Source organism: Actinomadura luteofluorescens (assembly GCF_013409365.1).
GTDB classification, from domain to species: Bacteria; Actinomycetota; Actinomycetes; order Streptosporangiales; family Streptosporangiaceae; genus Spirillospora; species Spirillospora luteofluorescens.
The window spans coordinates 2,441,717-2,497,666 of record NZ_JACCBA010000001.1; the positions used below are offsets into that span (position 1 = coordinate 2,441,717).

The following is a 55,950-nucleotide window of genomic DNA, read 5'->3' on the forward strand; positions in this document are numbered from 1 at the left end:
CCTTCAGCGACCACAGGTCGTGGTGGTTGAGCGCGGCGGCCTTCACCGTGACGGTCGTCCAGCCGTCCGGTACCTCGGGTTCGGGCCGCTCCCCCAGCGTGAGCCCGTTCAGCGGATGGTCTGCGTCGATCTGTGTGGCCGTGACAGCGAACATGAACGCACACTAACCGCCGGCCGGCGAGCGGAACGGCCCGCCCCCGGCGTGTCGGGGACGGGCCGCGCGCCCGGGCGTCACAGCACCTTGGACAGGAAGTCCTGGGTGCGGGGGTGCTTCGGGTTGGCGAGGACCTCCCGGGGGGTGCCCTCCTCGACCACGACGCCGCCGTCCATGAAGACGAGCGAGTCGCCGACCTCGCGGGCGAAGCCCATCTCGTGGGTGACCACGACCATGGTCATGCCGTCGAGGGCGAGCTGCTTCATGACCTCCAGGACCTCGCCGACGAGCTCGGGGTCCAGCGCGGAGGTCGGCTCGTCGAACAGCATCAGCGCGGGCTCCATGGCGAGGGCCCGCGCGATCGCGACCCGCTGCTGCTGCCCGCCGGACAGCTGCGCCGGGTAGCTCTTCACCTTCTCGCCGAGCCCGACCCGGGTGAGCAGCGCCACGGCCCGCTCCCTGGCCTGCGCCTTCGGCAGCCTCTTCACCCGGCAGGGCGCCTCCATGACGTTCTCCAGCGCCGTCATGTGCGGGAAGAGGTTGAACCGCTGGAACACCATGCCGATCTCGCGGCGCTGGGCGGCGACCTCCCGGTCGCGCAGCTCGTAGAGCTTTCCGCCCTTCTCCCGGTAGCCGACGAGGTGGCCGTTCACCCACAGCCGTCCCGCGTTGATCTTCTCCAGGTGGTTGATGCAGCGCAGGAACGTCGACTTGCCCGAGCCGGAGGGGCCGACGACGCACATCACCTCGCCGGACTTGACCTCCAGGTCGATGCCCTTCAGCACCTCGAGGCGCCCGAAGGACTTGTGCACGGCCTCGGCCTTGACCATCAGCCCGCCGCTCGCGGCCGCGGGCTCCGGGATGCCGGGGACGCCGCCCGCGATGTCCTCGCCTGCGCTCACTGGCCGCCTCCTCCGCCGCGGAGGCGGAGCCGCTGCCTGGGCTCCGCCCCCCTGCTGGTGCCTCTGCTGTAGTACCGCTCCAGGTAGTGCTGCCCGATCATCATGAGCGAGGAGAGGAGCAGGTACCACAGGCAGGCCATCACCAGCATCGGGATGATCTTGTAGGTGCTGGCGTAGATGGTCTGCGCGGTGAAGGTCAGCTCCGAGTACGGGACGGCCACGACGAGCGAGGTGTTCTTCAGCATCGAGATCGCCTCGTTGCCCGTCGGCGGGACGATGACGCGCATCGACTGCGGCAGCACGATCCGCCGCATCGTCTGCATCCGGGACATGCCGAGCGCGCTCGCGGCCTCCTGCTGCCCCTCGTCCACCGACAGGATGCCGGCCCGGACGATCTCGGCCATGTAGGCGGCCTCGTTGAGGATCAGCCCGAGCGACGCGGCGAGCGCGGCGTTGACCAGTTCCTGCGTGTGCCACGTCTGGAACTCGGGTCCGAACGGGATGCCGACCCCGACCGTGGGGAACAGCGAGCCGATCGCGCCCCAGATGAGCAGCTGCGTGTAGAGCGGCGTCCCGCGGAAGAACCACAGGTACACCCAGGCCGCGCCGCTCAGCAGGGGGTTGGCCGACAGCCGCATCAGGGCGAGCCCGATGCCGAGCACGACGGCGCCGACCATGGCGGCGAGGGTGAGCCAGATGGTGTTCCGGACGCCCTTGAGCACCGGGTCCGAGAACAGGTACTTCCACTGCTCGGTCCAGTCGAGCGCCTTGCTGGTCAGCAGGAAGTTGATGAACATGGCGACCAGCACGAGGACGACCGCCGCCCCGAGCCAGCGCCCCGGATGCCGGACGGGGACGGCCTTGATCGCCTCAGGCCGCCCCTTGCCGGCGTCGTTGTCGACCGTCATGCGATCAGCTCTGCGCCCCGTTGATCTTCGGTTCGGTGATCGCACCGGTCTCCACGCCGGCGTCGGTGAGGATCTTCTTGTAGGTGCCGTCGGCGATCAGGGCCTTCAGCGCGCCCTGGATGGCCTCCTTGAGCTGGCCGGAGTTCTTGCCGACCGCGTAGCCGTAGGGGGCTGTGTCGTAGGTCTGGCCGATGATCTCCAGCTTGCCGCCGGTCTTCTTCACCGCGTCGCCGACGATGGGCGAGTCGGCGGCCATGCCGTCGACCTTGCCCGCGACGAGGTCGTTGTTGACCTCGGTCTGCTGCTTGCGGACGACGCTCTTGATGGCCGGCTTGCCCGCGTCGGTGCACTTCTTGCTGCGCGCGGTGAGGTCGTCGACCTGGACGGTGCCCTGCTGGACGCCGATGGACTTGCCGCAGGCGTCGTCGGGGTTGACGCCCTTCGGGTTGCCTTTGAGCACGGCCCAGGACGTCCCGGCGGAGTAGTAGGTGATGAAGTCGACGGCCTGCTCCCGCTCCTTGGTGTCGGTGAAGGAGGAGACGCCGGCCTCGTACTTGCCGGACTGGACGCCGGGGATGATCGTGTCGAAGCCGGCGTTGCTGTACTGGGTCTTCAGGCCGAGCTTGGCCGCGACGGCGTTGAACAGGTCGACGTCCCAGCCGACGATCTTCTGCGAGGCCGGGTCGACGGACTCGTTGGGCGGGTACGAGGCGTCCGTGCCGATCGAGATCTTCCCGTCGCTCTTGATCGCGGCCGGGACCATCGCCGCGAGCTTGCTGTCGACGCTCGTGTTCGAGGCCGCGGAGCCCGAGTCGCCAGAGTCGTTGCTGTCGCCGCATGCGGACAGCGCGAGCGCGCCCGTCAGTACGAGCGCGCTCGCCGCGACGGCGCGGCGGCGCAGAGAACCGGTGATCACTGGTCCCCCTCCTGGTGGTTTCGTCGGATCCGCGTAGATCCGATGGTCAGGTGCATAGTTTGGCGTACAACGTCCCTGATCTGGATAAAGGGTGCGAAACAATCACGCAACGAGGCGAACCCGGATCGGCCATCATCCACCGGGTATGCCCTACGCAACGCGACCGACCCGCCACCGTGTGGGCACGGTCACGTGACGGTCACCACCCACCCCGGCCTCCGGGCGGCCCCACCCCCCTGTGGCACAATCAGACAACGGGTGACCCCCGTGCGTCGCGAGATCCACCGGGTGACCGGCCACACCAGACCACCACCGCGGCGGCATCTCAGAAAGCCAACTTTCACAGACAGGGGTCGCTGTGGCTGCTGAGCCCATTCCCACCGAACCACCCTCACTGGACGACGATCCGGCCTTTCCGCTGCACCGCGGCGGCAAGCTGGAGATGCGCTCGACCATCCCCGTCCGCAACAAGGACGATCTCTCACTGGCCTACACGCCGGGCGTCGCGCGGGTGTGCACCGCGATCGCCGACAACCCCGAGCTGGCCTACGAGTACACCTGGACCTCCAAGGTCGTCGCCGTCGTGACCGACGGCACCGCCGTGCTCGGGCTCGGCGACATCGGCCCGGCGGCCTCCATGCCGGTCATGGAGGGCAAGTCGCTGCTGTTCAAGGAGTTCGCGGACGTCGACTCCGTGCCGATCGCGCTGAACTGCACGGGCGTCGACGAGATCGTCGACACCGTGATCCGGATGGCGCCGAGCTTCGGCGGCATCAACCTGGAGGACATCAGCGCCCCCCGCTGCTTCGAGATCGAGGACCGGCTGCGCGCCGCCCTCGACATCCCCGTCTTCCACGACGACCAGCACGGCACCGCGATCGTGGCGCTCGCCGCCCTCAGCAACGCGGCGCGCTTCGTCGGCAAGCCGCTGTCGGAGCTGCGCGCGGTCGTGGCGGGCGCGGGCGCGTCCGGCATCGCGGTCTCGCAGATCCTGATCGAGGCGGGCATCGGCGACATCGCCCTGTCCGACAGCAAGGGGATCATCCACGAGGGGCGCGACGGCCTGAACCCCGTCAAGGAGCGCATCGCCGCGATCACGAACCGCTCGCACCTGAAGGGCTCCACGGAGGAGGCCCTCCGCGGCGCCGACGTGTTCATCGGCCTGTCCGGCAGCACCGTCCACGAGTCGTGCGTCGCCACGATGTCGGACAGCGCGATCGTCTTCGCCCTCTCCAACCCGACCCCCGAGGTCCACCCGGAGGTCGCGCGCCGGCACGCCAAGGTGGTCGCGACCGGGCGCAGCGACTTCCCGAACCAGATCAACAACGTGCTGGCGTTCCCCGGCATCTTCCGCGGCGCGCTGGACGTCCGGGCCCACACGATCACCGAGGGGATGAAGCTGGCGGCGGCGAACGCCCTCGCCGGCATCGTCGGCGACGACCTGACCGCCGACTACGTCATCCCCGGCCCGTTCGACGACCGCGTCGCCCCGGCCGTCACGGCCGCGGTCGCCGCCAAGGCCCGCGAAGAGGGCGTCGCCCGCGTCTGACCCGCCGCCGGCCCGTGTCCCGTTCCCGGAGCACGGGCCGCGCGCCGGGCCGTGCCCTGCGGCGTCAGGCCGTGTCGACGAGGTGGTTCTCCCACGCCCAGGTGACGATCCCGACGCGGTTGCGGACCCCCAGCTTGGTCTGGATGCCCGCCAGGTGGCTCTTGACCGTGCTCAACGAGATGAACAGCTCCGCGGCGATCTCCTGGTTGCTGCGGCCGCGTGCCAGGGCCCGGACGACCTCGACCTCGCGGTCCGACAGGGGCGTGGGCCGCGCGGCGCGCGGCGGCGCCGAGGCGGCCGTCAGGTGCCGCAGGAGCCTGACGGTGACGGACGGCGAGACCAGGGCCTCGCCGTTGTGGGCGGCGCGGACCGCCTCGACGAGCAGGGCGGGCCCGGCGTCCTTGAGGACGAAGCCGACCGCGCCGCCGCGCAGCGCGCCGTAGACGTACTCGTCCAGGTCGAAGGTCGTGACGACGACGACCCGCAGCGGGTCGGGCACCTGCGGGCCGGCCAGCGCGCGGGTGACCGCGATGCCGTCGAGCCGGGGCATCCTGATGTCCACCAGGCACACGTCCGGGCGCAGCCGCCGGGCGAGGGCGACCGCCTCGGCCCCGTCGGGCGCCTCCCCGACGACGCTGATGTCGGGCTGGTCCTCCAGGATCAGCCGCAGCCCGCGGCGGACCATCGCCTGGTCGTCGGCGAGCAGGACCGAGATGGTCATCAGGACTCCCTGGTGGGGACGGGCAGGGTCGCCGACACCGACCAGCCGCCGCCGGGCCGCGGCCCGGCGCTCAGCGAGCCGCCCAGCGATTCGACGCGTTCGCGCATGCCGATCAGTCCGTAGCCGCCGCGATGGGGGTGCCGGGCCGGGGCCGCCGGGGCGTCGTCGGCGACCTCGACGGTGACGCACCCCGCGCCCTGCTCGACGGCGACCGTGACGGACCGGGCCCCGGGCGCGTGCCGCAGCACGTTCGTCAGCGCCTCCCGGGCGACGCGGTACACGGTGGTGGTCACCTCCGGCGGCCACCCGGCGTCCGCGCCCCCGTCCGGCGGGCTCAGCCGCACCTCCGGGCCCTGCCGGCGGAAGCGCTCCACCAGCGCGCCGAGGCCCTCCGGCCCGGGGGACGCCGGCGCCGCGTCGTCGGCGTCGCGCAGCAGCCCGACGACGCGGCGCATCGCGGCCAGGGCCTCGGTGCCCGCGGCCTCCATCTCGCCCAGGTACTCGCCCACCTGCTCCGGGTTCCGCCGCGCGACCACCTGGGCGCCCTGCGCCTGGACCACCATGCCGGTGATGTGGTGGGCGACGACGTCGTGCAGCTCCCGGGCCAGCTCCAGCCGCTCGTCCCGGCGGACCTGCTCGGCGACCCCGCGCGCCCGCGCGTCCAGGAGCCGCAGCGACAGCCCGGCGCCGACCGCGGCCGTCCAGACCAGGCCGTCCAGCGCCGTCACCGCCGCGAGGCCGGCGGACGGCGGGCCGGCGGCGAGCTGACCGGCGACGATCACCACCGGTCCGGCGGCCGTGACGGCGGCGGCGGGCACCGGCGCGAGGATCCGGAGCGCGGAGCAGGTCAGCACCGCCAGCCCCAGCGTCATCGCCGGGCTGGGTTCGGCGGGAAGGTCGGTGCCGGCGACGCGGACGCCGATGACGGCCGCCGCCGCGAGGCCGAACCCCGCGACGGTCGGCCAGAGGGGCCGGCGCAGCCCCAGCAGCGCCGGAACGCACACCGCCGCCGCGGCGGCGCTGCCCGGCGCCCAGTACCAGGAGCCCCAGCTCTGCGCGATGGCGGCGGCCTGCACGATGATCGCCGCGAGGAAGACGGCGCCCAGCCCGGCCACGGAGACGCGGCGTCCCCACGCACCCGGATCGGTCACGCCGGCCAGGCTAGCGGTGCTCCGTCCGGTGCCGCGCGCGGACGGAGCACCGCCGGGCGCGTCCCGGGCAGGTCCCGGCCTCACCACGGTGGCGGGCCGGCCGGCGGCGGCCCGGCGTCCTCGGCACCGTTCCGCCGGACGAGGTCGACCGCGCGGAGCAGCGCCCCCGTCACGAACCCGCCCGCCACCAGCAGCGTGGCCAGGGCCATCAGGGCGCTGGGCCCGGCGTACCAGCCGAACGCGGTCACCGCGGCGCCGCCCGCGGCGACGGCGGCCGCCGACGGCACCGGCAGCGACCGGAGCGCGGAGCCGACGAGCACGGCGAGGGCCAGGGCCGTCATGGGCGACGGCTCCTGCGGCAGGTCGGCCGCCATGGACGCCGCCACCGCGCCGGCCGCCACGGCCAGCCCGGCGGCCGCGGGCCACGTCCTTCGCCGCCCGCGCAGCAGCGCCAGCCCGCACGTCACCACCGAAAAGGCGGTGGTGCAGAGCCAGGAAGTGCCGCCCCAGCTGGTGATGAGCATGAACGCCGTGAAGGCGGTGCCCGAGGCGAACACCACGCCCAACCCCGCGTTGACCAGCATGCCCGGTGTCACTGGAGACCCGCCGGCACCATTCTGATGACTGTTCGCATGCGACATGAGAGACCTGGTTTCGCTGTCGGGATCGGTCGCTTCACGCACGCCGGACGCGGCGCAGGGAAATGGCGGTGAGGAGGGCGCAGGCCAGCAGGTACAGCCCGGTTTCGGCCAATTGGAAGTTCCAGTAACGGCCACTGGGCTGGTATTCGACGTCGACGTGCAGGTCGAGCGCGCCCAGGCACACCGCGGCGTCGCCGAACGTGCCGCCGGCGCCGGTCTTCGGCGGGGTGTCGAGGCACGCGTTGAACCTGCTCCCGCTGAGCGTCCGCCCGTCGCGGGTGCGCAGCGGGCTGGTCTCGCTGATCCACGCGTCCGGGGCGCCGGGCACCTGCAGGCCTCCGATGACGGGGGCGCCGGTGATGCTGCCCAGGCTCCTGGCCTGGTTGACGGTCTGCGCGGTCATCGGCAGGCTCGTCTTCTCGGACGGCATGAGGTGCGGGCGCACCAGGTTCGGCACCGCGAACTGGACGACGATGAAGACGACGCCCGTGATGGCCATGGCCGGAAGCGTCCGCCGGACGAACAGGCCGACGGTGGTGCCGAGCGCGAAGGCGAGGAGGGCGTAGCCGATCGGGGCGATGTTGCGGGCGCCGAACTCGATCGTCCCGAACCGGTCGGCGGCGACCTCGTCGTACGGAGAGGCGGCCCAGGTGAGCAGCAGGGCGGCCAGGCCCGTCAGGATCACCGCGGCCAGGCCGACGAACGCCATCCTGCCGATCAGCCAGCGGCGCCGCGTCACGCTCTGGCTCCACACCAGCCGGTGGGTGCCGAGTTCCAGTTCCCGGGCGATCAGCGGTGCGCCCCAGAACGCGCCGATGACGACGGCGATCAGCTGGAGGCCGGCGGCCAGGAACAGCAGCGGGTTCCGGTAGGCGCCCTGGAACTGGGCGACGGCCTGGGCGCAGGCGGCGGTGTCGGTGCACCGGGCCCGGTAGGCGTCGTGCGCCTCCCGGATGTCCAGGCCCAGGTACAGCAGGTAGGCGGCGATCAGGACGAGCCCGGCCGCACCGGCGATCGCCTGGAGGCGGAACTGCCGCCGGTTCAACCAGATCATCGTGCTCCCTCCCGTGCCTGGGCGGCGGGCGCGTTCGCCCGCGACATGTACGCGAGCACCAGTTCTTCGAGCCTGACGGGCTCGGCCCGGTGCGGAAGCTCCGATGGCGGAAGGCCCGTGCGCACCAGCGCACCGCCGTGCTCCCTCTGGACGACCTCGACGCCCGCGGGAAGCGGGCCGGGGTCGCCGCCGGGAGCGACCAGCCGGTGGTGGCTGGCCAGCAGGTCCCGGACGTCGCCGGCCACCTGGACCCGCGAGTCGCACAGCACGATGAGGTGGTCGCAGACCTGCTCGATGTCGCCGAGCAGGTGCGACGACAGCACGGCGCTGGCGCCGAGCTCCGCGACGAACTCCATCAGGTTCGCCAGGAACCCCTGGCGCGCCAGCGGGTCCAGCGCGGCGGCCGGCTCGTCGAAGACCAGCAGTTCGGGCCGCTTGGCGGCGGCGACGGTCAGCGCCAGCTGCGCGCGCTGGCCGCCCGACAGGCGTCCCGCCTTCTGCTTCGGGTTCAGCCCGACCTGCTCGATGCGCCGTTCGGCCAGCTTCCGGTCCCAGGACGGGTTCAGGCGCGCCCCCATGCGCAGGTGGTCCTCCACGCTGAACGACGGGTACACCGGAGTGTTCTGCGCCACGAACCCGACTCTGGCCAGGTGCGCGGCGCTCGCCGCCGGCTTGGAGCCCAGCACGCGCAGCGAGCCCGACGTCGGCTCCAGCAGCCCGCAGGCCAGGTTCAGCAGCGTGGACTTGCCGGCCCCGTTCGGACCCACCAGCCCCACGACGCGCCCGGCCGGAACGCGCAGATCGACGCTGCTCAGCGCCTCCCTGCGTCCGTATCTCTTCGTCAGTCCCTCTGCGTGCAGCATAGGGATCGGCTCTTCAAGTGGCATACCGGAATCGTCGGCGACGGCACCCTCTCGGATCACCGGCCCAAAGCACGGTTCACGTCGACGGCGGTCGTACTTTCGGCCGGTTCGACGCCGGCGCTCAGCCGAACGAGGCTCCGGTCAGCGCTCCCGCCGCCGGGTCAGACGCACGCCGGGGCGAGGCCAGTAACGTCCCACGACCCGCCCCACGACCAGGTCGTCGGCGACGGGACCGAAATCCCAGCTGTCCCTGGCGCCGAGGGCGCGCCGGTTGTCGCTCTCCAGCCACCACCCGTCCGCCGACCGGTGCGAGACGCGCTTCACGATGAGCAGTCCCCGGCGCTCCGGGTGCTCGGCGACGACCACGGCACCGGGCGCGGGCCGGGCGCCGTCGCGGACGATGAGCCAGTCCCCGGGCCGCAGCCCCGGAAGCATCGACTCCCCGCTGACCTCGACCGTCCGCAGCCTCCGTGCGGCGAGCGCGACCAGCGCCGCCGCCGCCAGGACGCACAGCGCCGGGGTCCGGATCCGCATGGTCCTCCTCGTCGGCCCGCATACTTCGGCGGGCGGCGGTCATGAACACTGCTGTAGAGGTTCCGGGCCGGACGGCCCGGGTCTTAGGTCGAATTACCGAGTGCCCTGCCCGGACGGGCCCCGGTGCACAAGGGTAATGTCGGTGACCTGAGCATGATCCGCAACGAGGGAAGGGACTAGCAGGTGTTGCTCAAGCTTCTGCGCCCGAAGACCACGGTGTCTGCGCACTGCGACCTGCCGTGCGGCGTCTACGACCCGGCGCAGGCCCGGATCGAGGCCGAGTCCGTGAAGGCGATCATTGAGAAGTACGCCGCCAACGAGGACCCGGAGTTCCGCGCCCGGGCGATCCTGATCAAGGAGCAGCGCTCGCAGCTGGTCAAGGAGCACCTGTGGGTGCTCTGGACCGACTACTTCAAGCCGCCGCACTTCGAGAAGTACCCGCAGCTGCACCAGCTGTTCAACGAGGCCACCAAGCTCGCGGGCGCCTCCGGCACCAAGGGCGGTATGGACTCCAAGGCCGCGGAGGACCTGCTGGCGAAGATCGCCGAGATCGACAAGATCTTCTGGGAGACCAAGCAGGGCTGAGCGCGTCCAGCTCACCACCGCGAGGGCCGTCCGTTCCCGGACGGCCCTCGCGGCGTGTCAGGGGGCGGCCATCCGGGCGGCGCGGGCCGCGAGCGCGTCCAGGACACCGGTGTGGCGGTCGCCGGTACTGATCTCCATGGCCAGCGCGCCGCCGGTGGCGGTGAGGGTGAAGGTGAAGAACGAGCAGCAGCCCGTCTCCCGGGCGGCGAGCTCGGCGGCCCGCCCGGCCGCCCGGGGGTCAGGGCGCAGCTCCATCCGCACCCGGCCCGCCCCGGCGGGCCGCACGGCCGTCACATCCTCGGCGAAGAGCGCGTCGAACTCGGCCACCCGCAACGGCCGCTCGGCCGTCGGCAGCGTGCACGCCGGCGGCGCCCATCCCTCGTCGTCCGGCCGGGCCGGTACCTGCTGAAGTTCCATGGCCCGACGGTAGGTCCGTACCCCGGTCCCGGATGCGAGTCAGCCGTCGGACGGCCGGGCGGCCCGGGTGAGGGCGTCGCCGGTGAGGCGGTAGACCGTCCACCCGTCCTTCGGGCCGGCGCCGAGGGCCCTGTAGAACCCGATCGCGGGCTCGTTCCAGTCCAGGACGGACCATTCGACGCGCCCGTACCCGCGGTCGTCGGCGACGCGGGCCAGCTCGGTGAGCAGCGCCCTGCCGTAACCGTGGCCGCGGTACTCCGGCTCGACGAACAGGTCTTCCAGGTAGATGCCGTGCGTGCCGTTCCACGTGGAGAACGTGAGGAACCACACGGCGAACCCGACGACCCGGCCGTCGTGCTCGGCGACGTGGGCGAAGACCTGGGGGTCGTCGCCGAACAGCCGGTCCCGGAGCTGGTCCTCGGTCGCCTTCACCTCGTGGAGGGCGCGCTCGTACTCCGCCAGCTCGCGGATCAGCCGCAGGATCTCCGGGACGTCGCCGGCCGTCGCGTAACGAATCACACCCGGCAGGTTATGCGAGCGGCGGAAGTGCGGCGTCGGGATCGGCCCACCGGTCGTTGGGGACGAGCGGGTACCAGCCCGGGCGGCCGGGGTCGCGGTCGTAGGGGTAGCCGCCGAGCTCCCGGTACAGCTCCGCGTACTCGGCCACCTTGTCACGGTCCAGGCGGACGCCGAGGCCGGGGCCGGACGGCACCGGGATCCTGCCGCCGGAGTACCGCATCGGCCCGCCCTCGATGACGTCGTCGGCGAGGTGGTGGTAGTGCGCGTCGGCGGCGTAGGTGAGGTTGGGCAGGACGGCGCCGAGGTGCAGCATGGTGGCGAGCTGGATGCCGAGCTCGCCGGAGGAGTGGACGGCGACGCCGATCTGGAACGTCTCGCACACGCCGGCGGCCTTCACGCACGGCCGGATGCCGCCCCAGAACGTGGTGTCGAGCAGGACGACGTCCGCGCTGCGGCGCAGCACGTTCGCGGCGAGCTGCTCGAAGTTCACGACGACGGTGTTGGTGGCGAGCGGGACGTTGACGCGCTCGCGGACGAGCCGCAGCCCCTCCAGCCCGAGGACGGGGTCCTCCAGATAGTCGTTGGGCAGGTCCTCGATGGCCTTCCCGAACCGCAGGCCCTCCTCCAGGCTCAGCACGGAGTTCGGGTCGTAGCGGAAGCGGTCGCCGGGGAACGCCTCGGCGAGCGCCTTGTAGCACTCCAGCTCGTGGCCCGGCGGGAACACCCCGCCCTTCAGCTTGTGGACGGTGAACCCGTGCGCGTCCTTGAGCGCGCGGGCATGCTCGACGAGCTGCTCGGGGGTGCGGACCTCCGCCGAGCCCCCGGCGCCCGGGTAGCGGTAGAACAGGTAGGACGCGAACGGGACGGACTCGCGGATGCGGCCGCCGAGCAGGTCGTGCACCGGGACGCCGAGATGCTGGCCGACGAGGTCGAGGCAGGCGAACTCGATGGCGGCGAGCATCTGCGTGCGGTTGTTGTACAGGCTCGCCGTCGGGTTGGCGATCTTGAAGCGGAGCGCCTCCAGCTCGAACGGGTCGTGGCCCTCCAGGTGCGGGGCGAGGGCCTGGAAGGCGGCCTCGGCGCTCTGCCCGCCGCCGCCCATCTCGCCGAGCCCGACCAGGCCGTTGTCGGCCTCGACCTCGACGATCGTCCGGACGAAGCGGCCCCAGTGCGCGCCGTTGCTGTGCAGGAGGGGCGCCTCCAGCGGCACGGTGACCGTGGTGGCGCGGATGCCTGTGATCTTCATGTGTCCCCGATCCGTACTCAACGCCGAACCGTGACGGTGGCGACGCCGCAGGCGGGCAGCCGCACCGTCATGGTGCCGTCCCGGACGGGCAGCTCCGCCGGGTCACGCTCCAGACCACCGCTCAGCGAGGCGCGGGCGGCGCCCGGCACGTGCAGGCCCGTCTCCACCGGTCCGGCGGCGAGCGACTGGAGCCGGACGGCCAGCCCCTCGCCGTCCCGGGCGCGGCCCACGGAGGTGACGAGCACGTCCGGGTCGTCCACGCGCAGGAAGGTCCCCGATTCCGCGGCGGGCATGTCGCCGGTGGCGAGGGTGGCGACGAACGGGTCGGTGATCCCGGCGGCCGTGCGGGCGCCGAGCCGGCGGCCCGAGCCCGCCGCGCCGGACGCGAACGCGTACCGGAACGTGGTCTCGCCCTGCTGCTGGGACGGGAAGTTGGTGTCCCAGATGTTGTTCAGCGCCCAGGAGTAGACGGTGCCGTCCTCCTCGTCCAGCGTGGGCGGGAACGGCGCGTAGGGCATGTGGATGGAGCCGAACTGGACGAGCGGCGCCTCCAGCGTCGCCCACGCGACGGTGAGTTCGGGGTCCTCGAAGGCGACCCAGTGGCGGATCGGGCGCATGTGCTCCGCCGACCCCGGGACGCTCGGGACGCCGGTGCCGCCGACGCCGCCGGTCAGCTCCCACGCGGCGGGCGGGCCGTCCACGGCGAACGGGAACGCGAAGAAGACCGCCTCCTTGGCCGCGGTGGGCTGCTTGCCGAGCTGGTAGCGGACGTCCACGCGCGGTACGCCCGCGTACAGGTCGATGGTCGTGCGCAGCCAGTCGACGCCCTTGCCGTGCAGCTCGACGACGAGCCGCTCCCCGGCGGGGGTGCGGCTGCACTCGGTGACGGTGGCGTGGGTGGCTACGGCCCGGTCGCCGAGCATCGTCTTGTCGTGCACGAGCATGTGCCCGGACATGTGGTTGAAGTGCGGCGCGGTCGCGTACCGGTCGTAGACGTACTGCCCGAACCCGGCGACGGCGTCGGCGTTCACCAGCTCGCGGCCGGCGGTCTTGTCGAAGACCGAGGCGATGTGCCCTTCCCTGAGGTCGTAGACGACCCGGTAGAACTCGTTCTCGATCGTGCCGCCGGAGCCGAGGTCGACCGGCTCCGGCGCGCCCGCCTCGGCCCGGACGACGTCGACGCGGACGTGCCCGTGGCCGGGGACGTCCGGGACGACGGCCTCCAGGTGGCGGCCGATGGGACGGGTCGGCCACTCGTCCGGGTCGACCTCCTCCTCGCGGTGCGGGACGGGTTCGCCGGTGCGGGCGTCCACGAGCGCGATGGGCACGTCGACGGCGACGACGTCGCGGGGCAGGAACGCGCGGGCCGCGTCGGTGCGGGCGGCCGTGCCGGGGTTGACGACGAGGAACGAGGCGAGCGCGTCCGGCGCGGCCCCGAACGTCGCGCCGATCCGCCGCGCGCCCGCCTGGAGCAGGTCGAGGGCGTCGTCGTGGGCCTGGTAGCCGACCTGGGACTTGCGGGTCCACTGCAGGCCGCCGGAGTCGCCGCCCTCCTCGGCGTCCTCCCACGGGTTGGCGGCGCCCCAGGTGTGCTCGTCGAACAGCGCGGCCCGGTCGTAGGCCTCGTCGATCGCCGCGGAGGCGCCGGTGCGATCGCCGCTGCGCTCGTCGGCGAGGGCGTGCAGCGTCTCGGCGGCGCGCAGGACGTTCTGCGCCCGCCGGACGTAGCCGAGCGGCCGGGCGCCGGAGCCGAGGCCGTCGGCCCACCAGTCCGTCCAGTCGCCCTCGTGGGTCTGGAGGCGGTCGCCGTGGTGCTCCTCGACGTACTCGAAGAAGTCGGCGTTGGTCGCCATCCGCAGCCGCGGGTAGGCCCAGGTCTCGTTCCAGCGGTGCGCGATGTCGGCGGGGACGATCGACGGCCCGGCGTTGTCGGCGTGCGCGCCCTGGACGCGCAGGTGCACGGCGTCCAGGAAGTCGGGGTCCTTGGCGGCGCCGACCTGGCCGGGCGCGGCGTACCAGCCGAACGTCCCGGGCCCGTAGGGGTAGGGCCGGTCGGCGAGGGACCCGAGGTAGCGGGGCAGCAGGTCCTCGGCGAGGTCGTAGCCGTCGACGAGCCCGACGGTGTTGCCCTCCATGTAGGCCATGCCGTGCGGGGTGTCGGTGAACCAGACGATCAGCTCGCCGCCGCCCGGGGACCGCCACCGGAACGGGCGGGCGAGCCGGTCGCCGCCCGTGATGTAGGGAACGGAGCGCCCGGCCCAGTTGTGCGCGGCGGCAAGGTACCGGACGCCGGCCGCGTTGAGGGCGTCCACCGTCCCGACGACGGCGCCCGGGATGTCGGTGTGCATCGCCGACCGGACCTCGATGCCGTGCTCGCGGCGCAGCTGCTCGACGAAGCGGAGCTGCCGGTACAGCTCCTCGGTCGAGCACGCCTCGGTGTGCAGCTGCATCGGGAACGCGGTGACCTCGATGTCGCCCGCACGGGCCCGCTCGGCGAACTCGGCGACCTGGTCGTCCGGGCGGGTGGCGAGCCACCGCAGCGCGGGCATGGACGACTCGACCGACCAGCGGAACCGCGCGTCGTCCGGCCGCCCGTCGGTCTCCCGCGCCAGCCGCAGCGCCGCGTCGAGGTAGTCGAGGTGGTGCCGCAGGACGGTGCCCTGCGTGTCGGTGTAGCCGATGTCGAGGTGCGAGTGGTGGACGACGAAGACGTTCCACTTGCGCTGCGGGGCGACGTCGAGCGGCGCGGCCCCGACGAGCCCGCCGGAGTCGCGCACCTCCAGGGTGAGGCGGCGGGGGGCGTCCACCTCGGGGACGAGCAGCGTGACGGTCCCGCCCTCCGCCGCCGCGGCGGCGATCTCGGCGTCGCCGTCCTTGAGGGCCACCTCCACCGGCCCCCCGCCGGACAGCGTCAGCCGGACGGCCTGGAGGAGCGCGCCGCCCTCGTCCCGCTTGAACAGCGGCAGCACGGCGGCGCGCACCGACAGCCCGCGCACGGCGAGCACCTCGGTCGAGGTGTCCTGGCGCAGCGCGTCGCGGATCCCGTCATAGTCGGGCGAGCCGAGGCTCGCCTGCAGCAGGCGACTCGTCATCGTTGTGCGTCACATTCCTCTCTGGGAGACCGAGGGTCACGGGCCGGGCGGCCGGAGGCCGCCCGGTCCGCCGCCCCGTGACGGGGGTTCCAGGGGGTCTCCCCCCTGGGCGGAGGGGTCACGGGCCGGTCGGCCGGAGGGCGTTCTACGCCCGGAGGCCGACCGGCCCGTGACGGGGTTCCAGGGGTCGCCCCCTGGGCGGATACTGCTTAGAACTGGGCGAGGGTGAGGCCGCGGGTGAACAGGCGCTGGGTGGCGAGGAAGATCGCGACGGTCGGCAGGGAGACCACCAGGCCGGCGGCCAGCGCGATCGGGACCGGCGTCCCGGCGTAGACGTCGGTGGTCAGCGCGGACAGCTCGGCCCACACGGGCCGGACGGTCGGCGACTGCGAGAGCGTCAGGCCGAACAGCAGGTCGTTCCAGACGAACGTGAACTCCAGGATGAACACGGCGGCCAGGGCCGCCGCCGACAGCGGCAGGTAGATCCGCCAGAAGATCCGGAAGGTGGACGCGCCGTCCAGCCGGGCCGCCTCGAAGATCGACACGGCGACGTTGCCGAAGAAGTTGCGCATCACCAGCGCGGCCAGCGGCACGTTGATCGCCGAGTAGATGATGATCAGCCCGAGGCGGTCGTCGTACAGCGTGACCTTGCTGTAGCCGACGAACAGCGGCACCAGCAGCATCTGGAACGGCACGACGGTCCCGGCGAAGATGACCACGAACCACGCGAAGCCGTGCCGCAGGCGCAGCACCACGATCGCGTACCCGGCGAGCGCGCCCATCAGGACGGCCAGCGCGGGCGAGACGACGCTGTACAGCAGGGTGCTGAGCAGGGTGTCGCCGACGGCGGTCCGGTCCCAGGCCTGCGCGATGTTGTCGAACAGGCCGATCGATGACGGCGGCTTCACCGCGTCCGAGGGGTCGTAGTCGCCGGCGGGCCGCACCGCGTTCGCGACGATCAGGTAGGTGGGGAAGAGCCACACCAGGCCCAGCGCCGCCAGCACGGCGCGGCGCACGTGGATCAGTCTCGCTCCGCTCATCGCGGCAGCTCCTCCCTGCTCACCTGGCGGCGCAGGTAGACGTACGAGGCCAGGCCCGTGATGGTGGTGAGCAGCACCGCGACCGCCGACCCGTAGCCGTACTCGTTGGCGACGAACACGTCCCGGTACATGGTCACGGCGAGGGTCTCGGACGAGCGCCCGGGACCGCCCTGCGTCATCACCCACACGATGTCGAAGTTCTTCAGGCCGGCGACGAGCGCGAGACCGAACACCACGGTGGTGATCGGGCGCATCAGCGGCCAGATGACGTGCCGGAACATCGCCCATCCGGACGCGCCGTCGATGCGGGCGGCCTCGATCGGCGCCTTCGGGATCGACTGGAGGCCGACGACGAACAGCAGCATGTTGACGCCGAGCTGCTGCCACGTCCACACCACGATCATGGCGACGGTGTTGCGGGGGCCGTCCTGGAGGAACGCGGTGTCGCCGCCCGGCATCCCGAACAGGGTCAGGATCTGGTTCGCCATCCCGTCCGGCTGGAGGATGAAGCCCCAGATCACGCCGAGGCCGGCGCCCGACATCGCGTACGGGAGCAGGAACGGCAGCCGGAACCACGCTCCCCGCCTGAGGTCGTAGGACAGGACGGCGACGAGCAGGCCGAGCCCCACCGGCAGGACGACGGTGCCGACGACCCACAGCAGCGTGTTGCGGATCGAGGTGACGAGCGCGTCGTCCTCAAGGAGCCGCCGGTAGTTGTCCAGGCCGGTGAACTCGGGTGAGGCGAGCCCGTCGTAGCTGGTCAGGCTCAGGTACGCCGTCCACAGGAACGGCAGGTAGAGCAGGACGGCGACGAACAGCACGGCCGGTGAGATGTAGGCGTGCCGGAACCGGCCGTGCAGCGCGAACCCCCGGCCGGGGCGGGCGCCGGACGCCTTGCGGCGCCCGCCGCCCGCGGGGGGCACCACCGTCAGCTTGGGACGGTCGGCGGTGGCCTTGTGCGTGCTCATGGATCAGTGCGACTTCCAGTAGTCCTCGTTGACCTTCTGGATGCCCTTGAGCACGTCCATGTAGGTCTCCGGCTTGTTGAGGAACTTGTCGAAGCCGCTGAGCGCCTCGGTGAGCACGGGCGCGGGGGCCGCCTCGAAGTAGCGCAGGACGAGGCGGTTGCCGCCCGACGCGGCCTCCTTGGTGACCTTGTCCAGCTCGGGGTCGGCGACCTTGACCTTCGGGTTGCCGGACACGTCGCCGCGCGCGTTCGCCCACTTCTCCTGCGCGGCGGGCGTGATCCACCACTTGAGGTACTTGGTGCTGGCGGCCGCGTCGGGGGCCTTGCGCAGCGAGCACAGCGGGCCGCTCTCGAACACCAGCGACCGCTTCGGCAGTGCCGGGTCGACGTTCGGGACGAAGAAGAACCCGTAGTCCTCGCCCTGCTTGAGGCCGCGCTGGGTCATGCTCGTGTTGAACCAGGTGCCGTTGATGACCATGGCCGCGTCGCCGGACTTGAAGTGGTCGGCGGGGTCGGCCTTGTCGCCCGGCTTGCTGAACCAGCCGGCGTCGATCATCGTCTTCCAGCGCTCCATCGCCTTCACGACGCCGGGATCGGTGTAGGACGCCTGGCCCTTCGACAGCCGCTCGTACAGGTCGGGGTCGGTGCCGGCGAGGATCTGCTCGAACCAGGCGAAGGAGAACAGCGACGTCGGGGTGGTCTGGTTGAAGGGCACCTGCCCCTTCGACTTCAGCGTCTGCGCCGTCTTCTCCAGTTCCGCCCACGTCGCGGGCGGCTTCAGGTCGTACTTGTCGAAGATCTTCTTGTTGTAGAACATCCCCCAGTACGCGGTGTTCAGCGGGACGCAGTACTGCTTGCCGTCGACGGTGTAGTACTTCTTCAGGTCCTCGGTGAGGTCGCCTCCGGCGATGCCGTCCTGCCAGATCTTCGTGGTCTCGGCGACCTGGTTCTGCTTGACGATCTCTTCCAGGCGCCCGCCGGTCGTCCAGGTGAACAGGTCGGGCTTGACGTTCGTGCGGAACGAGGTCTTGATGAACGCCGTGTAGGTCGGTTCGTCGGTGTAGCCGACCGGCGTCATGTCCAGGCCGGTCTGCTGCTTGCCGAGGGCGCCCATCTGCTCGAAGAAGGGCTTCCACGCGCCCTTGTCGTTGTAGAGCTTGAGCTCGGACCTGCTCCCGCCCGAGTCGCCGGACCCGCAGCCGGCGGCGAGCAGCAGCGCGCCCACGGTGAGCGCGGTCACCTGGAGTCGCTTGGACGGCACCATGGTGAGCCTCCTTCATCGGGCGGCGATGCCCGATCGGGGTGGTCGAAGGATGGAATCGGTGAAGGGTGAACCGGCCGCGCGGCGCTTCGCGCCGGCGGCGGGGGGGACGGCCCGCTCAGGCGAGCCGCTGCTCGATCACGTGCTTGACGTCGGCGAGGTGGGCCCGCATGAGGGACTCGGCGTCCCTCTCCGCGCCCGCCTCGATGGCGGCGAGGATCGCGGTGTGCTCGTCGAAGTCGCGGACGCGGTCGTCGAAGATCCGCTGTATCGCGCGCTGCTCGATGGCGTGCACCGACAGCAGCGAGTCGATGACCTCGCAGAGCACGGAGTTGCCGGCGACGCCGGCGACCTCCCGGTGGAAGGCCATGTTCGCCTTGTGCAGGCGGGCCTCCGCCTCCGGCGCGTCCGTGCCGAGGTCCGCGCCCGCCTGGTCGAGGAGGGCCCGGAGCAGCTCGATGTCGGCCGGCCGCGACCGGCGGGCCGCCCGTCCGGCCAGCGGCGGCTCGATGAGCAGCCGCGCGTCCAGCAGCTGGAGCAGCCGGTCGGCCTCCAGTTCCCGGACGTTGGGGTTGGGGATGACCACGCGTTCGAGGTCGGCGCCCACATAGATGCCCGAGCCGTGCCGGAGCTGGATCGCCCCGGTGGCCTCCAGCCGGCGCAGCGCCTCCCGCAGCGTCGGCGTCGTCACCGCGAAGCGCTGGGACAGCTCCCGCGCGGACGGCAGCCGGTCGCCGGCGCGCAGGCCGCCGGCCCTGATCAGCTCCAGCATCCGCTCCGTGAGGGCGTCCGCCAGGCTAGGCCGGGCCACATCCTGTGACATCGCCACCTCGTTCCCAAGAAGTAAAGTCATCTAATCACTTAGCGATTGGCGTGTCCACCCTCCCGGAGAGACATCGCCGCAGGACGGCGCGCTCCTCCTCGAACGCGAGCCGCCCCAGCCGCGCCGAGATGATGCCGTCGAAACCGTGGCAGGCGCCCGGCACATGGTGCAGCTCCGTGGGAACCCCGGAGACGATCAGCCGGTGCGCGTAGGCGAGCCCCTCGTCCCGCAGCGGGTCGTGCTCGGGGACGAGCACGTAGGCGCGCGGCAGGCCGCTCAGGTCTCCGGCCCGCGCCGGTGCGGCGTAGGCGGGCACGTCCGCCCGCCCGCCGAGGTAGTGGCGCCACATGTGCCGCACGTCGCCGCTGTTGAACAGCGGCGGCTCGGTGAACGTCCGCATCGACGGCGTGGCCATCCGGTCGTCCAGGACGGGGTACAGCAGCATCTGGAACACCAGCGGCGGCCCGCCCTCGTCCCGCGCCCGCAGCGCCACCGCGGCGGCCAGCGCCCCGCCCGCGCTCCCGCCGCCGACCGCGACCCGCTCCGGGTCGCCGCCGAACTCCCCCGCGTGCTCATGGGCCCACAGGGTCGCCGCATAGCAGTCCTCGAAACCGGCGGGAAAAGGGTGCTCGGGCGCGAGCCGGTAGTCGACAGAGACGACCGCGATCCCGTCCTCCCCGGCGAACTTCAGGCAGCGCTCGTGCTCGTTCTCCAGCCCGCCGGTCACGAACCCGCCGCCGTGGAAGTACACGAGCACGGGCGCGGGCGTCTCGCGCGGCCGGTAGACCCGCACCGGGACCCCACCGGAGACGACGCGGTCCTCGACGACCGCTCGCTCGTCGCCCACCGGCCGGGCGAGGGCGCGGACCAGGTCGTTCATGGCGGCGCGGGCCCGCACGGGGTCCGCGAGCCCGACGTAGGGCATGCCGTCGAGCGCGGCGGCGAGTTCGGCGTCCAGGGGCATGGTCGGCACCTCCGAGGGGGGACGGAACGGGACGCGCCCCCGGGCGGGAGGTGGCCCGGGGGCGCGGGGAGCGGTACCGCCGTGGACGGGACGACGGTGCCGCGGCTCGGGCTAGCCGGAGACCGGCAGGTTGATGTAGCGCGCCCGGTAGATGCTGACGTCCCGGTAGTTGTCGTTGGCCGGACCGGCGGTGGTGTCCAGGCTGTTGACGTTGTAGGAGATCACCAGGGTGCCGCTGGACGAGAGCGCCGCGTGCTGGTGAGCGTTGTAAGTGAAGATGTCCGGATCGCCGTAGGAGCCGAGCGGCCCGGTCTCGGGCGTCTGGTAGACGGTCTGCTCGCCGCTGAACGGCCCGGCCGCCGAGCACGACAACCAGACGTCGATCTCACCGCCGAAGGCGATGTTCGCGTCCTGGTTGACCATGATGTAGTGCGATCCGCGCTTGGTGACGCTGAACTCGTTCGACACCCCGCTCATCAGCCGCACCGAGTCCGTCTCCGCGGACGACCACCCGCTCGCCGTGCGGTACTGCCAGGCGCCGCGCAGGTCCGTGCCGCTGACCCGCGCGACGCGCAGGTACTTGGTGTTCACCTGCGTCTGGGGGTCGGTGTAGTCCTCGGTGCCGTAGACGTAGGTGTAGCCGCCGTCCCTGAGCAGCGCCGACCCCCACTGCACGCCCGACGCCGAGGGCATCGCCTGGACGGTCGGCGCGGCGAGGTTCCCGCTGGAGAACCGGGCGAGGACGTTGTCCTTGAACTTCATGTCCCACCCGGTGCCGTTGTCCGGGTCGGGGTCGTAGTACTCGCGGTAGAGCTGCTGGACCTCCGTCCCGCTCTGGGTGAGGTCGCCCGCCCAGTACCAGTGGGCCGGCTGCGCGGGTGGCATGACCGCCTTCGGAGCGGCCGCCGTCCCGCCGTGCACGGTGGTGAGCCCGCCGCCCGTTCCCTGGACGACGAACGAGTTGTTGATGAACGGCGTCGTCCCGCCCTCCTCGATGACGACCGGCCGCGACCCGTCCGCGTTGACCTTGCCGAGGAAGGTGTCGGAGTAGGCGTAGACGATGCGCCCGTCGGAGAGCTTCAGCGAGTAGGTCGTGTCCGCGCCGGTCCAGTCGTCCAGCAGCGTGTTGCTGTTGCCGTAGGACGTGAACTTGCCGTTGAGGGCGGTGTTCTGCGAGGCGGTGCCGAAGGCCGGCGCGGCCTTCCCGGAACACGTGGGCCCGGCGGCCGCGCGCCCCGGACCCCGGGCGTCGGCGGCCGCGGGCACGGCGGGCGCGGCGGCGAGCGCCAGGACGGACGCGAAGACCCCGGCGCGCCGCCGCCACCCCCCGCGAACGGATGAGGGCCGACCGGGAGAGAAGGGAGTGGGAGGGACGGACGCCTGCATGGGAACCTCCGCGAGGTCACTTTCACACGGTCCTCGTGCGCCCCACATTTTGAGTCATCAAATGACTTGGTGTCTAGATCTTCTAGGAGATTTCCGGAAGTGCCGCCGGATTACGGGCGAGCAGCCCGCCGTCCACCCGGTGTTCGGCGCCGGTCACGAACGACGAGCGCGGCCCCGCGAGGAACGCCACCACCTCGGCGACCTCCGCGGCCGCCGCGACCCTCCCGAGCGGATGCGCACGCCCCCACTCGGCGACCTGCTCCTCCTGCCCCTTCTCCCCGCGGAACAGGTCGGCGGCCCACCGCAGCATCGGCGTGTCGACCGACCCGGGGCACACCGTGTTCGCTCGGATGCCGTCCGCCGCGTGGTCCAGCGCCACCGCCCGCGTCAGCGCGTTGATCGCGGCCTTGCTCGCGCTGTAGGCGGCGACCCGGTCCTGCGAGACGAACGCCTGCACCGACGACACCGTGACGATCGCCCCGCCGCCCCGGCGGCGCAGCTCGGGCACGGCGGCGCGGCAGGCGAGGAAGACGCCCTTGACGTTGACGCCGAGCACCTCGTCCCACAGCTCCTCGGACGTCTCCTCGACCGTCCCGTACCGCTGCACGCCCGCGCACGTCACCAGCACGTCCAGGCCGCCGTACCGGGACACGGCGTCCCCGACGAGCCCGTCCATCCGCGCGGCGTCGGTCACGTCGGCGACGGCGCCGGCGACCTCCAGCCCCGCGCCCCGCAGCTCCCCCTCCGCACGGCGGACCTCGTCCTCCCCGATCCCGCAGAACACCACGGCGGCGCCGTCGCGCGCGAGCCGCTCCACCACGGCCCGGCCGATCCCGAGCGACCCCCCGGTCACGACGGCGACCCTGCCCTCGAACTCCCTCACGTGCCCTCCTCGATGACCGCGGCACGCAGCCACAGGCTCCGCCGCGCACGCGGTTCCAACCTCAACGCGGTGCCGTTCGCGACCGCGGCGGCCAGCCCGTCCGTCGGGAACCCGGCGAACGGCTCCAGGCCCATCACGTACGCGCGGCCCCACCACGGATGCCCGGTGGTCGCCCCGAACTCCTGCCACAGCCACAGATGCGGCAGGAGGTCCACGTCCCAGCGCACCCGCAGGCCGAAGCCGTCCGGATCGACGACCTCGTAACGTCCCTCCTCCAGCCCGGTGAGGTAGACGATCTCACTGGGCACCCCGGCATCGGGCACCACATCGAGATCAATGACTTCGCCCCCCTCACCGGGCACACGAGGCCACGCATGCGGCCCACCACCCCGGACCCGCCGCCCGCCGGGCCCGATCGCCGTCTCGTGCGGAACGACCGAAGCACCTCCCGCGACCCTGATCCGGTGCCCGGGCCGCAGGAAGGGCGCCCCGAACACGATGTGGTGCCCCCACATCGCGTCCAGCGCGACGCCCGACTCGTTGACCAGCTCCTCCTCGATGACGAGCTCGGCTTCGCCCGCCCTCAGCCGCAGCGTCTTGGCGACCCGGAGCGGCATCCGCCTTCCCCGGACGGAGAGCCGGACGGCGACCTCGCCGGCGTCGTCGGCCACGATCTCGGAGTCCCACGGCAGCGAGGCCACCTCCCCGTGCTGCGCGAACGCCGCCCCCCGATAGGTGCTGGGCGCGCCCCCGTTGGGCAGAACCTCCTGCCAACCGCCCTCGTAGCCGTCGAGGAACAGGGCGACGTCATCGCCCGCTCCTCCCGCCACATCACGCGGATCACGCAGCCCGTCAGGCGAAAGCCACACGAAGTCCATGTCCCGCGGCTTGTGGCAGAACTCGGCGATGTCACCGCCCTTGCCCACGAGAACCGTCACCCGGAGCAGCTCGTTCTCCAGGACCACGGCCTCGATCCCGGCCCAGGTGATCTCGTGGACGCGGGCGCCCCAGTTGCGGGACGGCCGGTGCCGCCGCATCAGCTCCAGTTCTCCGCGCCGCTGAACGCGAAGTGCTCCCCCGCCTCGTACCGGGGCCGCGGCTGGTACTCGTTCACGCCCGGGTCACCGCGCAGCAGCAGCGCCGACGGGAACGGCAGCGGCTCCTCTGTGATCCGCGTCGAGGTCGGGATGTAGCGGATGGTCAGCCCGCACCGCCGGTGGGGCGACTCGTTCGCGTTGCTGCCGTGCATGATGTTCGGGTGGTGGACCTCGACGTCGCCGGGTTCGAGGACGAGGTCCACGGCACGCGACTCGTCCACGCCCACGGCGCTCTCCACCCCGAAGACGGCCTCCGCGTCCTCCCGCTCCCGCACCTCGTGCAGGACTTCCCTGTGGCTCCCGGGAATGACCCGGAGGCACCCGTTCTCCGGCGTCGACCGGTCGATGGCGAGCCACAGCGTCACCACGCGCATCGGTTCGAGCGGCCAGAACGCCCCGTCCTGGTGCCACAGCACGGCCTTGCCGGTGAACGGCGGCTTGGAGATGTAGGCGGACGCGAACAGCGCGATGTCGGGCCCGACGAACCGCTCGGCGACGTCGAGGAGCCGCTCGTCGGACACCAGCCGCACCCAGAAGGGGTCCTTGGCGACCAGCTCGGTGGACAGCTCCTCACCGGTCCGGTCGGGATAGCGCGCCTCCAGCCAGCGGACATGCGCGTCCGCCTCGGCCACGAGCTCCGGATCCAGCACGTTCCGGAAGATCGCGTACCCGTCCTCGTCGTAACCGTCGTGCATGGGCGTCCCTTCTCGATGAAGCGCGACACCCGAAGTCTTAGTCATCAGATCACTTGTTGTCTAGATGTATCGTGGCCCGCCATGCGGAACCGGATCGCCGTGATCGGCGAATGCATGATCGAACTGAGTCATCTCGCTCCCGACCGCCTGGCCGTTGGCTACGCCGGCGACGCCTTCAACGTCGCCGCCTACCTGGCCCGCACCGCGGCCCCCGGCACGGCCGACGTCCAGTTCGTCACCCTCATCGGCGACGACCCCTACAGCGCCCTGATGCGCGAGTCCTGGGCAGCCCACGGCGTCGGCTCCGCCCACACCCGCGCCGTCCCCGGCGGCCAGGCGGGCCTCTACCTCATCCGCACGGACGAAGCCGGCGAACGCACGTTCCACTACTACCGGTCCCAGTCGGCGGCCCGCGGCCTTTTCGGGCCCGCGCACCCCCCAGAGCTCGACGACGCGATCGCCGACCACGACCTCGTCTACCTCTCCGGCATCACCCTGTCGATTCTCGGCACCGAAGCCCGCACGAGGCTCCTCACCGTCCTGGACGAGACCCGCCGCCGCGGCGGCCGGGTGGCCTTCGACACCAACTACCGCCCCGCGGGCTGGCCCTCCCCCGCGGCCGCCGCCGAAGCCATGTCCGCCGTCCTGACCAGGACGGACATAGCCCTCCCCACCTTCACCGACGACCAGGCCGTCTTCGGCGACAGAACCCCGACCGACACGATCAGGCGCCTGAGACAAGCCGGAGTGACCGAAATGGCGGTCAAACAGGGCCCCCAAGGCTCCCTGCTGGCCGACACGAAGACGACGATCGAAATCCCCGCCGTCCCCCACGTAAAAGTGATCGACACCACAGCCGCAGGCGACGCCTTCAACGGCGCCTACCTGGCCACCCGCCTGACAGGCGCCCCACCCGCCCAAGCAGCCGAAACAGCAACCACCTTGGCAGCCGAGGTCATAACCCACCAGGGAGCCCTACTCCCCCCAACCCCAGCAAGAACCTGACCCACCCACACCACCCCTCCAAGCACGGCACGAGCGAAGCGAGAGCCACCCCGCGAAGCGAGCCACCAGGCGAGCCGAAGCGCCCCGCCACCCCCACAACCCGCACCGAAACAACGCACGGCACGAGCGAAGCGAGGGCCAACCGCGAAGCGAGCCGCAAGGCGAGTCGAAGCGCCACAGCACCCCCCACAACCCGAGGTAGACCCCCGCATACGCACCCCACCGAAACCCCCCGCTCCGCACACATCACCCGCCACCACAGCACCCCGAACGAGGGTTCACCGTCGCGATCGCGTCCGAAGGCAGATTCGAGCGAAGCAAGAATCTGATCGCGCAGCGAGCCGCCAGGCGAGCCGGAGCGATGCCAGCGATCGCACCGCGTTGCGTTGGGTTGGGGCGCCCCAGGCGCCCCAACCCAACGCAACGCAAATAAACACAGCGCGCCGGAGTCTCGATGCACGGCTCGTAGGCGGTAGTTTCGAAGGCAGCGGGACCATCCTGCGAGGGAGTGACGTGACCGAGGAAACCGCTGCAATGCCGGCCAGTACGAAGTTGTCCGTCCGTGACGTGGTCACGGTGAAGTTGCCTGCCGCGAGTGCCTACCTGTCCGTGCTGCGGACCGCGACCGCGGGCCTGGCGGCCAGGTTGGACTTCACGCTGGACGAGATCGAGGACCTGCGCATCGCCGTTGACGAGGCGTGCGCGATGCTGCTCGCTCAGGCGGTGCCCGGCACCGATCTGACGTGCGAGTTCGAGTTGACCGGGGAGGCGATGCGCATCTCTGTGTCGGTTCTGACGGTGGACGGTGAGGAGCCGAGCCGCGACACGTTCGCGTGGACGGTGTTGTCGTCTCTGGCGGGCGAGGTGGACGCCAGGGTGGGCTCCGACGACCGGGTCACCGTGACGCTGCAGAAGCGTCGCGGTGCGGCGGGGGCCCCGTGACGGAGAAGACGACGACGGAGCAGACGACGGTCGCCGGGGCGAGCACCGAGCGTTCGGACAGCAGTGCCGTGCCGGATCGGGCGCGGGCGCGTGCGTTGTTCGAGCGTCTCGCCCAGTTGCCTGAGGGCGACCCGGAGCGCCAGCGCATCCGTGATCAGCTCGTGGAGCTGCATCTGCCGCTGGTGGAGTATCTCGCGCGGCGCTTCCGCAATCGTGGTGAGTGGCTGGACGACCTGATCCAGGTCGCCACGATCGGGTTGATCAAGTCGATCGACCGGTTCGATCTGGAGCGGGGGGTGGAGTTCTCCACCTATGCCACGCCGACGATCGTCGGTGAGATCAAGCGGCATTTCCGCGACAAGGGCTGGGCGGTGCGGGTGCCGCGCCGGCTGCAGGAGCTGAAGCTGTCGCTGACGAAGGCGATCAGTGATCTCGCGCAGCGGGAGGGCCGCGCTCCGACGGTGAGCGAGCTGGCGGCGCACCTGCAGATGAGCGAGGAGGAGGTGCTGGAGGGGCTGGAGTCGGCGAACGCCTATTCCACGGTGTCCCTCGACGCGCCTGACTCCGGTGACGAGGACGCCCCGGCGGTGGCGGACTCGCTCGGCATGGTGGACGAGTCGTTGGAGGGCGTGGAGTACCGCGAGTCCCTCAAGCCGCTGCTGGAGAAGCTCCCGGCGCGGGAGAAGAAGATTCTTCTGCTGCGTTTCTTCGGCAACATGACGCAGTCGCAGATCGCGGCGGAGCTGGGCATTTCGCAGATGCACGTGTCGCGGCTGCTGGCGCGGACGCTGGCGCAGCTCCGTGACGGCCTGACGGCGGACGAGTAGCGGGTGTTGTGCGGAAGGGGCCCCGGGGACGCGTCCTCAGGGCCCTTTCGACGTCGGGTCAGTTCTTGCTGTTCTTGGTGGGCTGTTCGTTGAGGCGGTCTTTGAGGCGCCGTCCGAGGGAGCGGGGCTCTCCGGGGGGTGGCGCGGCGGCCGGTTCGGCGGTTTCGGTGTCGTTCACGGGGGTGTCGCCGTCTTCGTCGTGGTCGTCGATGAGCCAGGCGGTGCTCGGCGGGCTGAGGACGGTGATCAGCGCGAGGACGGCGACGGCGCCCAGCGGGACGGCGATCGCGGGGCGGTCGCTCTGCCACAGCGACCAGGCGATCGGCAGGGCGAACAGCTGGGTGAGGACGGTGGGGGCGCGGCTCCACTGGGCGGCGCGGAGGAGTCCGCGGGCGCAGCCCAGCATGCCGAGGCCGCCGGCGAGGGCGAGGACGGTGACCCCGATCGCGCTGGCCGGGTCGACGGCGGCGCCGGTGGCGGTCTCGACGCCGGTGAAGACGCCGAATCCGACGGCTGCGGCGCCCTCCGCGGCCTGGAGGGCGGCGGCGGCCTGCACGGTGAAGGGACGCTTGGTCACACCCCGAAACCCTACTCGCCCCGTGCGGCGGCCGGCTCTCAGGGGAAACTGCGGGCGAACGCATCCGGAACGCTCGATACCCTGACGCCGTGCGCGCCATGCTCATCGCCAACCCCAAGGCGACCTCCACCTCCCGGCGGGCCCGCGACATCCTCGTGCGGGCCTTCTCCGGCGATCTCGATCTCGTTCTCGCGGAGACCGGTCACCGCGGCCACGCGACCGAGCTGGCCCGGCAGGCCGCCGTCGAGGGCTACGAGGTCGTGATCGCTCTCGGCGGGGACGGGACGGTGAACGAGGCCGTCAACGGGCTGCTGGCGGACGGTCCGTCCCCTGATCTGCCCGCGCTGGCGGTGCTGCCGAGCGGGAGCGCGAACGTGTTCGCCCGCGCGCTCGGCCTGCCGGACGATCCGATCGGCGCGACGCGGTCGGTGCTGGAGGCGCTGCGGGCGGGCCGGTACCGGTCGGTGGGGCTCGGCACGGCCTCCCATCCCGGGGCCCCGGAGCGGTATTTCACGTTCTGCGCGGGGGTGGGGCTGGACGCGGAGGTCGTGCGGGAGGTGGAGCGGCGCCGGGAGGCGGGCCTGCGGGCGGACCCGTCGCTGTATGTGCGGACCGCGATACGGCATTTCTTCTCCGGCACTGATCGGCGCCGTCCGGCGCTCACTTTGGAACAGCCCGGTCGCCCGCCGAAATCGGGGTTGTTCCTGGCGTTCATCTCCAATACGTCTCCATGGACTTTCATGGGCCGGGTGCCGTTGAATCCGAGTCCGAAGGCGAACTTCGCGCGCGGGCTGGACGTGTTCGGGATGCGTTCTCTGGAACTCGGCGCGACGCTGGGGGCGCTGGCGCAGATGCTGACTCCGCGGGCGTATCCCATTCAGGGGCGCCACGTGCTGAACCTGCACGATGAGGCGGAGGTCACGGTGCGCGCGGACCGGCCCGTGGCGTTCCAGCTGGACGGCGACTACCTGGGAGAGCACCGGACGGTCACGTTCCGCTCCGTGCCGAAGGCGATCCGCATCGTCATTTGAGGCGCGCGAGGACGCATGTGAGAGCCAAGTAACACGCCCGACCGATGGGTGTGACACATGCGACACCCATACTTTGAGAATCCTTTCTCAAAGGTCTTGCGTCTGCCCGCACCCTCCTGAAACGCTCAAAGTGCGCCACCCGGCAGGGACCCCAACGTCGCTGGTCACCTGCTCGCGGCGCCGCGGAACAACCATCCCTGGACCTGGCCACAGCCACCCCGGGCGTTCGCGACATGTGAACCCGTTCACAAAGAGTGGAGCATCTCCACCACCTGACGAAGGAGTGGACCGCATGGACTGGCGCCACCGCGCAGCCTGCCGTGACGTGGACCCCGAGCTCTTCTTCCCCATCGGCAACACCGGCCCCGCGATCCTGCAGATCGAAGAAGCCAAGCAGGTCTGCCGCCGCTGCGACGTCAGCGACGCCTGCCTGCGCTGGGCGCTCGAGTCCGGCCAGGAATCCGGCGTCTGGGGCGGCATGGGCGAAGACGAACGCCGCGCTCTCCGTCGTTCCCGCCGTGCCCTTAGCGTCAGGCGCTAGAGCGCCTTCCTTGCGGGCACGGCCGCGATCGCTGGCATCGCTTCGGCTCGCCTGGCGGCTCGCTGCGCGATCAGTTTCTCGCTTCGCTTGAAACTGGCTTCGCACGCGATCGCGCACCTTCAGGTTTTTGAGGGCTGAGGCGCCGGTTGCTCCCAGTGCGCACGGACCAGAGTTGATGGCCGTGATCAGGGGCGGCTGGGGCGGTGGTGGTGGTCTAGGGGGATGTCCACTACCACTTCGGTGCCTCCGCCTTCTCTGGGGCGGAAGTCGAGGTGGCCGCCCAGTTCGCCGATGATCAGGGTGCGGACGATCTGGAGGCCCAGGCTGTCGCTGCTCTCCATGTCGAAGTCGGGGGGCAGGCCCACGCCGTCGTCCGCGACGATCGTGACGAGGCGGCGGCCGGACGGGGGCTCGGTCTCGGTGCCGGGGGCGCGGGGGTCGTTCGCGCCGGGGGCCTTCCACTCGCCCCAGAACGACGCGCCGCCCGGTTCCCGGGTGACCTCTCCCTCTCCGTAGCGGTGCGCCACGACCTCCAGGGTCCCGAACCGGTTGGCCAGGCCGTGCTCCAGGGCGTTCTGCAGCAGTTCGGTGAGCGCCATCGCGAGCGGCGTCGCGACCTCGGCGGGCAGGACGCCGAAGCTGCCGGCCCGCTTGGGGGTGACCTTGGTCTCGGGGGTGGACACCTCCCCCGCCATCGTGATGACCCGGTCGGCGATGTCGTCGAAGTCGATCAGTTCGTCGGGGGTGTGCGACAGGGTCTCGTGCACGATCGCGATCGACCCGACGCGGCGGACGGCCTCGTCCAGCGCGGCCCGCCCCTCCGGGATCCGCAGCCGCCGCGCCTGGAGCCGCAGGAGCGCCGCGACCGTCTGCAGGTTGTTCTTCACCCGGTGGTGGATCTCCCGGATGGTGGCGTCCTTGGTCATCAGCTCCCGGTCGCGCCAGCGCAGCTCGGTCACGTCCCGGCACAGCACGACGGCCCCGATCCGGGTCCCGCCGACGACGAGCGGGATCGTGCGCAGCTGCATGATCGACCCGCGTGACTCGACCTCGACCTCGCGGGGCGCGCGGCCCGACAGCACGACGCTCAGCGCCTCCTCCATCGGCTCGCCGGTGTCGCACAGGTCCGCGGTGATCTGCCCGAGCGCCTCGCCGACCAGGTCCGCCGGGTAGCCGAGCCGCCGGTAGGCCGACTGGGCGTTGGGGCTGGCGTAGGTGACCCTGCCGGAGCGGTCCAGGCGCATGAGGCCGTCGCCGACGCGGGGCGAGCGGACCATGTTCGGCTCCTCGCCCGGCACCGGGAACCGGCCCTCGGAGATCATCGTGGCGAGGTCGCTGGCGCTCTGCAGGTAGGTCAGCTCCAGCCGGGACGGGGTGCGCGCCGAGCTGAGGTTCGTGCTGCGCTGGATCACCCCGAGGATCTTGGCGCCGCGGCGCACCGGGATGGACTCCTCGCGGACGGGGATGCCGCTGCCCCACTCCGGGTCGCCCTCGCGGACGATGCGGCGCTCGCGCCACGCCACGTCGATCAGCCCGCGGCGGCCCGTCCGGACGACCTTGCCGACGAGGTCCTCCGGGTAGGCGGTCGGGCCGGTCGTCGGGCGCATCTGCGCGATCGCGACCCAGCCGGGGACGGCCGCACCGGTGTCCAGAAGGCCTGGCCTGTCCCGGCCCGCGCGGGTCGTCCCGTCGGCGGGCAGCGCGTCCGCCGACCGCAGCGGCACCCACAGCAGGAGGTCCGCGAACGACAGGTCGGCCAGCAGCTGCCAGTCCGAGACCAGTGCGTGGAGCCACTCCAGGTCGGTGTCGGTGAGGTCGGTGTGGTCGCGGACCAAATCGGTCAAGGTAGGCACACGACCATCATCGCCGATGGTTTTCTGTCCCGGGGCAGGTGGTCTCGCCCCAGGGGCCACCTGGCAGTATGCCCGGCATGACCGCAGGACGAGACCCCCTGGCCAGGCTCCGGGACGCGGCCGGACGGCGCGCCGCCGCCGGGCTGCGCCGGACGCTGCGCCCCCGGCCCGACGGCCTCACCGATCTGGCGTCCAACGACTACCTCGGGCTGTCCGGCGACCCGCGCCTCGTCGAGGGTGCCGTCGCGGCCGCGCGCGAGTGGGGCACCGGCTCCACCGGCTCGCGCCTGGTCACCGGGACGACGCGGCTGCACGCCGAGCTGGACCGGCGGCTCGCCGCGTTCACCGGCAGCGCCGCGGGGCTGGTGTTCTCCTCCGGCTTCCTGGCCAACCTCGGCGCCGTCACCGCGCTCGCGGGGCCCGACACCCTCGTGGTGTCCGACCAGGTCAACCACGCCTCCATCGTGGACGCGTGCCGGCTGTCGCGGTCCCGGGTGGTGATCGTCCCGCACCGGGACGCGGCCGCGGCGGAGCGGGCCCTCGCCGAGCGCGAGGAGGACCACGCCCTCGTCGTCACCGACGCGGTGTTCTCCGTGGACGGCGATCTCGCGCCGCTGGGCGCGCTGCACGCCGCCGCCCGGGCGCACGGGGCGCTGCTGGTGGTCGACGAGGCGCACGCGCTCGGCGTCGTCGGCGAGGGGGGCCGGGGCGCCGCGCACGCCGCCGGTCTCGCGGGAGAGCCCGACGTGGTCCTCACCCTCACGCTGTCGAAGTCGCTGGCGTCGCAGGGCGGGGCGGTCCTCGGGGCCCCCGAGGTGATCGACACCCTGGTCGACACGGGGCGATCGTTCATCTTCGACACCGGCCTGAACCCGCCCGCCGCGGGCGCCGCCCTCGCCGCGCTGGACGTCCTCGCGTCCGACCCCGCGCTGCCCGGCCGGGCCCGCGAACGGGCGCTCGCGATCTCAAACCTGGCGGCCGGTTCCGGCCTGGAAACGGCCAGGCCCGCGGCGGCCGTGGTCCCGGTGTTCCTGGGCGAGCCGCAGGCCGCGGTGCGGGCCGCCGAGATCTGCGCTGAGCACGGTCTGCGCGTCGGCTGCTTCCGGCCGCCGTCGGTCCCCAAGGGCCGGGCGTGCCTGCGGCTCACCGCACGCGCCACGCTGGACGAGTCGGACCTCACACGATTGCGGGCGGCCCTGGCGGAAATCGCGTCTTCTACCGGCCGTAGTCTTCACCCATAACATCGGGGAAACCGGTGATGAACGTGAGGAGATGCCGTGACGGAGGTCAGGGGCGGGCCCCGGCACGGGGGCGGGTTCGAGCACGGCTTCGACCGGGTCTCGCTCGGCGACCTCGGTAAGCGCCACCCGAACCAGGCGCCCCGGATCCCCAAGTACTACAAGCTCAAGGAGCTGCTGGTCGAGCTGATCCAGTCGCTTCCCGCGGGCAGCCCGCTGCCGCCCGAGCGGACCCTCGCCGAGAAGTACGAGACGTCCCGCACGACCGTCCGGCAGGCCCTCGCCGAGCTGGTCGTCGAGGGGCGCCTCCAGCGCATCCAGGGCAAGGGCACCTTCGTCGCCAAGCCGAAGGTCGCCCAGGAGCTCCAGCTCGTCAGCTACACCGAGGACATGCGGCACCACGGGCTGCGCCCCGAGACGCGCATCCTGGAGGCCGGCTACGTCAGCGCCGACGAGCGCCTCGCCACGCTCCTGTGCATCCGGCCCGGCGGCCGGGTGCTGCGGATACACCGCCTCCGGCTGGCCGACGGCGAGCCGATGTCGATCGACACCTCCCACCTCCCGGCCCGCCGCTTCCCCGGCCTGCGCCGGGAGCTGCCGCGCCACCACTCCCTGTACGAGACGCTCGCGACCGCCTACGACGTCCACCTCACCGAGGCCGAGGAGACGATAGAGACGGTCCTCGCCACCCCGCACGACGCCCAGCTCCTGGGCGTGGACGTCGGCCTGCCGATGCTGCTGCTGTCGCGCCACGCGTTCGACACGACGGGCCAGCCGGTCGAGTGGGCCCAGTCCCTGTACCGGGGCGACCGCTACAAGTTCATCACCCGGCTGAGCCGCTGACCGGCCGCCCGTCCCGTCTCACAGCGTCCGGCCGAGCTCCTTGATCGGCATCTTCAGCTCGGTGAGCAGTTCCAGGTCCTGCCGGGCCGGACGGCCCAGGGTGGTGAGGTAGTTGCCGACGATGACGGCGTTGATGCCGCCGAGCATGCCCTCGCGGGTGCCGAGGTCGCCGAGGGTGAGCTCGCGGCCGCCGGCGTACCGCAGGATGGTGCGGGGCAGGGCGAGCCGGAACGCGGCGATCGTCTTCAGCGCCTCGGTGCCCTCGACCAGCGGGTAGCCGGCGAACGGGGTGCCGGGCCGCGGCGCGAGGAAGTTCAGCGGGACCTCGTCGGGCTCCAGCTCCGCGAGCTGCCCGGCGAACTCGGCGCGCTGCTCGACGCTCTCGCCCATGCCGACGATGCCGCCGCAGCACACCTCCATGCCGGCGTCCTTGACCATGCGGAGGGTGTCCCAGCGCTCCTCCCACGAGTGGGTGGTGACCACGTTCGGGAAATGGGAGCGGGCCGTCTCCAGGTTGTGGTTGTAGCGGTGGACGCCCATCGCGGACAGCTCGTCCACCTGCTCCTGGGTGAGCATGCCGAGCGAGCACGCGATGTTGATCTCGACGGCGTCGTTGATGGCCTTGACGCCGTCGCGGACCTGCGACATCAGCCGCTCGTCCGGTCCCCGCACGGCGGCGACGATGCAGAACTCGGTGGCACCGGTCGCGGCGGTCTCCCTGGCCGCCTCGACCAGTTCGGGGATGTTCAGCCACACCGACCGGACGGGCGACTCGAACTTGCCGGACTGCGAGCAGAAGTGGCAGTCCTCCGGGCAGCCGCCGGTCTTCAGCGACACGATCCCCTCGACCTCGACCTCCGGCCCGCACCACCGCATCCGGACGTCGTGGGCGAGCGCGAGCAGGTCCTGGAGCCGGTCGTCCGGCAGGTTCAGGACCTCCAGCACCTGCCCCTGCGACAGGCCCTCGCCCTCGTCCAGTACCTGGCGGCGCGCGATGTCGAGAATGTCCGTCACGTGTTCTCCTTGTCGGGGCCGAAGGCGGCGCGGAAGGCGGCGGCGTCGAATCCGCCGCCGAACGAGGGGGCCAGGCCGCGGTGCGCGGCCACGAGGAACTCCGCCGGGTCCAGGGCGCCCGCGCCGGCGGGCAGCGCGCCCGACAGCGGGCGGGCCGCGATGGTCTCCAGGTCGCGGATGTTGCTGCGCATGGCGAGGTCGGGGTCGTCCGGCCACGCGCCGATCACCACTCCGGCGAGCTGCACCCCGCGGTGCGCCATCGCCTCCAGGGTGAGCGCGGTGTGGTTGAGCGTGCCGAGGTCGGGCCGGGCCACCACCACGACGGCGGCGCCGAGCCAGCGCGCGAGGTCGGCGATGGTGGCGCCCTCCTCGTCGTAGCGGACGAGGAGCCCGCCCGCGCCCTCGACCAGCACCAGCCGCCGCCCGGACGCCAGGTCCCGGACGCGTTCGGCGACGTCCGGCATCCGGACGGGGGGCCGGCCCGCGTGGCGGGCCGCGGCGGCCGGGGACAGCGGGTCGGGGAACCGCGCGTACTCGTGCACGTCGTCGATCCCGGCGAGCCTGCGGACCTCGTCGAGGTCGCCCGGGTCGCCCTTGCCGGCACCGGTCTGTCCGGGTTTGACGACGGCGACGGACGCGCCGCGCGCCGCGGCGACCGCGGCCAGCGCCGCGGTGACGACGGTCTTGCCCACACCCGTGCAGGTCCCGGTCACAACGAGCACACTCACAGATCGGCACACTAGCGCGGGCCCGGAATCGGCCCGTCGCCGGGTGTTCCCGGAAACGCCGGAACCGGGGCGGGCCGCCGAGCGTCCAACCGTCATGGCCGGTCCGTACACACGCTCCCGCCGGGCGCCGGCACTCGCCTGCGCCGCCCTCGCCGCCTGCGGCACACTGGCCGCCTGCGGCGACGGCTCCGGCACCGCCGAGCCCCCCGCTTCCGCACCCGCCACAACCGCGTCCCCCGCCAAGGACGGCCCCGCGGGCGAGCAGCTCGTCCTGCGGTGGCGCAAGACCGGCGGCATCGCCGGTCTCGGCGGCCCCGGAAGCCTGCCCGACTTCTCCCTCTACTCCTCGGGCCGCGCGGTGGCCGCGTCCCAAAGCGGGCCGACCGAGTACCGCCTGAAGCCCGAGGCCCTGCGGCGCCTGCTGGACGAGGCCCGCGCGGCCGGTCTCGCCCGCTCCCACGCGGTCGGCCCCGGCGGCGTCGCGGACGCGATCACGGTCGTGGTCTCCATGGACGGAGCGACGACCCGGATCATCCAGCCCGAGACGCAGTCGGGCCCGGAGGGACGGTTCCTCAAGCGCCTCGACCCGGCCGGCTGGCCCGCGTCCGACCTCACCGGGAAGCCCGCGCCGTACAAGGCGGAGAAGACCGCCGTCCTCGCCGGGCCGACCACGGGAAGCGCCACCGTCAAGACGTGGCCGCTGGAGCCGCTCGGCAAGGGCGTCCAGGTGGCGGGTGCGGTCTGCACGGTCGCCCCGGCCGCGAAGGCCCCCGCCACGAACCCGGACACCGCGTGGCGCAGCGGCGGCCGGACGTACTCCGTCCGCCTGCGCCCCCTCCTCCCCGCCGAGTCCTCCTGCCAGGACGTCAAGTGATCGTTCGGCTGGCGCGCCCGGAGGAGTACGACCTCGTCGGCGAACTGACCGTGGAGGTCTACGTGCACGGCGGCCTGGTCAGTCCAGAGTCGTCGTACGTGCACAAGCTGCGCGACGCCGCCGACCGGGCCGCGAAGGCCGAACTGCTCGTCGCCGAAGACGCCGGGCAGATCGCTGGAGCCGTCGCGTACTGCCCGCCCGGCTCCCCCTACGCGGAGCTCGCCGGACCGGACGAGGCCGAGTTCCGCATGCTCGCCGTCCTGGAGACTGCCCGGGGCAAGGGCGCGGGCCGCGCCATGGTGCGCGCCTGCGTCGAGCGGGCCCGCGCGGCCGGCCTGTCCGGCCTGCGCCTGTCGACGCAGCGCAACATGGAGTCCGCGCAGCGCATGTACGAGAAGATGGGCTTCGTCCGCACCCCCGACCACGACTGGACCCCGGCCCCAGGCGTGGTCCTCCTCACCTACGCCCTGTCGTTCCGGAACGCGGACCCGACTCCCCGCACACATGGAGACCCCGAGTGATCGACCCCCACCCCGGCAAGGAGCCGTTGGTCATCAAGGCGCCCGACGGCGGCGAGTCGCTGACGGAGACCGCCTACCTGGTCAAAAGCCCCGAGAACGCCCGGCGGCTGCTGGCCTCCGTCAACCGCCTCGAACGCGGAGGCGGAGTCGAGCGGCCTCTCGCTGAGTAGAACCCCTAGGGCGCTTGACCCTCGGGGGTGAGGGGGCCGTGGTGGGAGCATTCGGCGGTCCAGGCCGTCGGGGTGACCTGGACTTTCAGGCGGCGGCGGCAGTCGGGGCAGTAGCGGGGCGGTTCCATCCGGCGGGCGGTCCGGCAGGGGGTGTGGTCGCCCTCGGCGGGCTCGCCGCAGCGGTCGCAGTACACGGCGTCACTCTACGACGGGCGCCCGGGCAGCGCGCTCAGGGGGCCTGGGGGCTGCGCATGCGCGTCACCAGCCCGGTGTCGTAGTCGCCACTGGCGAACTCCGGGCGGTCGAGTAGTTCGCGCAGGAAGGGCAGGTTCGTCGGCGGGCCCTCGATGTGGAACGCCTCCAGGGCGGCGCGGGCGCGGGCCAGGGCGTGGGGGCGGTCGTCGCCGTGGACGCACAGCTTGGCCAGCAGCGGGTCGTAGTGGCGGGTCACGGTGGTGCCCTCGGCGTAGCCGGCGTCGATGCGGATGCCCTCGCCGACGGGCTCCTCCCACACCGTGATCTCGCCCGTGCCGGGCAGGAAGCGGTGCGGGTCCTCGGCGCAGACGCGGAACTCGACGGCGTGCCCGCGCGGGGCGGTGCCGGTGAAGGAGACCGGTTCGCCGGCGGCGATCCGGAACTGCTGCTCGACGAGGTCGATGCCGGTGACGAGTTCGGTGATCGGGTGCTCGATCTGGAGGCGGGTGTCCATCTCCAGGAAGTAGAACTCCTGCGCGGCCGGGTCGACGAGGCATTCGACGGTGCCGGCGCCGCGGTAGCCGACGGCCTCGCCCGCGCGGACGGCGGCGGCCAGCATCCGCTCGCGCAGCGCCGGGGTGACGCCGGGGGACGGGGACTCCTCCACGACCTTGCCGTACCGGCGCTGGACGGAGCAGTCGCGCTCCCCCAGCGCGACGACCGTGCCGTCGGCGAGGCCGAGGATCTGCACCTCGACGTGCCGGGCGCGCTCGACGTACCGCTCCAGCAGGATGTCGCCGCGGCCGAAGAGCCGCTCGGAGGCGGCGCGGGCCTCCTCGAACGCCTTGCGCAGCGACGTCTCGTCGCGGGCCGCGGCCAGCCCGATGCCGCCGCCGCCCGCGGCGGGCTTCACCATGACGGGGTAGCCGATGCGCTCGGCCTCCTCGGCGGCCGTCGCCGCGTCGGGCACGGGCTCCCAGACCCCGGGCGCCACGGGGACGCCCGCCTCCTTCATCAGGTTCCGGGCGTTGATCTTGTCGCCCATCCGGGCGATGGCGAGCGCCGGCGGGCCGACCCAGACCAGGCCGCGCTCGGCGACCTGCCGGGCGAACGCGGCGCTCTCGGCGAGGAACCCGTGGCCGGGGTGGACGGCCTGCGCGTTGGTCCGGTGCGCGGCCTCCAGGATCGCGGCCGCGTTGAGGTAGCTGCCGGACGGCTCCGCGGGCCCGATCAGGACGGCCTCGTCCGCCTCGGCGACGAAGGGCAGTCCCTCGTCGGCCGCGGAGTACACCGCGATCGCCTTGAGCCCCATCGCGCGCGCGGTGTGCACGATCCGCCCGGCGATCTCGCCGCGGTTGGCCACGAGCACCGACTCGAACACCTGCGGACTCCTCCTCGTGGACCGGCGGGATCCGGCGTCCCGCCCCGGCAGAGACTAGTGGGCCGGTGGCTCCGCGACCGACGATTCCCGGGTCCTCGCCTCGCACACCCCGTGTGGCGAACGTCTCGGCGTCCAGATCCCGGGCCGCGCGCGGACAGGGGGCCCGGCGAGAGCCGGCCCCCCTTCACCTCAGCCCGAGACGATGGTCCGGGCGACCGCGGCCGGGACCTCCGCGTAGGACGCGAACCGCATGGTGAACACCCCGCGGCCCGACGTCATGCCGCGCAGGTGCCCGACATAGCCGAACATCTCCGACAGCGGGACGAGGGCGTGCACGATCCGGGCGCCGGCCCGCTCGTCGGTCCCCTCGATCCGGCCGCGCCGGGCGTTGAGGTCGCCGATCACCGCGCCCAGGTGCTCCTCGGGGGCGGTGACCTCGACGGTCATCACCGGTTCGAGCAGCACGGGGGACGCGCGCCGCACCGCCTCGCCGAACGCCAGCGAACCGGCGATCTTGAAGGCGAGCTCGGACGAGTCGACGGGATGGAAGTCGCCGTCCAGCAGCGTGACCCGCACGCCCGTCATCTCGTACCCGGCGAGGACGCCGAAGCGCATCGCCTCCTGGCAGCCCGCGTCCACCGAGGGGATGAACTCCTTCGGGATCCGCCCGCCGGTGACCCGGTTGACGAACTCGTACCCGTCCTCGATGGGTTCGACGGCGATTTGCACCTTCGCGTACTGGCCCTTGCCTCCCGACTGTTTGCGGTGCGTGAGGTCGACCCGGTCGACCGCCGCGCGGATCGTCTCGCGGTAGGCCACCCGCGGCCGGCCGACGCCCGCCTCGACGTGGAACTCCTCCCGCATCCGGTCGATGAGGATCTCCAGGTGGAGCTCGCCCATCCCGCCGATGACGGTCTGGCCCTCCTCGTCATGGACCTGGAACGACGGATCCTCCTCCGAGAGCCGCTGGATCGCGGCGCTCAGCTTCTCCCGGTCGGCCTTGGAGCGCGGCTCGATCGCGACCTCGATGACCGGCGCCGGGAAGTCCATGGACTCCAGGACCACCGGGCGCGCGGCGTCGCAGAGCGTCTCGCCGGTGAAGGTCTGCTTGAGCCCCATCACCGCGACGATGTCGCCGGCGCCCGCCGACGCGATCTCCTCGCGCGTGTCGGCGTGCATGCGGTAGATCTTGCCGATCCGCTCCCTGCGCTCCTTGACGCTGTTGAGCACGCTCGCGCCCGCCTCCAGCCGCCCGGTGTAGATCCGGACGAAGGTGAGCCGGCCCAGGTGCCGGTCACTCACGATCTTGAACGCGAGCGCGGAGAGCGGGGTCCGCTCCAGGGCGTCCCCGATCTCCGGCGGTGCGACGTCGAGCGGCGACGGCAGGTACCGCACCACCGCGTCCAGCAGGGGCTCGACGCCCTTGTTGCGGAACGCGCTGCCGCACAGCACCGGGGTGGCCTCGGAGGCGACGGTGAGCCGGCGGATCGCCGCGTGCAGTTGCTCCGGCGACGGTTCCGCACCGCCCACGTACAGCTCCATGACCTCCTCGTCGCGCTCGGCGAGCGTCTCGACGAGCCTGCCGCGCCAGCGGCGGACGTCCTCGGCCATGCCGGACGGGACGTCCACCACGGCGTGCCGGTCGTCCGGCCAGACGTGCGCCCGCCCGGAGACGAGGTCGACGACGCCCTCGAACCCGGACTCGGCGCCGATCGGCAGCTGCACGACCAGCGGGACGGCGCCGAGCCGCTCGCCGATCATGTCGACGCAGCGCGCGAAGTCGGCGCCGGCGCGGTCGAGCTTGTTGACGAAGCAGATCCGCGGCACGCCGTAGCGGTCGGCCTGGCGCCACACCGTCTCCGACTGCGGCTCGACGCCCGCGACGCCGTCGAACACGGCCACGGCGCCGTCGAGGACGCGCAGGCACCGTTCGACCTCGATCGTGAAGTCGACGTGGCCCGGCGTGTCGATCAGGTTGATCGTGTGCTCGCCGCCGGGGGCCGTCCTGGACGGTCCAGCGGCAGGTCGTCGCCGCGGAGGTGATGGTGATGCCCCGGTCGCGCTCCTGCTTGGTGTAGTCCAGCGCGGTGTTGCCGTCGTGCACCTCGCCGATGCGGTGCGACACGCCGGTGTAGAAGAGGATCCGCTCGGCGGTCGTCGTCTTGCCGGCGTCGATGTGCGCCATGATCCCGATGTTGCGAACCTTGGTCAGAGCAAGGGCTGTGGTTGTTGTCATCGGGAATCCTCCTGGTTCTCTCTGATGACGACCGCCGCAGGACAGGATCGTGCCGCGCGGCAGGCCGACCGTAACGGCCGCGGGAGGGCGCGCGCGAAGGGTTTTCCGGCTAGGAGGCGATCTCGCCGAGGGTCTCGATGACGCTGCGCAGGTGCGCGCGGGCGGCCCGCTCGGCGGCGTCCGGGTCGTGCGCCGCGATCGCGTCGATGATGGCGAGGTGCTGCGGCAGGGACACCTGGGGGCGGCCCGGGTGCATGGCCAGCTTGAACTGGTGCCGGACGTTCTGGGCGCGCAGGCGCTCCAGGACGCCCGAGGCGGTCCGCTGCCCGCTGATCTCGCGGACGCGGCGGTGCAGGCGCTCGTTCAGCCGGGAGTAGCCGAGCACGTCGCCGGACGCGACGGCGGCGCGCATCTCCTCGCCGATCGTCCGCAGGTCGCCGACCTCGGCGGTGCCGGCGCGCTCGGCGGCCTTCGCCGCGCACAGCCCCTCGATCACCATCCGGACCTCGGTGATCTCGACGGCCTCCGCCACGGAGACGGCGCGCACGCGGGCGCCCCGGTTCTGGACGCGCTCGACCAGGCCCTCGCCCGCGAGGACGGCGAGGGCCGCGCGGACGCCGGCGCGGCTCGCCGCGAACTGCTCCGACAGGTCGGCCTCGACCAGCCGCTGGTTCGGCACGAACTCGCCGCCGAGGATCGCCTCGCGGATCGCGGCCGTCACGTCGCTCACGGAGTCTCCGGGATTGTCGCCAATTTTGGTTCGATCTAGGGTAGCGGTTCACGGGACCGTCCCGCCGCGGAGGAGGACGCATGACGGTGATCGCCGTACTCGGGCTGGGCGAGGCGGGCGGCGCGATCGCGCGCGACCTGGTGGCCGCGGGGGCGGTGGTGCGGGGCTACGACCCGGCCGTCGCCGCGTCCGGCGGGATCGTCCAGGCCGCGAGCGAGGCCGGCGCCGCCGCCGGGGCCGACCTGGTGCTGAGCGTCAACAGCGCGCACGACGCGGTCGCGGCGCTCACGGCGGGGATCGGCGCCGCCGGGGACGCCGTGTGGGCCGATCTGAACACCGGGTCGCCCGGGTTGAAGCGGGAGCTGGACGCGCTCGCGCGGCGGGCCGGCGTCCCGTTCGCCGACGTGGCGATCATGGCGCCGGTGCCGGGCCGGGGGCTCCGCACGCCGATGCTGGCCTGCGCGGGGGGCGCCGGCGACGCCGCCGCGCTCCTCACCCCGTTCGGCGCCGGGATCGAGGTGATGGACGCCGGGGCGGGCGCGGCGGCCGGGCGCAAGCTGCTGCGCAGCGTGTTCTTCAAGGGGCTGGCCGGGTCGGTGGTCGAGGCGCTGGAGGCGGCGCGGGCGGCCGGCTGCGAGGACTGGCTGCGCGAGAACATCGTCGCGGAGCTGGTGGCGGCCGGGGAGCACACCGTGGACCGGCTCGTCGCCGGGACGTACCGGCACGCCGCCCGCCGCGCCGCCGAGATGGACGCCGCCGCGGCCATGCTGGAGGAGCTGGACGTCCCCCCGGCGATGGCCGCCGCGAGCCGCGACCTGCTGAGGCGGCTGTCCACCTGACCGCCCCGGTGAGCGAGACCACAGCGAGGTGATGTGTGACACAGGACTGATTTGCGGGAAGATGCCGTCCGGACGGACGGAGGGAACCACGTGGCGGGCAGGCGCGCGACACCGACCGGCAGGTACGGCGGCCGGTCCGCGGCCGAGCGGCGCGCCGAGCGGCGCCGCCGGTTCCTGGACGCCGGGCTGGAGATGTTCGGCCGCGGCCCCGGTTACCGCGGCACCACGGTCGCGGCGCTCAGCGAGGCGGCCGGGCTGTCCACCCGCCAGTTCTACGAGGAGTTCAGCACGCTGGAGGACCTCCTCGCCGAACTGCACCTGGAGGTCAACGACGCCGCCGAGCGGGACGTCGTGGCCGCGCTGCCGTCCGTCGCGGGCCTCGGGCTCGCCGAGCGCACGGCCCACCTGTTCCGCGCCTACGCCGCCAGCATCACCGCCGACCGGGCCCGCATCCGGATCGCGTTCGTCGAGATCATCGGCGTCAGCCCCCGGCTGGACCGCCAGCGCCTCACCCGCCGCGCCCGCTGGGTCGAGTTCATCTGCGCCGAGGCCGCCGCCGCGGCCGGGCGCGGCGAGATCACCGACCGCGACTACCGGATCGCGGCGACCGCCTTCATCGGCAGCATCAACGGCCTCCTGCACGACTGGACCGCCGGCTGGGTGGACGCCACCCTCGACGAGGTCATCGACGAGCTCGTCCTGATGCTCCTCGGCCGCCTGCACTCCCAGGACGCGCCGCCCGCGCCCGGCTCCGGGCCCCTCGGCCGCTGACCTGCCGGGCGGAGGTCAGGGGCGTTCGCGCTCGGCCAGGACGTCCGTGGTGGGGGTGACCAGTCCCAGGCGAGCGCCGGTCGGGTCGGTGACGACGCAGAACCGGCAGGGCTTGATGTCGGTCGGGGGGATGCGGACCTGGGCGCCGAGCTCGACGGCCCGGGGCCGCGGACGCGTCGCAGTCGGAGACCCAGAAGAACGGGGTCCAGTGCGAGGGGTAGCCGGGCGGCCAGTGCTCGTCCATGGAGACCATGCCCGCCACCGCCCGGTCTCCGACCTTCCAGTGCGTGTAGACGGAGTCGTAGTAGTCGCGGTCGACGGCCCTCCAGCCGAACACCGCCCCGTAGAAGCGGCGGGCCCGCTGGATGTCGCGGGCGGCCAGCTCCACCCAGATCATCGCGGACGGCTCGTCGACGACGCCCGCGCCCTTCAGGTTGTAGGGGTACCAGAGCCCGAAGTCGGCGCCCTCGGGATCGGAGCACAGGGCCATCCGCCCCAGATCGGCGATGTCGGTGGGCTCCAACGTCTCCAGGCCTCCCGCCTCGCGCACGGCGGCGAGCGTGGCGGGGAGGTCGTCGGAACGGAAGTAGCACGTCCAGGACGCGGTCGCCGAGTCGTAGGCGAGCGCCTGCATCCCGGCGACCTCGGGCCCCTGGACGCCGCCCAGGGTGAAGATCTCGTAGTCGCCGAGGTCGCCCACGGTCAGCGTGTAGGAGGACCAGCCGAACAGGCCGCGGTAGAACCGCTCGGACGCCTGCGGGTCCGGGGTCGCGAGCTCGGCCCACGTCGGGTGGCCGGGGGGAAACGCGGTCACCTCGGGCATCGGGTCACCTCCGGCATCGCCGCGCCCTTGCAGCGCGCATTCCTCCAGGCTAGGGAGGCCCGCGCAATCCCCGATGACGCGAATCCCCAAGATCACCCCAATCTCCGCGTCTGCACGGGGCCGGCGCGGCGGGCGGGGCCTCTGTCAGCCGTGCGGACGGAAGGTGAGGCGCGAACCGGCGGCCGGGGTGAGGACGGCCAGGCGCGCCCCGCACGGATCGGTCATGACGGCGAAGCGGCCGGGCTTGATGTCGGTCGGCGGGATGTGGACGACCGCCCCCAGCTCGGCCGCCCGCGCGGCGATGGCGTCGCAGTCGGCGACCCAGAAGTAGGGGATCCAGTGGGGCTCGAAGTGGGCCGGCCACCACTCCTCCAGCGGCACCATGCCCGCCACGGACCACTCGCCGACCTTCCAGTTGGTGTAGCCGGGCGCGAGGTAGTCGCGGTCGACGGCCGTCCAGCCGAAGACGGCCCCGTAGAAGCGGCGGGCTTCCTCGACGTCGTGGGAGGCCAGCTCCATCCAGCACATCGCGGACGGCTCGTCCACGACGCCCGCGCCCTGGAAGTCGTAGGGGGCCCACAGGGCGAAGTCGGCGCCCTCGGGGTCGGCGCAGTGGGCCATCCGGCCGAGGTTGGAGAGGTCGGTGGGCTCGCTCAGCTCGTGCCCGCCCATGGCGCGCACGGTGTCGAGCGTGGCCCGCATGTCGTCGGTCCGGAAGTAGCACGTCCACGTCGGCTCCATCGAGGCGTCCGCGAGCGGCTGCATGCCGGCGACCTCGGGCCCCTGGACGCCGCCCAGGGTGAAGATCGAGTAGTCGTTGAGGTCGCCCGCCAGCGTGTAGACGTACCAGCCGAAGAGCTCGGTGTAGAACTTCTGGGAAGCGCGCACGTCCGGGGTGACCAGTTCGGCCCAGGTGGGATATCCGGGGGCATATGCGGTTACTTCGGGCATCGCCGACCCTCCAAAGTTCGCATATCCCCACGTTATGGACGAGTGCGCAATCTCCGGGGACGCGGATCCCTAAGATCACCCCAATGTCGGCGGCCCCGTCCGGGCGTTGGACCGTTTCAGACGCTCTCGACGGTCTGGAGGAGCCCCCAGACGAAGTGCGCGACCAGGGTGGTGCCGTCCGGGCCCGCGAGCGTGGCGTGCCAGCGGCTCGGGACCTCGCCGTCCTGGTGCGCGACCGCGCCGAAGCGGGCGTCCACGTCGCCGGCGACGCACGACCACGGGACGAGGTCGTCCACGGTCTCCAGCGGCGGCACCGGCACGCCGTCGTCGCGGACGAGCCACTCCTGCATGACCGTGCCGTCCGGGCCCATCATGATCTCGAAGCGCAGGCCGGGCCACAGGGGGAAGGGCGGCCACCACGCCACCTCGCAGGCGACGTCGCCGATCTGGTGCTCCCCCGCCCCGGCGGGCGGGCCGAGGACGGTCTCGAAGCGGCGGCGGCCGCGCGGGAATGTCCGGGACCGCAGGATGCGCTGCCACCGGGCGTTGACCTCGCGCATCTCCGTGCGCGACGCGCCGAGCGACCGCATCGCGTCCTCGACGAGGCCCGGCTGGTAGTCGGCCATGCGGCGCAGCAGCACGAGCTGGAACTCGCGCCGGGCGAACCCCTTCACCGTGCCGCTCCCCGGGCCTCCGTGCGGGCGGTCAGGACTTGCGGGCGCCGATGGCCTTGGCGATGGTCGGCCAGCTTCGGACCAGCTCGATGCGCCAGTACTTCCAGTTGTGCATGCCGGGCCCGTACAGATGGGAGGTGACGGGCACGCCCGCCTTCTGCGCGGCAGCGACGAAGTTCTCGTTCATCGTGCCGGCGAGCTGCTCGCCGATGCGTCCCGCGTCGTGGGGCGGGGTGTCGGGCTTGTCGTAGGGGCCGGGCTGCCCGTTGCCGGACGAGACGTAGACGCCGACGCCCTTCAGCTTCGACACCATGACGGTCGCGTCGTGCGCCCGCCAGTTCGCCCGCGCGGTGATCGGGTCGCCCCAGATGGCGGTGCCCGCCTCGCGGTTCATGGACGTCAGGATGACCGGCATGCCCGGCGCGGTGATGTTGAGCGCGCCGCTGTAGGAGGCGGCGTACTTGAACATGCGGTGCCGCTCGGCGTAGGTGATGGCACCCTGCCCGCCGGACGACAGGCCGATCGCGGCGCGCACCGACCCGGCGTGGAAGTTGCGCTCCATCAGCGGGATGACCTCGCCGATGTGGAAGGTCTCCCACTCGGGGATGCCGCCCTTCCCGCCGTTGAACCAGTTGGTGTAGGACCCGTTCCAGCCGCCCTCGGGCATCACGACCATCGCGTCGTAGGAGCCGATGACCTGCTCGATGTTGGAGTCCTTGGTCCAGGACAGGTAGTTGTTGTTGCCGCCGTGGTAGGCGTACACGGTCGGCCACGACCTGGTGGCGCCGGCCTTCCAGCCCTTGGGGACCATCACGCGGGTCTTCACGGCGGCGCCCAGCGCCGGCGAGGCGATCGTGACGTCGAAGATCCGCGAGCTGATCTTCTTGACGCCGGTGATGGCGGCGCCATCGGGGGCCTTGGCGTACTTGCCCGGCGCCGAGCCGGACGGCATCTGCGGCTTCTTGCCGCGGTTGCCGGCGTTGCTGTCGGGGTCGTCGGGGCTCGGCGACCCCTGGCCGGTGCGGAACGGGTTGCTGTTCAGCGGGACGCTGGGCAGCTTCGCCGAACCCGGCGACTTCGTCGGGGAGGCGGACGCGCCGCCGGGGACCGACGGCTGCGTCGCGGGGCCGAACGACGGGATCGGCTTGGAGTTCCCGCTGGCCTCCGACTTGCCCTTCGGGACCCCCACGCCGGCCTGCGCGAGGCCGACCATGACGGTGGGCAGCAGCACGGCCGCCGCCGCGGTGCCCGCGATGGCGATCTTCCTGTCGGTACGCTTCTTCATGACTCCCCAGCCGCTCGGGCCACGCCGGGCCCGACGCTCCGCTCGCCCGACGAAACTACTGTCCCCGCTGTCACAGCCGCAAGTATTGGCACAGAATGCAATAAAGGCGAGATGATCCGTGACGCTGGGCTACCGGCCCGTGCCGCTACCCCGGCTTCCCCGGGCGGACGGACTGGGCGTGCCGGAACACGTTTCCCGGATCCCAGTGCCGTTTGACCTCCTGGAGTTTCGCGTAGGCGTCCTTGTAGTAGAGCGTCTCCCACGTCTGGGACGACCCGTTCCAGTGCCCGTCGTTCAGATCCGCGTCGGGATAGCCGATGTAGCAGCCGTCCGTGGTCTCGCCGTCCGCGACGGGGACGCCACCGGTCGCGGCGAACGTCGCCTTGTAGATGTCGCGGATCCACGCGATGTGCGTGTCCTCGTAGGCGTCATTCTGCGTCCAGTACACCTGGTACTGGAGTTTCATAATGGAATCGCGCTGCCGCGCCGCTGTCTTGTGCAGCGGCCTGTTGACGGCGCTGCCGTACGAGTCGACCTGGATGAGCGCCTGCTTGTTCACGTAGTCGGTGTACTTCTCTTTGCCTAGATACGCCCACATGGCGTCGACCTGCTGTTCGGTGAAAGGTTTGCGCAGGTAGGCCGACTTGTACTTTCCGCAGCGGTTCTCGCCGCTGGCGTTCAGGGCCTGCGTGGCGGTCAGCCACGGCATCACGCGCGGGATCTCCAGGTGCACGAAGTGCTCGCCCATCATCGTGCGCATGGGCCTCGCCGCCGGGCCGATGCGCCCGTCGAGGGCCACGATGAAGTCGGTCATCGCCCTCGCCCCGTCGGGGTCGTCGACGTCCACCTGGGCCAGCATCCCGATCTGGCCGTTGCTGACGTGGTTGAGCTTCAGCATCGCGAAGAGCTTCCCGGCCGCCGTGGACGGGTCCTGGTGGTCGCGGAAGTACTCCGCGAACGTCTCCAGCAGCGCGGCGAACTCGTTCTTGGTGAAGTCCTTCCAGTCCCACGCGAGGGCCGTCAACAGCACCTGCTTCGGGGGTTGCGGCAAGCCCCGGAACCAGAACCGGGTGACCAGACCGAAGTTCCCGCCGCCTCCCCCTGTGTGAGCCCAGAGCAGGTCGCGGAGCCACCGGTCGCCGTCGTCGCGCCGGGCCACGACCAGTTCGACGTTCTGGTGCTCGTCCACGACCGCCACCTCCACCGCGTAGAGGTAGTCGACGGTGAGGCCGTGCTGCCGCGACAGCAGCCCGAACCCGCCAGCCGGGATGTGCCCGCCAAGCCCGACCGAGTAGCACGACCCGCCGGGCAGCGCCTTGCCGCTGATCGGGTACAGGTGGCTGTAGACGTGCCAGTTCGTCGCCCCGGCCTCCACGCAGTACGCCTGCATCGCGGGGTCGTAGGTCACCCCGCACATCGGGCTCACGTCCAGGATGACCCGCACGTCGGAGCCGCAGACGAAGTCCTCGTAGCAGTGCCCGCCGGCCTTGACCGTGATCCGCGTCCGCCGCGGGTCGGCCGGCCGCTCGCGCACCGCCTCGGCGAGCGCCGCCCGCGCCTCCTCCGGCGACCGCACCAGCCGCACGTACTCGGGCTCGCCGATCCACCGCTGGTTGAACCCGCGGCTGAGCGCCGGATACCGCTTGTCGCCGGACCGGACGATCGTGCTGGGCAGCCCGGACGCCGCGGACGCGCCGGCCGTGCCGGACAGGGTCGGGATCTCGCTCATCGGGGCATCGCCTCCACACACCTCGGATAAGGGATGCGGGAACCCCTTCCCCACCATGTCGCAAAGTAGTCGATCAGTAACGAACAGTTAGCATCTTGGTGAGGTTTTCGCACGTGGGCGGGACTCACCGTTTCGCCAGCTCCAGGAGTCTCCGGCGGAGGACGTGGCCGTCGGTGGCCCGGATGAAGACGTCGTTGCCGCGCACCGCCATCCAGATGGGACGTTCCGGGTCGGCGACGATGCCGAACGCCGGGAACTCGCGCCTCAGCGCGGCGAGGTAGGCGGCCGTCTCGGCCCTCCGGGCCCGGTCCTCGGCCCTCATGCCGGGGCCCCCAGATAACCCTTGATCATCACCAGCGCGTCGGTGATCCGCTCGGCCTCGGCGATGGGCTGCCGCCAGGACGTGAAGTACCAGTAGCGACCCTCGTCCTCCTCTCGGGGACGGCAGGTGATGGTGTCGGCGGACACTCCCCTGGCCCCGCAGCGGCTCCGCGCGGTGGACGTCATGTTCCGGACGACCAGCCCACCCGCCACGTGGTGGATCGTGAACCCGTGCGCCCTGAGGTGCATCCCCAGGACTTGCAGACGCACGTACGACTCGACGGCCGGGGACTCGTGCTCTGGAACGCTCACGGTCGCCCCCTCAGGAACTCCGCGAGAGCGATCCGTTCCAACAGGCGCGTCTGGGCGTCGCAGAGCAACCACAGTTCGTCCGTGTCCCGCGCTTGGACCTCCCCCAGGCATCCATTAAGGAGCTGATAGGGGCTCAGCGTGGTGTGCCGCCGCGCGACGCACCCGTCCCGCGAAAATTCGCCGAACCAATCAGACATCAGGGGTATTCGCCCCGTCGCAAAGCCTTTCGATTCCGACGACCTGGACATCTCGAAACCTCCCCACCCGCTTTCGCGTCGAAAACACTTGCGACCAGTCTCACGGGGAAGGTAAAAGTGCGGTAGTGACCTCGCGGCACCCCCGGTCAAGTCCACCCGAGATCAACTCAACCACTTCCCCGTGGTTTACCTCCGGAGGTTTCTCATGAGCGAAAATCGGGCGCGCGTCTTCTTCGGCAACGAACTCCGTCGCATGCGCGGCAAAGCCGGTATCACCGGCAAAGAACTCGCGGACGCGCTTGGGTGCACGCCGCAATGGATCAGCACCATGGAGAGCGGACGCAAGATCTCCGAGCAAAGCGCTCGTGACCTCGACACTTACTTCAAGACGGACGGCCACTACTATCGCTTGTGGAAGCTCGCCAAGGACATCGAAGTCCAGTTCATTCTCCCGCCCGGCTTCGCCGAGTACCTGGGATACGAGAAGCAGGCCACGTCCTACCGCATCTACAGTGCACTGCTAATCAATGGCCTGTTCCAGACCGAGGATTACTCACGCGCCATCATCACGACTACAGACGAGACAAATGTCTCGGAGTTGACGGCGAGACGTATGGAACGGCAGGCAGCCATCACCCGTAAGAGCCTGCCTCACGTTTGGCTTGTGCTGGACGAAACCGTGCTGCATCGCCTGGTCGGCAGCCCCGAGGTCATGCGTGACCAACTCAATGCTCTGCTCCTCGCTTCTGAGCGAATCAACACGATGGTCCAGGTCATCCCGCAAAACACTGGCTACCACGTCGGTCTCGGAGGCGACTTCACCATCCTCACCTTCGACGATTGGCCAGACCTGGCCTACACCGAGTCGGCAGGAGAGGGGCTCTTGATCGAACGGCCTGTCAGAGTGACGCACAAAGTCGTACGCTGGGACTTGCTCCGTGGTCACGCGCTCCCCATTAAGGAGTCGCGGGCCTTGATAAAGACGGTGATGGAGGGTCTATGAACGACTGGCAGACCGTCGAGTGGCACAAGAGCAGCTACAGCGGGCACAGCGGCGGCGACTGCGTCGAAGTGGCAAGCCTGTGGCGCAAGAGCAGCTACAGCGACCACCAAGGCGGCGAGTGCGTAGAGGTGGCAAGCCTTTGGCGTAAGAGCAGCTACAGCGACCACGACGGCGGCAACTGTGTTGAGGTGGCCGACCTTTCGCCGGTGGTCGGGGTGCGGGATTCCAAGGATGCGGAGGGGCCGAAGCTGACCTTCGGCGTCGCCGCCTGGGCCGCCTTCACGCGGTCGGTCAAGGCCGGGGAGCTCGACCTGACCTGATCGACCTCCGGGTTCCGGACGCAGGACGGGCGCGGCGGAGGTGCAACGGCGGAAAGGGTGGTCCTCTCCGCCGTTGCGGGTCAGCGGCGTGTCACTTGCCGCTGGTTTGGGTCCCGACGCGGAGCGCGCCGCCGGAAGGCTCCCTGAGAGAGGAGACTCCGAAGGCGGCGCCGGCGATCAGGAGGATGGCGGCCCAGTCCGGGAAGGAGAGCCGCTGGTCGGACGGCAGCCGCCCCATTGCGGCGCCGACCAGCGCCACCATGGCGTGGACCGGCGTCGAGAGCGACTGCATGACACCGACGTCGAGCTTCGAGATACGGCGAAGCGCGGCGTTGGTGAAGAGGACCGGCAGCATCAGCGTGAGCAGACCTGCCAGCCCGGCCACGAGGAACAACTCCCGGGACACCCAGTCACCGCCCTGCAGCAGGAACACCAGCGCGAACAGCACCGGCGCCGACAGCAGGTTGGCGAACGTGGCGCCCTGGTCCGCCAGTCCGTGGTCCTTCATCGTCCCGAGCACGGTGACCGTGTTCCAAACGCACCATGCGCTACCGAAAGCGCACAGCAGGCCCACGATCCCGCCCTGCAGAGGCCAGTTGAGCATGACGATTCCACCCACGACGAGCGCGCGCCCGCACAGGTGCTTGAATCCCCACGCGGTGGCCCTCAAGAGCCAGATCCTCTTGAAGCCCACCGAGAGGTAGCCGAGTACCACGACCGCGGCGACGGTGCCCAGGTTCAGGCGCTGCACGGCGAACGGGTACAGGACCGCGACGGCGGCGTTCCCCCCGGTCAGGCGGGCGATCGGCCACCACATGGGCCGCTGGTACCGCCTGAACGGAGACCGTCCTGTAAGAAGCATCAGCACGCAGAGGGCGAGGGCACCGACCGTCTGCATCGGTGCCGCCACCTCCAGTGCGAGGAAGCTCGTGGTGAAGGCGTAGCCGATGCCCGACGACACCAGGCTCGCCACGACGTAACCCCTGCCGGCGAACGGCCGGCGGAGGTCGAGTGAAGAGGACATAGTCCTGCCCCTCTAGGTTGTGAGAGGCCGGAGCGCTCCGCGAGCGACGAGCCACCGGTTCCGCGAACCGGTGGCCGCCGCTCGGGGAGCGATCGACCACCGGTTGTGGAAACCGGCAAGAGGGACCGTGCGGGATGGTGCGGATTTATCAACTACACCGGTCGATAAACCAGGAAATGGTGCAGGGCGGGCGGCGAACCGGGCATGGCCTCACAGTGAGCGACCCGCGTCACGATCCAGGATGCGGCGGCGGAGGCGGAACGTCAGCCGGACCGCCGATCTGCTCCCCCGCACGACTCCGAACCGAGGCGTGTCATCGGTCCTGGTGGTGGGTGTAGAGGGCGCCGGCCTGGAAGCGGGTGCGGGCGCCGAGGCGGTCGCAGAGGTCGCGGACGCGGCGCTGGACGGTGCGGGTGCTGATGGAGAGGCGGCGCGCGATGGCGTCGTCGGTGAGGCCCGCGGCGAGGAGGGCGAGGACGGTGTCGTCCGGGGCGTCCTGGCCGGGGAGCGGGACGGCGGAGCGCCACAGCGCCTCGAAGAGCGAGACGAGGGCGTCCAGCAGGGCGGACGGGTGGACGATCAGGGAGCTGTCGACCGAGCTGGCGTGCTGCGAGGTGAGCGGCAGCATCGCGGTGCGGCGGTCGGCGACGGCGAGCTTGATGGGGACGGCGCCGAGGCGGGCCTGCTCGCCGGACGCGACGGCGCGGCGGACGTGGTCGAGGGCGTGCGGCTCGTCGAGCGCCTCGGGGCCGTAGATGCCGCGCACCGCGATGCCGCGGCGCATGGTGCGCTCCTGCTCGTCGCTCGACACGGTGGCGTCGGTCGCGAACGGAGGCTGGACGAGGACGAGCAGCTCCTCGCGGGCGCCGTTCATGAGCTGCAGGTAGCGGCGGGACACGGCCGTCCGGCCGCTGACGACCTCGACGAGCTCCTCCGGGTGCGGCGCGGCCTCGGCCAGGAGCGGGCCGATGGCGGCGCGGCTGCGGGCGATCTCCTCCTGGCGGCTGGCGACGAGGGCCTCCACCGCGACGTGCGGAGGGGTGGCGAGGAGGCGCAGCGGGCGCCCGGCCAGGCGGGTCACGAGGCCGAGGTCCTCAAGGCGCGGCAGGAGGCGGCGCAGTGCCGCGACGGACGCGCCGTGGCGCGCCGCGAGGTCGGCGAGGGTGGACGGGCCCTCCCGCAGCAGGGTGCGGTACGCCGCCTCCTCGGCGGCGGTCACCCCGAGTCCCTCCAGGAGCGGCGAATCGGACACGTCCTAAATGTACGGCTTCCCGGTCCGTTTGACGGGTTCCCGCCATGGCGGAAGCCGCCACCGTGTTCCCTGGCCCGGCCGCGGCGGCCGACCAGACAATCAAGATCCACTTTTTGGGGAGGGATGGCCATGTGGTTGAGGACCGCGGCGGCCCTGGGTCTCGGCGCGCTGGCGTTCGCGGCGCCGGCGGCGGCGGACGCCGGGCCCGCGTCCGCTCTGCGGGCGGAGGCCGGAGCCTACGACGTCACGCTGCCGACCGGCGACACGGTGCACGTCGGGGGTGAGGACACGACGGTGACGCCGGCGGCGGGGCGCTCCCCCGCGTTCTCCGTCCGGCACAGCGGGGGTGACCTGTACGTCGTCCCTGACGACCGGCTCGCCGACGACCCGGAGCGCTACAACGTGACGGCGCTGCACGAGCGGCGGCGGTCCGCTGCGCCTGAGCCGAAGGCGTCCGGTGAGCTGGTCACGGTGCGGGTGAGGAGCATCGCGCGGGACGGGCGGCCAGGCCTCGGCACGGCGGGCTTCCTGAACGTGAAGGACGCCTCGATCGGCAACGCGCACCGGCCGCTGCCCGGCGACCCGGACGCGCCCTGCACCGACGAGCGCTGGAACGACGCGAACTGCGTGCGGCTGGTCCCGGGGACGTACTCCGTCATGGGCGTCGTGAAGACGATGCCGTCGTGGGCGCCGAGCACCGGTCCCGGCAAGCCGCTCAACCACAGCCTCGTCGGCTACCCGGAGATCGAGATCACCCGGGACACCGAGATCGTCCTGGACGCGCGCAAGGCGGAGGAGGTGACCGTCCGCACGCCCGAGCACGCCACCGCGCCCGGCCTGGGCGCGATCAGCCACCTGATGTGGACGCGCGGGCCCGCGAACGGGCCGGCCGTGGACGAGGGCGTCTACATGGGCGACGGCGCGACGCTGGAGCAGCGGGTGTTCCTCCAGCCGACCGCGAAGGTCCGCACCGGGACGTTCGAGGCGTACACGCGGTGGCGGCTGGAGGCGCCCGCGATCACGATGCGGGCGGGCGGCCGGACCCTGCACCCCGAGTACTATCCGGCGGCCTACTTCAGCGACACCTCGGACCAGTTCCCGCGCCTCGGCGGCAGCGCGGCCATGCGGGTCGCGGACGGGGACGAACCCGGCGCCGACCTGCGCGGACGGCTCGCCCTGGTGCAGCGCGAGGACGGCGTGCCCGTCGCCGAGCAGGTCGCCAGGGCCGCCAAGGCCGGGGCGCGCATGGTCGCCGTCTACAACGACAAGCCGGGCGTGAACGACGATCCGGGCGGCTACGGGGCGCAGTTGAAGGTCCCGACCGTCCGCCTGTCCCATGAGGAAGGCCGGGCCGTACTGCGGGGGAAGGCAACGGTGACGGCCAAGGGCATCACGGAGAGCCCGTACCAGTACGACCTGCTACTTCCGGAGAAGGGGCAGATCTCCAGGAACTTGAACCATGTCGCGCGCACGCGGGATCTGGCGCGAATCGACAACGCCTACCACGGCGATGGCGCCATGACCGCCGCGCGCTACGGCAAGCGCCCCTGGGAGGACTTCGCCCTCGCCTACAGCCGCCCGGTCACCGGTACTCCGCGGACGCGCGTCGAATACGTCTCGGCAGATCCGGAAACACAGTGGTCCGCGATGGCCATCACCCCGGAGCAGCCTTACAACAACGCCTTCCCCGGCCCGGACACGCCCCACTTCGTGCTCGGCGAAACGAAATCGTCCCCCTACAAGGCGGGGCAGCGTATCGCGCACAGCTGGGGCAAGGCCCCGCTGACCGGCGGGATCAGTGCGCAGTCACCGATCGTCCGCGCCGGTGACCAGATCCGTCTGCGGGTCGGCATGACGGACGCGGCGCGGAATTTCTCCGACGCCTACTCCAGCTCCTTCCCGAATGGTTTCGCCACCGATTTCCGCGTCTACCGGGACGACGAACTCATCGCGCAGACCGCCTACAAGGCGAGCGGGGTACTGGCGACGACACCGGAGGACGCCGGATACCGGGTCGAGTACGACTTCGCCAACAACGCCCCAGGGGCCCGGCTGTCCACGCGGACCAAGACGTCCTGGACGTTCCGCTCCGCGCACACGACCGACGTCACGCCCCTTCCGCTGCTCCAGGTCGGTTACGACGCGGCGCTCGACCTGCGGAACCGGACCGGCTCCAAGACGTTGCGGCTGACGGTTCGCCACCAGGACGGCTCGTCCGCGCCGCTGCGCCGCCTAGCCCTCCAGACGTCGTTCGACGACGGCAGGACCTGGACGGACGTCCCGCTGAAGAACGGCGTCGCCCGCCTCCACGGAAAGGGGACGGTGTCCCTGAGGGTCACCGCCGAGGACGACCGGGGCAACGCGATCGCCCAGGAGACCGTCCGCGCCTACGAGCTGCGCTGACGGGCCGGTACGACCGGACGCCGTGACCCCGGCGGCGCGGCCGGGGTCACGGCACGGGCGGCGGGTCCGGCCGACGTCAGGGCCGGACCCGCCCCCGCGGGGATCAGGGCTGCTTGTAGTCGTACTTGGCCGTGATCTTGGCCGAGGACGGGCAGAGGAGGCCGCTCGTCTTGGGCACGACCTGGTTGGTGAAGGTGGCGGTGAACGGGAAGTTCGTGGCCGAGGCGGTGCCGGTCAGGGTTCCGCCGTAGGTGCAGCCGATCGCGCTCATCGAGAAGTTGTTGATCTTGACGGTGGTGCCGCTGAAGGTGCCGCTCCAGGGCAGGGCCCCGGGAGTGACGGTGACCCCGCAGCCGCCGGCGCTCGCGGACGTGTAGGACGCGTTGACGCCGCCCGACAGGACCGTGCCCTTCAGCACGGAGCTGGTGCAGCTGGCCGGGACTCCCGCGTCGATCACCATGGTGCCGTTGAGGGTGGCGGTGAACGAGCCGGTGTTGACGGCCAGGGCGGGCGAGGCCGTCAGGGCGACGGTGGCGGTGGCGGTGGCCGCGACCGCGGCCGAGGCGACCGCGGCGATCTTCGTGGTGCGAGACAAGGGGGGTCCTCATTTCGAACGGTGGGCGTCGCGCCTGCACCCGAAGGGTGGGGTGGGAGGTCCGTTGATCCATGCACGGCTCCGCCCATGGCCGGTGGGAAGGCCGCCGCGAATCAGGGACCGGGCCGGGGAACCGCCCTGTCGCCCTCGACATGGGTTCCAACCGGGAGTAGAACGCGTTCTAACGCAGACCATAGACAAAGGTCATAGAGTGGTCAATACCCGGACGCGACTCTCCCGTTATCTCGCGATGACACCGATCATAAAGCGTCGTTCCGAACGTCCGTAAGTCACCATCCATGCAGGATACAGACATACTCGCGATCGGCATGCTCGTCCCGCCCCATCAGCCCCACCCTCTCCGGCAACGGCGGCGA

Annotated in this window: 57 protein-coding genes and 1 pseudogene (1 of these 58 running past the window's edge); 17 read left to right on the forward strand and 41 right to left on the reverse strand. The window is 71.7% G+C overall.

The genetic code is table 11. From position 1 onward, the window contains the following. From BJY14_RS11170 to BJY14_RS11185, 4 genes are all read right to left on the reverse strand, one after another. On the reverse strand, positions 1–154 hold the start of the coding sequence (locus BJY14_RS11170) for a zinc-binding dehydrogenase (protein WP_179843549.1). Its footprint begins 815 nt before the window's first position; the window shows 154 of its 969 coding nt (coding positions 1–154); the start codon lies at positions 152–154; its stop codon lies beyond the left edge, outside the window. Between the two features lie 77 nt (positions 155–231). Continuing rightward, the gene (locus BJY14_RS11175; protein WP_179849300.1) at positions 232–984 is read right to left on the reverse strand and encodes an amino acid ABC transporter ATP-binding protein; all 753 of its coding nucleotides are present in this window, start codon (positions 982–984) and stop codon (positions 232–234) included. Positions 985–1,052: 68 nt separating this feature from the next. Beyond that, complete coding sequence (locus BJY14_RS11180; RefSeq protein WP_179843550.1) at positions 1,053–1,964, reverse strand: amino acid ABC transporter permease; 912 nt, start codon at positions 1,962–1,964, stop codon at positions 1,053–1,055. 4 nt (positions 1,965–1,968) lie between these two features. After that, positions 1,969–2,880, reverse strand: a complete 912-nt coding sequence (locus BJY14_RS11185) for an ABC transporter substrate-binding protein (protein WP_179843551.1) — start codon at positions 2,878–2,880, stop codon at positions 1,969–1,971. A 358-nt stretch (positions 2,881–3,238) separates the two neighbouring features. Here BJY14_RS11185 and BJY14_RS11190 point away from each other — a divergent pair, with 358 nt between their 5' ends. Next, positions 3,239–4,429, forward strand: a complete 1,191-nt coding sequence (locus BJY14_RS11190; RefSeq protein ID WP_312879141.1) for an NAD(P)-dependent malic enzyme — start codon at positions 3,239–3,241, stop codon at positions 4,427–4,429. A 64-nt stretch (positions 4,430–4,493) separates the two neighbouring features. Here BJY14_RS11190 and BJY14_RS11195 read toward each other — a convergent pair whose 3' ends face one another. From BJY14_RS11195 to sodX, 6 genes are all read right to left on the reverse strand, one after another. Further along, entirely contained in the window at positions 4,494–5,150 is a 657-nt protein-coding gene (locus tag BJY14_RS11195) for a response regulator transcription factor (RefSeq protein WP_179843552.1), read from the reverse strand. Beyond that, positions 5,150–6,301, reverse strand: coding sequence for a sensor histidine kinase (locus BJY14_RS11200; protein WP_179843553.1), 1,152 nt, complete (start codon positions 6,299–6,301; stop codon positions 5,150–5,152). The genes BJY14_RS11195 and BJY14_RS11200 overlap by 1 nt, the downstream gene beginning before the upstream one ends. Before the next feature lie 80 nt (positions 6,302–6,381). After that, the gene (locus BJY14_RS11205; RefSeq protein WP_179843554.1) at positions 6,382–6,885 is read right to left on the reverse strand and encodes a metal transporter; all 504 of its coding nucleotides are present in this window, start codon (positions 6,883–6,885) and stop codon (positions 6,382–6,384) included. Positions 6,886–6,976: 91 nt separating this feature from the next. Further along, positions 6,977–7,996 carry an ABC-2 membrane transporter-related protein gene (locus tag BJY14_RS11210; RefSeq protein ID WP_179843555.1) on the reverse strand — a complete coding sequence of 340 codons (1,020 nt, stop codon included), beginning with the start codon at positions 7,994–7,996 and terminating at the stop codon, positions 6,977–6,979. After that, on the reverse strand, positions 7,993–8,859 hold the full coding sequence (locus BJY14_RS11215; RefSeq protein WP_218905278.1) for an ABC transporter ATP-binding protein: 867 nt from the start codon (positions 8,857–8,859) through the stop codon (positions 7,993–7,995). The genes BJY14_RS11210 and BJY14_RS11215 overlap by 4 nt, the downstream gene beginning before the upstream one ends. 141 nt (positions 8,860–9,000) lie before the next feature. Further along, entirely contained in the window at positions 9,001–9,393 is a 393-nt protein-coding gene (gene sodX, locus BJY14_RS11220) for a nickel-type superoxide dismutase maturation protease (protein ID WP_179843557.1), read from the reverse strand. A 183-nt stretch (positions 9,394–9,576) separates the two neighbouring features. Between sodX and sodN the strand changes: the two genes are divergently transcribed. After that, positions 9,577–9,978 (forward strand): superoxide dismutase, Ni, encoded by a 402-nt coding sequence (gene sodN / locus BJY14_RS11225; RefSeq protein WP_179843558.1) that lies wholly within the window; start codon positions 9,577–9,579, stop codon positions 9,976–9,978. Positions 9,979–10,035: 57 nt separating this feature from the next. On the opposite strand, the gene BJY14_RS11230 is transcribed toward sodN, so the two are convergent. From BJY14_RS11230 to BJY14_RS11290, 13 genes are all read right to left on the reverse strand, one after another. Continuing rightward, a complete protein-coding gene (locus tag BJY14_RS11230; protein ID WP_179843559.1) occupies positions 10,036–10,395 on the reverse strand; it encodes a hypothetical protein in 360 nt (119 codons plus the stop codon). Between the two features lie 39 nt (positions 10,396–10,434). Then, positions 10,435–10,914, reverse strand: coding sequence for a GNAT family N-acetyltransferase (locus tag BJY14_RS11235; protein WP_179843560.1), 480 nt, complete (start codon positions 10,912–10,914; stop codon positions 10,435–10,437). A gap of 10 nt (positions 10,915–10,924) precedes the next feature. Further along, positions 10,925–12,160: an enolase C-terminal domain-like protein gene (locus BJY14_RS11240; RefSeq protein WP_179843561.1), complete on the reverse strand. Its 1,236-nt coding sequence runs from the start codon at positions 12,158–12,160 to the stop codon at positions 10,925–10,927. Positions 12,161–12,177: 17 nt separating this feature from the next. Beyond that, positions 12,178–15,252, reverse strand: a complete 3,075-nt coding sequence (locus tag BJY14_RS11245; protein WP_179843562.1) for a glycoside hydrolase family 38 N-terminal domain-containing protein — start codon at positions 15,250–15,252, stop codon at positions 12,178–12,180. A gap of 209 nt (positions 15,253–15,461) precedes the next feature. After that, positions 15,462–16,292 carry a carbohydrate ABC transporter permease gene (locus tag BJY14_RS11250; RefSeq protein ID WP_179843563.1) on the reverse strand — a complete coding sequence of 277 codons (831 nt, stop codon included), beginning with the start codon at positions 16,290–16,292 and terminating at the stop codon, positions 15,462–15,464. Beyond that, the gene (locus BJY14_RS11255) at positions 16,289–17,260 is read right to left on the reverse strand and encodes a carbohydrate ABC transporter permease (protein WP_179843564.1); all 972 of its coding nucleotides are present in this window, start codon (positions 17,258–17,260) and stop codon (positions 16,289–16,291) included. The genes BJY14_RS11250 and BJY14_RS11255 overlap by 4 nt, the downstream gene beginning before the upstream one ends. Positions 17,261–17,263: 3 nt before the next feature. Further along, entirely contained in the window at positions 17,264–18,523 is a 1,260-nt protein-coding gene (locus tag BJY14_RS11260) for an ABC transporter substrate-binding protein (RefSeq protein ID WP_179843565.1), read from the reverse strand. Positions 18,524–18,638: 115 nt separating this feature from the next. Continuing rightward, positions 18,639–19,343, reverse strand: coding sequence for a FadR/GntR family transcriptional regulator (locus BJY14_RS11265; RefSeq protein ID WP_179843566.1), 705 nt, complete (start codon positions 19,341–19,343; stop codon positions 18,639–18,641). 34 nt (positions 19,344–19,377) lie between these two features. Further along, positions 19,378–20,307, reverse strand: a complete 930-nt coding sequence (locus tag BJY14_RS11270) for an alpha/beta hydrolase (protein ID WP_179843567.1) — start codon at positions 20,305–20,307, stop codon at positions 19,378–19,380. A gap of 111 nt (positions 20,308–20,418) precedes the next feature. Then, positions 20,419–21,693 (reverse strand): DUF5005 domain-containing protein, encoded by a 1,275-nt coding sequence (locus tag BJY14_RS11275; protein ID WP_246395869.1) that lies wholly within the window; start codon positions 21,691–21,693, stop codon positions 20,419–20,421. Positions 21,694–21,775: 82 nt separating this feature from the next. Beyond that, positions 21,776–22,576 (reverse strand): SDR family NAD(P)-dependent oxidoreductase, encoded by an 801-nt coding sequence (locus tag BJY14_RS11280; protein WP_179843568.1) that lies wholly within the window; start codon positions 22,574–22,576, stop codon positions 21,776–21,778. Beyond that, positions 22,573–23,613: a DUF4432 family protein gene (locus BJY14_RS11285; protein ID WP_179843569.1), complete on the reverse strand. Its 1,041-nt coding sequence runs from the start codon at positions 23,611–23,613 to the stop codon at positions 22,573–22,575. The genes BJY14_RS11280 and BJY14_RS11285 overlap by 4 nt, the downstream gene beginning before the upstream one ends. Further along, entirely contained in the window at positions 23,613–24,368 is a 756-nt protein-coding gene (locus BJY14_RS11290) for a phytanoyl-CoA dioxygenase family protein (RefSeq protein WP_218905280.1), read from the reverse strand. The genes BJY14_RS11285 and BJY14_RS11290 overlap by 1 nt, the downstream gene beginning before the upstream one ends. A gap of 81 nt (positions 24,369–24,449) precedes the next feature. Here BJY14_RS11290 and BJY14_RS11295 point away from each other — a divergent pair, with 81 nt between their 5' ends. The 3 genes from BJY14_RS11295 (at position 24,450) to BJY14_RS11305 (ending at position 27,142) form a co-directional block, all read left to right on the forward strand. Further along, positions 24,450–25,373 carry a sugar kinase gene (locus BJY14_RS11295; RefSeq protein WP_179843571.1) on the forward strand — a complete coding sequence of 308 codons (924 nt, stop codon included), beginning with the start codon at positions 24,450–24,452 and terminating at the stop codon, positions 25,371–25,373. A 513-nt stretch (positions 25,374–25,886) separates the two neighbouring features. Then, on the forward strand, positions 25,887–26,315 hold the full coding sequence (locus BJY14_RS11300) for an ATP-binding protein (RefSeq protein ID WP_179843572.1): 429 nt from the start codon (positions 25,887–25,889) through the stop codon (positions 26,313–26,315). Positions 26,316–26,383: 68 nt separating this feature from the next. Beyond that, positions 26,384–27,142: an RNA polymerase sigma factor SigF gene (locus BJY14_RS11305; protein WP_141586803.1), complete on the forward strand. Its 759-nt coding sequence runs from the start codon at positions 26,384–26,386 to the stop codon at positions 27,140–27,142. 58 nt (positions 27,143–27,200) lie between these two features. Here the strand turns inward: BJY14_RS11305 and BJY14_RS11310 are convergent, their stop codons facing one another. Next, positions 27,201–27,719 carry a hypothetical protein gene (locus BJY14_RS11310; protein ID WP_179843573.1) on the reverse strand — a complete coding sequence of 173 codons (519 nt, stop codon included), beginning with the start codon at positions 27,717–27,719 and terminating at the stop codon, positions 27,201–27,203. A gap of 89 nt (positions 27,720–27,808) precedes the next feature. On the opposite strand from BJY14_RS11310, the gene BJY14_RS11315 reads away from it, so the two are divergent. Both BJY14_RS11315 and BJY14_RS11320 read left to right on the forward strand, forming a co-directional pair. Next, positions 27,809–28,750 (forward strand): diacylglycerol/lipid kinase family protein, encoded by a 942-nt coding sequence (locus BJY14_RS11315; RefSeq protein WP_179843574.1) that lies wholly within the window; start codon positions 27,809–27,811, stop codon positions 28,748–28,750. A gap of 292 nt (positions 28,751–29,042) precedes the next feature. Further along, a complete protein-coding gene (locus BJY14_RS11320; protein WP_179843575.1) occupies positions 29,043–29,291 on the forward strand; it encodes a WhiB family transcriptional regulator in 249 nt (82 codons plus the stop codon). 185 nt (positions 29,292–29,476) lie between these two features. On the opposite strand, the gene BJY14_RS11325 is transcribed toward BJY14_RS11320, so the two are convergent. After that, complete coding sequence (locus tag BJY14_RS11325) at positions 29,477–31,144, reverse strand: GAF domain-containing sensor histidine kinase (RefSeq protein WP_179843576.1); 1,668 nt, start codon at positions 31,142–31,144, stop codon at positions 29,477–29,479. Between the two features lie 68 nt (positions 31,145–31,212). Here BJY14_RS11325 and BJY14_RS11330 point away from each other — a divergent pair, with 68 nt between their 5' ends. Both BJY14_RS11330 and BJY14_RS11335 read left to right on the forward strand, forming a co-directional pair. Next, a complete protein-coding gene (locus tag BJY14_RS11330; protein WP_218905283.1) occupies positions 31,213–32,385 on the forward strand; it encodes an 8-amino-7-oxononanoate synthase in 1,173 nt (390 codons plus the stop codon). Between the two features lie 36 nt (positions 32,386–32,421). After that, positions 32,422–33,225, forward strand: a complete 804-nt coding sequence (locus tag BJY14_RS11335) for a GntR family transcriptional regulator (RefSeq protein ID WP_179843578.1) — start codon at positions 32,422–32,424, stop codon at positions 33,223–33,225. Between the two features lie 18 nt (positions 33,226–33,243). Here BJY14_RS11335 and bioB read toward each other — a convergent pair whose 3' ends face one another. Together bioB and bioD are read right to left on the reverse strand one after the other, a co-directional pair. Next, positions 33,244–34,239, reverse strand: a complete 996-nt coding sequence (gene bioB, locus BJY14_RS11340) for a biotin synthase BioB (RefSeq protein ID WP_179843579.1) — start codon at positions 34,237–34,239, stop codon at positions 33,244–33,246. After that, a complete protein-coding gene (bioD, locus tag BJY14_RS11345) occupies positions 34,236–34,967 on the reverse strand; it encodes a dethiobiotin synthase (protein WP_179843580.1) in 732 nt (243 codons plus the stop codon). Before bioD ends, bioB begins: the two co-directional genes overlap by 4 nt. Positions 34,968–35,061: 94 nt before the next feature. On the opposite strand from bioD, the gene BJY14_RS11350 reads away from it, so the two are divergent. The 3 genes from BJY14_RS11350 to BJY14_RS11360 are packed head-to-tail and all read left to right on the forward strand — an operon-like array spanning position 35,062 to position 36,532. Continuing rightward, positions 35,062–35,841 (forward strand): hypothetical protein, encoded by a 780-nt coding sequence (locus tag BJY14_RS11350; RefSeq protein WP_179843581.1) that lies wholly within the window; start codon positions 35,062–35,064, stop codon positions 35,839–35,841. Then, entirely contained in the window at positions 35,838–36,362 is a 525-nt protein-coding gene (locus BJY14_RS11355) for a GNAT family N-acetyltransferase (protein ID WP_179843582.1), read from the forward strand. The genes BJY14_RS11350 and BJY14_RS11355 overlap by 4 nt, the downstream gene beginning before the upstream one ends. Further along, complete coding sequence (locus BJY14_RS11360; protein WP_179843583.1) at positions 36,359–36,532, forward strand: type II toxin-antitoxin system Phd/YefM family antitoxin; 174 nt, start codon at positions 36,359–36,361, stop codon at positions 36,530–36,532. The genes BJY14_RS11355 and BJY14_RS11360 overlap by 4 nt, the downstream gene beginning before the upstream one ends. A 5-nt stretch (positions 36,533–36,537) precedes the next feature. Here the strand turns inward: BJY14_RS11360 and bsaP are convergent, their stop codons facing one another. The 4 genes and pseudogenes from bsaP to BJY14_RS11380 form a co-directional block, all read right to left on the reverse strand. After that, positions 36,538–36,726: a biotin synthase auxiliary protein BsaP gene (bsaP, locus tag BJY14_RS11365; RefSeq protein WP_179843584.1), complete on the reverse strand. Its 189-nt coding sequence runs from the start codon at positions 36,724–36,726 to the stop codon at positions 36,538–36,540. Between the two features lie 35 nt (positions 36,727–36,761). Beyond that, positions 36,762–38,108 (reverse strand): acetyl-CoA carboxylase biotin carboxylase subunit, encoded by a 1,347-nt coding sequence (locus BJY14_RS11370; RefSeq protein WP_179843585.1) that lies wholly within the window; start codon positions 38,106–38,108, stop codon positions 36,762–36,764. Positions 38,109–38,297: 189 nt separating this feature from the next. Then, positions 38,298–40,344 (reverse strand): annotated as a pseudogene (gene fusA, locus BJY14_RS11375) (elongation factor G). Between the two features lie 109 nt (positions 40,345–40,453). After that, positions 40,454–41,074 (reverse strand): GntR family transcriptional regulator, encoded by a 621-nt coding sequence (locus BJY14_RS11380; RefSeq protein ID WP_312879145.1) that lies wholly within the window; start codon positions 41,072–41,074, stop codon positions 40,454–40,456. 80 nt (positions 41,075–41,154) lie between these two features. Here BJY14_RS11380 and BJY14_RS11385 point away from each other — a divergent pair, with 80 nt between their 5' ends. Together BJY14_RS11385 and BJY14_RS11390 are read left to right on the forward strand one after the other, a co-directional pair. Next, entirely contained in the window at positions 41,155–41,913 is a 759-nt protein-coding gene (locus BJY14_RS11385; protein WP_179843586.1) for a DUF1932 domain-containing protein, read from the forward strand. A 90-nt stretch (positions 41,914–42,003) separates the two neighbouring features. Next, entirely contained in the window at positions 42,004–42,684 is a 681-nt protein-coding gene (locus BJY14_RS11390) for a TetR/AcrR family transcriptional regulator (RefSeq protein WP_179843587.1), read from the forward strand. On the opposite strand, the gene BJY14_RS11395 is transcribed toward BJY14_RS11390, so the two are convergent. The 7 genes from BJY14_RS11395 to BJY14_RS11425 form a co-directional block, all read right to left on the reverse strand. Then, the gene (locus BJY14_RS11395) at positions 42,596–43,507 is read right to left on the reverse strand and encodes a VOC family protein (protein WP_179843588.1); all 912 of its coding nucleotides are present in this window, start codon (positions 43,505–43,507) and stop codon (positions 42,596–42,598) included. The genes BJY14_RS11390 and BJY14_RS11395 overlap by 89 nt on opposite strands. Positions 43,508–43,651: 144 nt before the next feature. Next, complete coding sequence (locus tag BJY14_RS11400) at positions 43,652–44,458, reverse strand: VOC family protein (protein ID WP_179843589.1); 807 nt, start codon at positions 44,456–44,458, stop codon at positions 43,652–43,654. Between the two features lie 116 nt (positions 44,459–44,574). Continuing rightward, a complete protein-coding gene (locus BJY14_RS11405; protein WP_218905289.1) occupies positions 44,575–45,132 on the reverse strand; it encodes a hypothetical protein in 558 nt (185 codons plus the stop codon). A 31-nt stretch (positions 45,133–45,163) separates the two neighbouring features. Then, on the reverse strand, positions 45,164–46,417 hold the full coding sequence (locus BJY14_RS11410; RefSeq protein ID WP_179843590.1) for an alpha/beta hydrolase: 1,254 nt from the start codon (positions 46,415–46,417) through the stop codon (positions 45,164–45,166). Positions 46,418–46,562: 145 nt separating this feature from the next. Next, entirely contained in the window at positions 46,563–48,146 is a 1,584-nt protein-coding gene (locus BJY14_RS11415; RefSeq protein ID WP_179843591.1) for an FAD-binding oxidoreductase, read from the reverse strand. A gap of 124 nt (positions 48,147–48,270) precedes the next feature. Further along, positions 48,271–48,468 (reverse strand): hypothetical protein, encoded by a 198-nt coding sequence (locus BJY14_RS11420; protein WP_179843592.1) that lies wholly within the window; start codon positions 48,466–48,468, stop codon positions 48,271–48,273. Then, positions 48,465–48,779 carry a hypothetical protein gene (locus tag BJY14_RS11425; protein WP_179843593.1) on the reverse strand — a complete coding sequence of 105 codons (315 nt, stop codon included), beginning with the start codon at positions 48,777–48,779 and terminating at the stop codon, positions 48,465–48,467. The genes BJY14_RS11420 and BJY14_RS11425 overlap by 4 nt, the downstream gene beginning before the upstream one ends. 402 nt (positions 48,780–49,181) lie before the next feature. Between BJY14_RS11425 and BJY14_RS11430 the strand changes: the two genes are divergently transcribed. Together BJY14_RS11430 and BJY14_RS11435 are read left to right on the forward strand one after the other, a co-directional pair. Then, entirely contained in the window at positions 49,182–49,979 is a 798-nt protein-coding gene (locus tag BJY14_RS11430) for a helix-turn-helix domain-containing protein (RefSeq protein ID WP_179843594.1), read from the forward strand. Then, positions 49,976–50,299, forward strand: a complete 324-nt coding sequence (locus BJY14_RS11435) for a DUF397 domain-containing protein (protein ID WP_179843595.1) — start codon at positions 49,976–49,978, stop codon at positions 50,297–50,299. Before BJY14_RS11430 ends, BJY14_RS11435 begins: the two co-directional genes overlap by 4 nt. Positions 50,300–50,390: 91 nt before the next feature. Here BJY14_RS11435 and BJY14_RS11440 read toward each other — a convergent pair whose 3' ends face one another. Together BJY14_RS11440 and BJY14_RS11445 are read right to left on the reverse strand one after the other, a co-directional pair. Next, positions 50,391–51,272: a DMT family transporter gene (locus tag BJY14_RS11440; protein WP_179843596.1), complete on the reverse strand. Its 882-nt coding sequence runs from the start codon at positions 51,270–51,272 to the stop codon at positions 50,391–50,393. Positions 51,273–51,636: 364 nt separating this feature from the next. After that, positions 51,637–52,575 carry a helix-turn-helix transcriptional regulator gene (locus BJY14_RS11445; protein ID WP_179843597.1) on the reverse strand — a complete coding sequence of 313 codons (939 nt, stop codon included), beginning with the start codon at positions 52,573–52,575 and terminating at the stop codon, positions 51,637–51,639. 129 nt (positions 52,576–52,704) lie between these two features. On the opposite strand from BJY14_RS11445, the gene BJY14_RS11450 reads away from it, so the two are divergent. Then, positions 52,705–54,978 (forward strand): PA domain-containing protein, encoded by a 2,274-nt coding sequence (locus BJY14_RS11450; protein WP_179843598.1) that lies wholly within the window; start codon positions 52,705–52,707, stop codon positions 54,976–54,978. Positions 54,979–55,081: 103 nt separating this feature from the next. Here the strand turns inward: BJY14_RS11450 and BJY14_RS11455 are convergent, their stop codons facing one another. Continuing rightward, a complete protein-coding gene (locus BJY14_RS11455; RefSeq protein ID WP_179843599.1) occupies positions 55,082–55,573 on the reverse strand; it encodes a hypothetical protein in 492 nt (163 codons plus the stop codon). Positions 55,574–55,950 lie beyond the last annotated feature (377 nt).

Excerpts from the sequence above, each read along its gene's own strand:
- BJY14_RS11275 (WP_246395869.1), bottom strand. The coding sequence starts at position 21,693 with ATGCAGGCGTCCGTCCCTCCCACTCCCTTCTCTCCCGGTCGGCCCTCA.
- BJY14_RS11180 (WP_179843550.1), bottom strand. The coding sequence starts at position 1,964 with ATGACGGTCGACAACGACGCCGGCAAGGGGCGGCCTGAGGCGATCAAG.
- BJY14_RS11245 (WP_179843562.1), bottom strand. The coding sequence starts at position 15,252 with ATGACGAGTCGCCTGCTGCAGGCGAGCCTCGGCTCGCCCGACTATGAC.
- BJY14_RS11260 (WP_179843565.1), bottom strand. The coding sequence starts at position 18,523 with ATGGTGCCGTCCAAGCGACTCCAGGTGACCGCGCTCACCGTGGGCGCG.
- BJY14_RS11230 (WP_179843559.1), bottom strand. The coding sequence starts at position 10,395 with ATGGAACTTCAGCAGGTACCGGCCCGGCCGGACGACGAGGGATGGGCG.
- BJY14_RS11210 (WP_179843555.1), bottom strand. The coding sequence starts at position 7,996 with ATGATCTGGTTGAACCGGCGGCAGTTCCGCCTCCAGGCGATCGCCGGT.
- BJY14_RS11320 (WP_179843575.1), top strand. The coding sequence starts at position 29,043 with ATGGACTGGCGCCACCGCGCAGCCTGCCGTGACGTGGACCCCGAGCTC.
- BJY14_RS11295 (WP_179843571.1), top strand. The coding sequence starts at position 24,450 with ATGCGGAACCGGATCGCCGTGATCGGCGAATGCATGATCGAACTGAGT.
- BJY14_RS11430 (WP_179843594.1), top strand. The coding sequence starts at position 49,182 with ATGAGCGAAAATCGGGCGCGCGTCTTCTTCGGCAACGAACTCCGTCGC.
- BJY14_RS11435 (WP_179843595.1), top strand. The coding sequence starts at position 49,976 with ATGAACGACTGGCAGACCGTCGAGTGGCACAAGAGCAGCTACAGCGGG.
- BJY14_RS11385 (WP_179843586.1), top strand. The coding sequence starts at position 41,155 with ATGACGGTGATCGCCGTACTCGGGCTGGGCGAGGCGGGCGGCGCGATC.
- BJY14_RS11175 (WP_179849300.1), bottom strand. The coding sequence starts at position 984 with ATGGTCAAGGCCGAGGCCGTGCACAAGTCCTTCGGGCGCCTCGAGGTG.
- sodX (WP_179843557.1), bottom strand. The coding sequence starts at position 9,393 with ATGCGGATCCGGACCCCGGCGCTGTGCGTCCTGGCGGCGGCGGCGCTG.
- BJY14_RS11415 (WP_179843591.1), bottom strand. The coding sequence starts at position 48,146 with ATGAGCGAGATCCCGACCCTGTCCGGCACGGCCGGCGCGTCCGCGGCG.
- BJY14_RS11420 (WP_179843592.1), bottom strand. The coding sequence starts at position 48,468 with ATGAGGGCCGAGGACCGGGCCCGGAGGGCCGAGACGGCCGCCTACCTC.
- BJY14_RS11205 (WP_179843554.1), bottom strand. The coding sequence starts at position 6,885 with ATGCTGGTCAACGCGGGGTTGGGCGTGGTGTTCGCCTCGGGCACCGCC.
- BJY14_RS11265 (WP_179843566.1), bottom strand. The coding sequence starts at position 19,343 with ATGTCACAGGATGTGGCCCGGCCTAGCCTGGCGGACGCCCTCACGGAG.
- BJY14_RS11240 (WP_179843561.1), bottom strand. The coding sequence starts at position 12,160 with ATGAAGATCACAGGCATCCGCGCCACCACGGTCACCGTGCCGCTGGAG.
- BJY14_RS11450 (WP_179843598.1), top strand. The coding sequence starts at position 52,705 with ATGTGGTTGAGGACCGCGGCGGCCCTGGGTCTCGGCGCGCTGGCGTTC.
- BJY14_RS11250 (WP_179843563.1), bottom strand. The coding sequence starts at position 16,292 with ATGAGCGGAGCGAGACTGATCCACGTGCGCCGCGCCGTGCTGGCGGCG.
- BJY14_RS11215 (WP_218905278.1), bottom strand. The coding sequence starts at position 8,859 with ATGCTGCACGCAGAGGGACTGACGAAGAGATACGGACGCAGGGAGGCG.
- BJY14_RS11290 (WP_218905280.1), bottom strand. The coding sequence starts at position 24,368 with ATGCACGACGGTTACGACGAGGACGGGTACGCGATCTTCCGGAACGTG.
- BJY14_RS11195 (WP_179843552.1), bottom strand. The coding sequence starts at position 5,150 with ATGACCATCTCGGTCCTGCTCGCCGACGACCAGGCGATGGTCCGCCGC.
- BJY14_RS11410 (WP_179843590.1), bottom strand. The coding sequence starts at position 46,417 with ATGAAGAAGCGTACCGACAGGAAGATCGCCATCGCGGGCACCGCGGCG.
- BJY14_RS11270 (WP_179843567.1), bottom strand. The coding sequence starts at position 20,307 with ATGCCCCTGGACGCCGAACTCGCCGCCGCGCTCGACGGCATGCCCTAC.
- BJY14_RS11255 (WP_179843564.1), bottom strand. The coding sequence starts at position 17,260 with ATGAGCACGCACAAGGCCACCGCCGACCGTCCCAAGCTGACGGTGGTG.
- BJY14_RS11395 (WP_179843588.1), bottom strand. The coding sequence starts at position 43,507 with ATGCCCGAGGTGACCGCGTTTCCCCCCGGCCACCCGACGTGGGCCGAG.
- BJY14_RS11400 (WP_179843589.1), bottom strand. The coding sequence starts at position 44,458 with ATGCCCGAAGTAACCGCATATGCCCCCGGATATCCCACCTGGGCCGAA.
- BJY14_RS11350 (WP_179843581.1), top strand. The coding sequence starts at position 35,062 with ATGGCCGGTCCGTACACACGCTCCCGCCGGGCGCCGGCACTCGCCTGC.
- BJY14_RS11330 (WP_218905283.1), top strand. The coding sequence starts at position 31,213 with ATGCCCGGCATGACCGCAGGACGAGACCCCCTGGCCAGGCTCCGGGAC.
- BJY14_RS11285 (WP_179843569.1), bottom strand. The coding sequence starts at position 23,613 with ATGCGGCGGCACCGGCCGTCCCGCAACTGGGGCGCCCGCGTCCACGAG.